Raw genomic sequence first — 57,671 nt, forward strand, 5'->3', positions numbered from 1 at the left:
GCGGGGGAATTTCATCTCTACCCAAGCTACTGAACAAACAGGTAGTGACAATGTTATCTTGATTTTGGAGATTAGCCGCCAAATTATTGTCTTCTGGTCGGAAAAGATATAAACCAACAATTCGCGGTTGATAAGACTCTATTTTCTTTAATAGCTGGTTGATTGTCCGATCTGATAGAGGCCATTTCTCGCGTTTGATATCTTTATCAGTAATTTTAACTAGCAAAATCCGCCGATCGGGTGCTTCTGCTTGCCGCGATCGCAACATCTGGTCATAAACTCTTAACTCCCAAGGCTCTAACCATTGGAGTTCCCGAACTCCCCAGATAAAAGCGGTAACTCCAACACTGGTAACAAAAATAATTTGCAGCCAGCTTTTGCTCTTAGAAGTTACACGGGAATCCTGAACTTTGACAAAAGGTACACGCAGTTTTTCTAATAGTCCACTAAACACGACATTGAGGCGGTAGCCTGAATTGGGTAGATGTTGCAGGCGCAGAAGTCAATTTTCGGAATCTAGGTTAAAAGCTAGTTAACCTGAAGCTCCTATTAATGTAGCAATTTACTTGCTATTTAGAGACTTTGACGTATTCCTACTTTTAAAGCAAGCTTACGTCCAGCGTCAACCATAGAATCAGACAAGCACTAATCATCTGTTTGAGATGTTTGAATATCTTCAACAGAACTGGTAATTGGGAAAGAAATCGGATTAGTAGATGGAGTTAGTGAATCTAACTGAGGTTGTTCAAGTGATGCTTCAATGCTTGAATCATCAAAATAGGAACCAACAATTTTATCATAGTTAGAAGCAACAGCTAAAAAAGCGCCACCCAAAATATAGATAGGTAATGGCAGATTAAATTCTTGCAACCAGTCAAACAGTTCCGCTAAGGCAAACAGCACCAAAAAACAGGCAAGCCAAACCTTCATATCTTTATCCCCTGAATTGAAACAATTCTATTACTAGCTTAAATAGCTTGCATAATAGTTGATGTAATACATAATCACCAACTTACAAGAATGCAGAGGGGCAGAGGAGAAAAATGATTTTCGGTATAAGCCCCGCCCCTTATAGGCGATCTTCTTCCCATTGCTCCCCTGCCTCTTCTTATAACCTTAGATGGGTGCAGCTAGAGCTATAGCATCTGCTATATTGCATGAGAAAAATCAAAATATATTTAGCTTATGCCAGCAATCGAACAGCCAAGAATTGCACAGTTGGTTCGTGAAACTCGGCAACGTCTTAAATTGACACAGGTAAAACTGGCTATGATATTAGGGGTTTGCTTCCACACCATAAATCGATGGGAAAATCGACATACACAACCTTCGCCACTGGCGATGAAACAAATTGCAGAACTATTACAGCAGATGGGAGAACCCGGTGAGTCGCTTTTAGCCAAATACTTTTAAAATGAGTGAGAACCTGAAAGCTCAAGAGGTTACTGATTTGCAGCAATATTTGAGCGAACAGCAAGTTGCGCTGCGCGATAGTGAAGCACGCTACCGTTCACTGGCAGAGGCCAGCGCATCCATTGTCTGGAGGGCAGCACCTTGGGGCAATGTTGTTGATGATATTCCAACTTGGGAGGCCTTCACAGGGCAAAGTCTCGAACAATATAAAGGATGGGGTTGGATTGAGGCACTGCACCCAGAAGATCGTTCATCGATGGTGGAAATTTGGCAACAGGCGTTTCCTACACGCAGTGTTGCAGTTGCTGAGTATCGTGTTCTACGGCATGACGGCGAATACCGTTATATGAATATACGCGGTGTGCCGATACTCGATGAAATAGGCGAAATCCGCGAATGGGTGGGAATGTGCGTCGATATTACCGATCGCAAACAAGCTGAAGCCAAATTGCGCGACAGTGAGGCGTGTTTTCGGCTGCTGGCTGAAAATTCAACTGATATTATTTCCCGCCTTAGAGTAGATGGAATTATTCTGTACGTTTCACCAGCTTGCTACACAGTGCTGGGATATCAACCAGAGGAACTAGTTGGTCATCACAGCCAGGAGTTAGTTCACCCAGACGATTTGGCAGAGATTGCCAATAATTACCCAGTCAATGCCGATTTACCAGATATTTATACCATTACTCACCGTGCCCGTCACCAAGAGGGACATTATATCTGGTTGGAAACAACTATTCGAGCGATCCGCGATCGCCAAACTCAAGAAATTTTAGAAATGCAAGCGTCTTCGCGAGATATTACTAAGCGCAAACAGGTAGAAGAGGAGCAGCGTTTCTTAGCTGAGGCTAGTGGGATTTTGGCTGCATCATTAGACTACGAGACAACTCTAGCAGGTTTGACGCGTTTAGCAGTGCCGGAAATAGCTGATTGGTGCTTAGTTGATATTATTAGTGAGAATCAATTAGTTCGTCGGCTTGCAGCAGCCCATGCCAATCCAGCGAAACAAGAATTGGTAGAACAGTTACAAAATTATCCGCCTGATTTGGCACAAACAGCAGGTGTTGCGAAGGTAATACGGACGGGCAAATCACAAATTACTCATTTTGTTTCTGATGAACAGATGCAAGGGTTAACCCACAACGCCAGTCACTTCAAAATCCTGCAAGAACTAAATCCGACATCTGGCATGAGTGTACCGCTGATAGTTCGGGGACGGGTGTTGGGAGCGATGACTTTAGTCTCTTGTTCAGGTCGTCGCTACAACACCAAAAGCCTGATGTTAGCTGAGGAGTTGGCTTGTCGTGCTGCCGTAGCCGTTGATAATGCCCGACTCTACAGAGAAGCACAGCAATCTCAACAGGCCGCTTTACACGCAGCATCTCGCACTACCCGTCTGCAAGCGATTACCGCTGCACTTTCTGAATCTCTAACTCCGACACAAGTTGCTGAAGTAATTGTAGAGCAAGGTATGGCAGCATTGGGAGCTAGTTCTGTTTTTGTCGCCCTACTGACTCAAAGCGGCACTGAATTAGAAATTGTCCAAACTGTTGGCGGGCAAAAAGAAATAGTAGATTCCTGGCGTCGATTCTCGATTAATGCTTCTGCACCACTGGCAGAAGCAGTAAGAACTAAGCAGCCTATTTGGCAAGAGCCGACAACAGCGAGGATTGCTGGTTACGCAAATCTTGCCAAAGAATACGCTCAGTCCAACTATGGCGCTTGGATTTCGATTCCATTGATCATCGAGGGACGAGCTATAGGTGGAATGTCTCTAGCTTTTACCGAAATTCAGCAGTTTAATCAAGACGATCGAGCCTTTATGCTGGCACTAGCACAGCAGTGCGCTCAAGCGATGGAACGTGCCCGTTTATACGAGGCAGAGCAAACCGCCCGGAAAGCAGCAGAAAACGCCAACCGGATTAAAGACGAGTTTCTGGCAGTACTTTCTCATGAATTGCGCTCGCCACTCAACCCAATTTTAGGTTGGTCTAAGTTACTCCAAACCAAAAAACTTGATGAAAAGACGATTCCTCAAGCGCTGAAGACTATTGAGCGAAATGCGAAGTTACAGGCTCAACTAATTGAAGATTTACTGGATATCTCCCGGATTTTACAAGGTAAAATCAGCTTGAATATCTACCCAGTTGATCTGACATCTGTGATTTCGGCAGCAATGGAGACAGTGCGGCTATCAGCAGAAGCTAAATCAATAGAGATGCACATCAGCCTGGAACCAAATTTGGGACAAGTTTTGGGAGACTCCAACCGATTGCAGCAAATCGTTTGGAACTTGCTCTCAAATGCGGTTAAATTTACACCAGAAGGCGGACGGGTTGATATTCGACTATCATCATGTTCTAATGTTAACTCAGCACCCAGCACTCATAACTCAGCACTGATTCAAGTCAGCGACACAGGGAAAGGCATCGACCCTAATTTTCTGCCTTATGTGTTTGAATATTTTCGCCAAGAGAATAGCAGCACCACCAGAAAATTTGGTGGATTGGGGTTAGGATTAGCGATCGTTCGTCACTTAGTCGAACTGCATGGCGGCACAGTCCAGGTAGAAAGTGAGGGCGAAGATCGGGGGGCAACTTTTACTGTAAGATTACCGTTAATCCCAAATCAATTAGAGATTAAACAAGATAGTAGCAATTCTGAGCCATCTTCAAATTTGAATGGTGTGAAAATTTTAGTAGTGGATGATGATACAGATACGCGAGAATTTATTGTCTTCTTACTAGAGCAGTATGGGGCAAATGTGACAGCAGTAACATCAGCCAATGAAGCCTTAGCTACTTTAGCCCAATCCTTGCCAGATATACTTTTAAGTGATATTGGAATGCCAGAAGTGGATGGATGTATGTTTATGCGACAGTTGAGAACACTGCCAGCAGAGCAGGGAGGTCAAATTCGCGCGATCGCACTTACCGCCTATGCTGGAGAAATGAACGCTCAACAGGTACTAAGAGCCGGATTTAACAAGCATATTGCTAAACCAGTAGAGCCAAGCGAATTAATAGATGCGATCGCCAACTTAATCGCTGAATAAACCTGCCTCTACCTTCAGTTCTAAATCATATCTGTAAAAATATTTGCGATCGCTTGTTCCTTCCTCTGTTTTTGCTAATCCACCTACCATCCATCTCAATTAACCAGACAATAGGCTTAACAAGTTGGTTGAGCAACTTGTTAAGCCCCTTGTTAAAGTTAGGCAAACTTCTGCTACAGTGTATTAGTTACTTTCATCCAAATGCTGGAGAAATTAACGGAAAAAAATATTTTCAGCATGATTTCACAAGCATCTTGCCAAACCAATAGAGCCAGCCAAGTTAAAAGCTGAATAAATCTGCCTCTACCTGCTTACCGTTACTTGATATTGTCAGGAAGGATAGCCTTATATACTAGAGGAGCAAGAATTGCTTGTTTGACATCAATCTTAACCGGGATGATTCTTTCTTGAAAATAAAAATCAGCAACGCTCTGCTGTTCGGCAATGATAGCAGGTGTCAGTCTTCTCAATTTATAAGTACGACGGCTTGCCACCTTTTGTGCAACTGATGGATCTAATTTCTGTTCATCAACTAAAATTTTGGCATAATCGCTTGGGTTTTTTTCAGCCTGCTCACCTACCTTCTGTGCTTCCTCTAAAAACACTCGCACCAATTGCGGATTTTGGGTGATAAATCCCCGCCTGCCAATATAAAATCCACCAAGAGTGTTAATTCTTGCTGCATTTCTCAGAATCCGAATCGGGATATCTTTTTCCACAGCAGCTAAAAGGGGATCGCTACCCACCCAGGCGTCAGCTTTGTTTTGAATAAAGGCGTCACGGGCTTGAGGTGGAGTCAAAGCAACGACTTGAATATCGCTAACTTTTAACCCTACCTCTTTCAAAGCTTTCGCTAGTAAATACTGTGCATTAGAACCTACTTGAAAAGCAATTTTCTTGCCTTTAAGATCCGCTACTTTCTTAATGGGAGAATTAGCTTTCACTACAATACCTTGGTTGCTACCATCGCTGGGCGTGCGTCCAGTCAGATAGACAACTTCAGGAATGATACCTGGGCGTGCAGCTTGGTCAAATATTGGAGGTGTCTCTCCGACATTACCGATATCCACCTGGCCTTTATTCAGCGCATCTATCAATTGCGGCCCTGCTGCAAATGGCCCAACCCAATTCACGGTTACACCCAATGCTTTGAAACGCGGCTCAACAACTTTTTTGGATTTTACAAGATCGCCAGAACTTTGATAAGCTAAGTTAATTACTTTAGCATTTGGCAGCGCTTGGGTGGTTTGCACAAGGCTACCTGCAAAGGGAGATAATAAAGTAAACAGTCCCAATGCTGAATATTGGAAAATACGCTTTAAGGCTGTACGGCGTTGTGGTTGAAATGACTTGTTCATCAGTTATGATTTTCCTCGGAAGTTTTAGCTTTTAGGTTGTCAGTCTTACTTTCAAAAGCAAGTAAGATTATAGGAAGCTATGATTTAAACCTCCTAGAACACCAAATTATGGTGAAAAATTGAGATTATGCTAATTCAACAAATCTCCTAGTGCATTTAGTAAATTGGTATTCTAGTTTGTTTAAAAAAACAAACTTCATGTTTGATTATTCTCTACTTTTCACTTATCAGTGTCGGTGGAGTAATAGCTGCATATTCTTGAGGCGTGAGCAATGCTTCTTTAACATCAATCTTTTTGGGTAAGATTTTTTCGTTATAGAACAAATCAGCAACGCTTTGCTGGGCTTGCATTAGTTCTGGGGTAATTCCTCTTAAGCGATAAGTAGCACGGCTAGAAATTACTTCCTGAATGGGTAAATCAATTTTGAGTACAGGTGCTATGAGTTTGGCGACTTCTTTACGATTCGCTTCTGCCCATTGACCATTTTTATCAATTTCTTCTAAAATGATGCGAACTAATTCGGGATTTTCCTTAGCAAATTCTCGTGTTCCTACATAGTATCCGCCGGGAGTACCTATATTGGTTGCATCTCTCAGCACACGCGCACCGTGGAGTTTTTCTACCAAAGCTAAATGAGGATCGCCAGTTACCCAAACTGGAATAGTGCCCTGAATAAATGCACCACGGGCTTCGACATTGGGCATACTCAAAACTTGAATATCACTATATTTTAAACCTACTTCTTTTAAGGCTTGGATGATAAAATAGTGAGAAGCAGAACCTTTTTGAAAGACTACTTTTTGACCTTTGATATCAGCTAAAGTCTTAATTGGAGAACCTTTCGGAACTGCGATCGCACTACCTTTACCAGAATTAGGGCCAAGTCTTCTCCCAGCTAAGTAGATGATTTTTGCACCCGCAGCTTGGGCAAAGATCGGAGGCGTTTCTCCAACTGAGCCAATGTCAATTTTGCCCACATTCATCGCCTCCATAAGTTGTGGCCCTTGAGCAAATTGTGACCACTCTACTTTCAAGCCCAAAGGCTCCAAACGTTTTTCTAAAACTCCTCTGACTCTAACTAAATCACCAGAGCTTTGATATCCTATTCGCAGTAATTTTGTTTTAAAAGTTATAGTCTTAGCCCCTGCTGGTTCTGCTTTCGGTTCAGTTCCTGTATTTGTGTTAGATACAGTTGACGTACAACTGATTAAAGTAGTAGATAAAGCTACAAAACCAGGTATTACAAATAAGGCTATCTTACTGATTATTGTTGTCTTAGGTTTCACAAAATTATTAAACATTTTTGCACCTCAATTTTTAATTAACTACTGATATAAAAACATCAGCATACTCTTACAGAGAAGCAAGCTACGCGCAGCGTCTCGAAGAGAACGTCTTAGATATATGTTTATTCTCAATTTTATATTTTGCTTTTATAGGTTTAGTATTTAGGCTATGCTTATATACTATCTTTGTCTTGCTTGTTTTTGATTGTTGCGGCTTATTGATAGACAAAATGAGACTTTGCAAAAATTTGAAAAGTGCCATAATATTTTTTCTATTTAAATTTAATAATTTTCGTTGTAGCGCTTTTAATGAGTGCTATTAACTCTCAATTTCAGTTTAGATATTATCAAACTTAGTTTTAAAATAAAGTATTCATAAACACTTGTTTTAAAATAAAAAAGAAAGATTTTTATGATTTCTGTTTATCAGCATATACTATGATATTTAGACAAGTTTAATCAGTCAAGAATCTAGAATAACTCTTGACTCTTGACTGCCTTAAGAATATATAGAATCAAATGCCCATTAGCTTAATCTTCTGAGCTATAAATCCTAAAATGGACGACTACCTGCAAGGCTAACCCGCTTTAATACTCGTCGCTCATTTGGATCAAATGCTTGACGGTAATGCAAGGTAGCTTGATTATCCCAGTAGACAATATCACCAACTGACCATTTGTGTTCGTAGTAAAACTTGGGTTGAGTTAGATGTTGTCTCAACTGTTCAATCAGTTTAGATCCTTCTTCCGGCTCTAACCCGACAATTTCCACTTCTGTCGCAGCATCTAAGTAAAGATGCTTTTTACCACTTTCTGGATGTGTCCTAACTAAAGGATGGGGAAAGATCGGACTGATTAAAGGAATAGTTTTGTCTAAACGATACAAAGAGCGGGGTGCATTCCGATCTTGCAAAAATGGATTATAGGTAATTAACTACAAATCTGCAATCCGTTCTTTGGTGGCTTCATCTAATGCCTCATAGGCTAAATTGGTATTTAGCCAATAAGTATCTCCACCATGAGTTGGTATTTCCAACGCATAAAGAAGCGAACCACTAGATGGAGTAGGAGTCCATTTGTGATCGGAATGGAAAGTTAATTCTCCAGTACCAGTATAGCCACCATCGACATTGGAAATTGGAATCACTACCGGAGTTTCTCCTGGTTTAGAAGCCAATACTGGAGTTTCATCAGATGGTACAAAGAGTGCGCCAAAGTATAGAGAAAAGTTCAAAAGTTCTTTATCGGAGAGCTTTTGGTCTTTGAAGATTAAAATGTGGCGATCGCGCAGAGCTTCCTTAAGTTGTAATATGACTTCAGGTGCGATCGGTTGACTGGCATCCAGATCGGTAACTATGGCTCCCAAAGGAGCATCAATAGACCTAATTTTAACTTTGGTCAAAGTCGAGGTAGACATAATATTCTCCTATGTTTTAGTTTCTTCTTGGGGATGACTACTTATTCGCTAAAACCTCTGAAGGAGTAATTTTGGCGTATTCTTCGGGTGTCAAAAACCCGTCCTTAACATTCACCTTCTTGGGGATAAGCCCTAAGCTATACCACTTATCTGCAACTTCCTGTTGCTTAGTAATAGTTTTATCAGTGATTGGTAGCAACCCATAGTCATATTTTTTATGCATTATTTCTAGAGTTGGTGGATCTAGTTGAGTTACAGGAGCAAGTAGTTGTGCTACTTCTTTGGGATGATCCTTAGTCCAGATTTCTGCCTTTTCAAGTTCCTCTAGAAACACTTTGATAACATCAGGATGAGCCTGATAAAATTGGCGTGAAGTTGAATAAAAATTGCCAGTATCCCGTAACTTCCCACCATCGGCTAAAACACGAGCTATTTTATTTTGTACATTTCTGGTAGCGAATGGCTCCCAAATATACCAAGCATCCACTTTGTTCTGACTAAATGCCGCATTTGCATCTGGCGGCGCTAAAAAAACTGATTGGACATCGCTCAGTTTTAGTCCTGCATCTTCTAACGCTTTAACTAATAAGTAGTGGCCGATAGAAGCTTTCTGGAAAGCTACTTTTTTACCTTTCAAATCGGCAACACTTTTAATCGGAGAGTTGACAGGAACTAAAAGTGAAATAGCTTTACCACTGGGGCGTGTAGTAGCTAGATAAACAAGAGGCGCTCCGGCTGCTTGTGAAAATACAGGAGGCGATTCGGCTGTAGATGCGATATCCAGTCCATTGGCATTCAATGCTTCTAGCTGTTGTGGCCCAGCCGCAAACTCAGGCCACTGTACTTTAAAACCCAGAGGCTCTAATCGCTTTTCTAAGGAACCCTGTTTTTCTAAAACTGCTAAAGCAGAAAGTTGTTTTGAACGTACAATCCGTACTACTTGCTTCTCAGTTGACTTCTGTGTAGTGCTAGATGCAGCTACAGACTCAGGGGAAGCTGATGACTGCTGAGTGTTATTTTTGGCTTCACCACAACTCGATAAGACTGTCGATAGCATTAAGCAGTAGCCCAAAGCAAACAACAACGAACGACGCGTTGTTCTCTGGTTTTTCCTGAATTCAAACTTTCCTTTTAAAGCTGGCATGGGTTGTTATTTTTATTCCTCGATCGGTGGTTGAAACGATTATGATTAATTCCGAATGAAATAATCACAAGAACTCTCATAAGAAGAGAGAAGAGCTTGGTTAATCCTGAATTCTGTTAGCGCAGTGGGGCGTAGCCCATTCTGAATTCTCTTTTAATAAATCAACTTTTAGGTTTCCATACTGCATCTTTGATTTGAAAAGTTTTAGGAATCAGCTTTTGACTGTAGAAAAGTTCAACTACCTGCTGTTGTTCGGCGACAAATTCATCAGTTATATCAAATACCCCTAAGATCGGTCGCCTTTCTAAAGCCCATTTCCAGACTCCTGGTTCTTGTCTAGTTTGTGCTGCCAATAAATTAGCAACTTCATTGGGATTAGCTTTAGCCCATTCTTCTACTTTTCTTTGTTCTTCCAAAATTACCTTCACTAAGTCGGGGTGATTTTCAGCAAAATTGCGTGTAGCGATATAGTAGGCTCTTTGAGGAGCGACATCAGAACCTTTGGCTAAAACTCGTATTTCATTTGCTCGCTCTTTCCGAGCATAAAACGGATCGCTAGTAGGTAAAACATCAACCCTGGCACTTTCAAAAGCAACCTGACTTTCTGGAATAGTCAGGTAAACAGGTTGAATATCATTGAGAGTTAATCCGGCACTTGCTATAGCTTTCAAAAGCAAATATTGCAGAGCTGTTCCTTTTTGGATCGCAACTTTCTTACCCTTGAGTTCCGCAATAGTTTTGATTGGTGAATCCTTACGGACAATAACTGCTTGAGCGCCTGCGTTGGAACCAGTTGCAGCAACATAAACAATTGGATTATCACCAGCTTGAGCAAAAATCGGTGGTAGATTTCCAACGTTGCCAATATCAACACTGTTTGCGGCCATTGCTTCCATCATTGGCGGGCCGCCCCGAAATTCTATCCACTTGATAGCAATGCCATCAGCAGCAAAGCGCTTTTCCAAATAGCCCTGAGCTTTGAGTAGGTTCAAACCTGGTGTACCGCTTTGATGACCAATATTGATAACCTCTAATTTTTTTGAGCTTGCAATAGTTGGCTCAACTTGGGGACTATTGCTTTGAGTGCTTGGAGAGCTACAGCCTGTAACTAACAGAAAAGTCGTAAACGCCAGCAAAAAATAACGACCTATATTCGCAGGCAACCATGACTTTCTGTAGCTTATGAGCATGATTAAATGTAATTTCTTGAGGTAAGTGGATATTTTTAGTTTTGATTTTTTTAGACTGAATTTTATTGGTAATTCAGATTTAAAAAGTAGACAATTGGTTTTTCAAAATACGATAAATCCAAGACGCGATTTATCGCGTCTCTACAAGGAGATTGGGCTTATATGAATGTATTTGGTTATAGATACTCTGACCACTTTTATAAAAACCATTTTTATCATGTTTACGCGTCATGGAGAACATTTTTTTAATAAATAAAAATAATTTTTGGGATTTTTTTAAATAGAAAAGAGAGTGGGTATTACCCACCCTATAACGACTCGAGGAACTGAGAATTTAAGAGTTGAGAGGGAAAAATTTAGGAAGTGGAGTGAGTAGTGCCCACTCCATGAGGGTGCTAGTGGAAGATTTAAATTTGTGGCGTTTTGATTCTGACTCCTGTTAGCGCAGCGGGGCGTAGCCCATTCTGACTTCTGAATTCTTCTTCAATCGTGTTCAATTTTGCTAGTGCTTCCAAGCAACTAAAATTGTAGCTTTGAGTTCTTCTGTAAAATGTCCAGACGGCTCAACTGCTAGTAGCGCTTCTCTAAGATCCTTTTCAAATGCTGGAGCGTTATCGCCATAGAAAATTTTCAGAGAGAAAGCTGTAGTGTATAAATAGCCTAGATAGCTATCGACAGTCCAAGATTTTTCAAATGGCACTTCATAGGTTTCTTGACGAGCAAAAGCCGAATTGCCAATTACGACTTCATGGGGAGGATCGAGTGGTTTACGAGTGCCTTGTCCTCGTTGTCCAGTCCGGCGTTCTTCACCTAACCATTTCTTCACTACTCCAACAGCAGCTTGTTTCCAAGGTAGATTGCTTTCCCAAGGGTTATCACCAGTGTTAAGTAGTGCTAGTCCTCCATCATCAGTTAGCAATTCATAAAGGCGTTCAAGCACTAGTTCGCGTTCCATCCAGTGGAAGGCTCTACCAATAGTGGTTAACTTAAATTTCCCTAAACTAGAGTCGATTAACTCTGCTCCTTGTTCTAACCAAGTAATATTATTTGCTCCGATTGCTGCTGCTTGTCGTTTAGCTTCTGCAATCATTTCTGGATCGGGATCGATCGCAACAACTTCCTCAAATCTGGTTCGCAGAGGAATGGAAATTAATCCTGGTCCAGTACCTAAATCAAGGAGTCGTCCTTGACCATTGAGATTAAATATTTCGGCTAGTTTGTCGAATACAACCGATGGGTATTTGGTTCTATATTGAGCGTAGCCCTCAGCAGCTCCCTCAAATAAACTTGGGTCGTAGGTAGGAAGTGTTTTTAGTTGAGTCATATCAATTTTAGATTGTTGGGTATTGGGCATTGGGCATGGGACATTGGGATGGGGCATTGGGCATGGGGCATTGGTTATTCCCCTTGTCTCCTTTATCACCCTTTTCTCTAAGAATATTGGGTGATTACGGGTAGTTGATCGTTAAGTACCCAATTGCCGATCGCACGCAATTTGTAATCCACAGGATCGTGCAGGGTAAAGGTTCGCAAGTCCCGCCAGTAACGGTCAAATCCATATTTAGTTGCAGTGGCGCGAGTTCCGGTAACTTCAAAGATGCGGTTGGTTATATCTATACCTACACGGGTAGCTAATGCCTTGGCTGCGGAAACTGCGATCGCTACTTCTCCCCTTTCTTGATGAGTCAGCGCTACATCCTTTTCCCAGGCTGCTTGTACTTTCTCGGCTGCTTGGTCGGCTAGAGCGATCGCAGCTTGAATTTCAAGCCAAAAATCTCCGTAATGATGCAGAATATATGGGTCTTGAGTCGCACTATCTACCCCTGATGTAATCCACGGTTTAGTAGTAGTTTTAGTATATTCACGAGCAGCAACGAAGGCTCCTTTAGTAATTCCTAGATAAACGTTAGTTTTTGTTAGCTGGGCAATAATACCAAGAAAAGTTGAGAAGGCACTATCATGGGGATTTGGTGGCCCCAAAATCTCATCTTTTTCTACTAAGACATTGTTAAATGTATAACTACTGCTATCAGTGCGACGTTGCCCAATATTATCCCAATCTTGATTAGAAACTAACCCTTCTCTATCTTTGGGAATTATAAATATGAAGGGTAATTCTACACCATCTTCTAAAGCGGAGAATACCCGATAATCTGCAACGGAAATACCTGTACCAAAGCTTTTAACACCATTAACCCGAAAATTCTCACCTTCTGGGTTAATTTTCAGCCTAGTATCCTTTGTATTGATAGCATTTGCCCAAAATAAGTTATTTTTAGCAGTTTCTCTATAATATTTTTCTTTTTGAGCTGGTGTGCCGGAAACGTGACCCAAAGCCGTCAAATTGAGATGATTACCATATAACTGACCAATTGAACCATCTACTTTTGATAGTTTTCTAACAATTTTTAAGGCATCAATCCAAGTTGCACCAATACCACCATATTGCTTAGGTACAATCAGCGGTAATAAACCACTTTCACGTAGTTTATTAATTTCCTCTTCTGGAACTCCAGCTTTAGCATCTCGTTCAACTGCGGATTGAGCAAGTTCCTTGGATAGAGAAGTTGCTAAGTCAATGTAATCCTTTGGTTTTGTAATATCTAGTACCATAATCAACAAATCATCCTTTTAGGGATTTCCAACCACCAAATTATCCAAATAAACGAACCACAGAGACGCAGAGAACGCAGAGGGACGAGAAATAAAGAGGATTTTTGCATCAGTTTTAGGATATTTTTTCAACTCTCATTTCTCCGTGTCCTCTGCGCCTCTGCGGTTCGTTATTTAAGAGAAATGTAGGGTGGGCAAGGCCCACCTACAAGTGAACAGAGGAAATGGAACATGGAACGTTGCAATTGTCCTTTGTCATTAGTCCTTTGTCCTTTGCATAATGACTAATGACAAATGACAGTTATTTCTTAGCCGCCAAATATTCGTTTGCGGCTTTCTCAACACCTGTACCCTTGAAGAAGTCTTGATTGAGACTGGTATACAACTCCAAGGGATGGATTGAGAGGAAGTAGCGGAGGTCTTCTTCGGTAATGATTTCGCGTTCTGCCATTGAGTAGGCGTTGGCAGTAACGGCAGTAATATCTGGCACATCCCAGTGACCGGAATCGGAACCCAAGAAGGCTTTAACGCGATCGCCAAAAGGATTAGCTGCACGATTAAAGGCTTGACTGACACGGGTATCGTCTGATTCCGTACCGAAGTAGAAATGATTCAAGAAGCGATCACGCACATCTTCTGGCTTCTCAATTCCTGCTAGTTCAAATTCGTCGAGTTCCCCTGGATCTTCTGGAGCCAATAATTGATGGTGGAATCCTAAACCGTCACCAATTTTATCTAAGCGTCCATCTACCAGTTCGCCACCGTAACGAGTGTACAACTCTACAAGTGCTTCCTTATCGATAATCGCAGGATTGTTATTTGACAACAAATGTTGTTTATTACGCGTTTCCCAATGCCAAATAATATCAGCGTATAGACTAGCACCCCAAGCTGAACCACCTTCTAAGAAGGCAAACTTTAATTGTGGGAAGCGGCGGGTAACTCCACCAAAGAACAGCGATTTGCATAATGCTTCTGCTGCAAAGGCAAAGTGATTAATGTGATTGTACTGGGCGTTGGTGACAGAACGCTGAGTTGTCCAACCTTGGCTAGAAGCGTGAGTTGTGGGCACAACTTTCAGTTCTACGCACTTAGCCCAGAATGGATCGTAATCATACTCACTATCTAAGCCAAAGTTATCAATCCAAACCACTTCGTTAGCCACTTCTTTGCCATATTTCTCAAAGGCGGGAATTGGACGACGGACGTAACCAGGAATTTGAATTGCTTTGAGTCCCAGAACATTCACTGCATATTCCAATTCTTCAATCCCTTCTTCGGGAGTGTGCAAGGGAATTGCCGCAATGGGTGTTAAGCGATCGCTATAAGGGCGGAAAATATCAGCATGATAGGTGTTAACTGCCCGACAAACAGCCCGCCGCATTTCTTCGTTGCCGATATTTGGGGCCATTGTTGCTAAGTTGGGGTACACAACGGCAAAGTCTGTACCTGCTTCTTGTAAGCGTTCGTGCAGCAACTTGGGCAAGCTAATGGTAGCCAAATTCAAAGTATTTTTTGTGGGACGACCCCACCAGTTAGGGCGATTGGTGCGATAAGCAAAACGTTCTTCCCAACTTTGCTTGTACCACTTAAAACGAGAAGATCCTGGTAAATTTTCTTTGAAACGTTCGACAAGTGCAGTTCCACCAACTTGTTCTAAATAATCTAAGACTGCTGGTTCAAATTCTTGGGTATGTACATCGGTGTCAATAATCGGATAACCAAGTTTTTCCCGAATTTGAGCAGACCTGGTTTTTTGTGGACGGTCTAGAGCAATCGTCATGATATTTTACCCTCATCAAATTGTTTATAGACATTGGCAAAGACGCGATAAATCGCCGTCTCTACAAATGATTGATTCTTGTAGAGACGACGATTTATCGCGTCTCTTTCCCAGCCAAAAATTCATCTGCTGTTTTCTCCACAGCCGTACCTTTGAAGAAGTCACGATTGAGGCTGGTGTACAACTCCAAGGGATGAATTGACAGGAAGTATTGCAAATCTTCTTCGGTGATAATTTTGCGTTCTACCATTGAATAGGTATTAGCAGCGATCGCAGTAATATCCGGTACGTCCCAATGACCGGAATCGGAACCCAAGAATGCTTTAACGCGATCGCCATAAGGGTTAGCTTTCCGGTTAAAGGCTTGAGCTACACGGGTATCATCTGATTCTGTCCCGAAGTAGAAGTGATTCAAAAAGCGATCGCGGATATCCTCTGGCTTGGTAACTCCTGCAACGGCGAATTCATCCAAATCACCTGGTTCTAGGGGAGATAATAACTCAGCGTGGAAACCTAAACCGCTACCTAACTGATCCAAACGACCATGTACTAATTCACCACCATAGCGGGTATATAGTTCTAGCAATTCTTCGCGATCAATATTGGCGGGATTGTTATTTTCCACCAAATGGTCTTTATTGCGGGTATCCCAATGCCAAATCAAATCGGTGTACAAACTAGCACCCCAAGCTGCACCTCCTTCTAAGAAAGCAAACTTGAGTGTGGGGAAGCGGTGAGTTACGCCACCAAAGAACAGAGATTTACATAGTGCTTCCGCAGCCGATGCAAAGTGACCAATATGGTTGTATTGGTAATTGCTAATCGAACGCCGATTTATCCAGCCCATACCGGAGGAGTGGGTGGTGGGTACAACTTTCAGTTCTACGCACTTCGCCCAGAAGGGATCGTAATCATATTTGCTATCCAAGCCAAAGGTGTCAATCCAGATGGCTTCGTTGGCTACTTCTTCGCCATACTTCTCGAAGGCGGGAATGGGGCGGCGTATATGTCCGGGGATTTGAATTGCTTTGAGTCCCAGCACTTTCACCGCATATTCCAACTCTTCAATCGCCTCTTCGGGCGTATTCATTGGGATCGCAGCAATGGGTGTTAAGCGATCGCTATAAGGACGGAAAATATCAGCGTGGTAAGTATTAGCTGCCCGACAAACAGCCCGCCGCATTTCTTCGTGACCGATGTGTGGGGCCATCGTTGCCAAGTTGGGGTACACAACGGCAAAGTCTGTACCAGCTTCTTGTAAGCGTTCGTGTAATAACTTTGGCAAACTAATGGTAGCCAAATTTAGGGGATCATTGGTGGGACGAGTCCAGAAGGGAGGGCGGGCGGTGCGGTTAGCACGACGTTCTTCCCAAGATTGTTTAAACCATTTAGAGCGAGATGCACCGGGTAAGTGTTCTTGAAAACGCTCTGCGATCGCAGTTCCAGCAACTTGCTCTAAATAGTCTAAGAATGCTGGGGGAAATTCTTGAGTATGTACATCAGTATCAATGATCGGATAACCAAGTTTTTCGCGGATTTGAGCAGACTTGGTTTTATGTGGACGGTCTAGTGCAATAGTCATGGCCATTTTACCTAGATTTTCAAATGTATTGGTCAAGAGGGAAGCGGAAAGTTTACAGGACTTACGCAAAATAATGGAAAAACGAACCGCAAAGGCGCAAAGGACACGAAGGAATGAGAGTTTTAGAGAGTTATTGCGTAAATCCTAAGTTTATAAGTCTGGAAGTTGAGCCTTTGAGCTTGGAAGTTGAACCTCTGAGCTTGGAAGTTGAGCCTTTGAGCTTGGAAGTTGAGCCTCTGAACCTGGAAGTTGCACCTTTGAGCTTGGGAGTTACACCTTTGAGCTTGGAAGTTACACCTTTGAGCTTGGAAGTTGAGCCTTTAAGCCTGGAAGTTGCACCTTTAAGCCTGGAAGTTGCACCTTTGAACCTGGAAGTTGCACCTTTGAACCTGGGAGTTGCACTTTTGAGCCTGAATGTTGCTCTTTTAAAAGACTTAATTACAGAAATTTGTTTTTCTTGCTCAGAAAAGTTACTGATTTCTGCCTCCTCATCTTCCTCATCTCCCCCACTCCCTACTCCCCATTTCCTATTTTTCTTCAGCAACCCAGTCTGTTAATTTAAAGTCCGACTTTGCTAAACCCTGCGAGACTAAAAATTTCTTTGTTCCCTCTAAAAGTTTCACTCCCTCGGCTGGTAATGGTTCTTCTGATACCTGTTTGAGTGGGAACGATACTTTTATAATATCGATGGGATATTTAGTAGTTTGAGCATGATACTGATAATATTCTTCAGAATTAGCTTTTAAATCCTTCGCTGCTTCTGTGAGAATTGCATTAAATTTCTGTGGGAAATTAGGCTGTTTTGCCAAAAAACTTTCAGTTGCTACAACTAATGATGTCCCTGAAAGACCTTTATGATTCGCAGAAGAATCAATCACTGGAAACCCTTGTGATTTCAGAAAAGGCCCCAGATCGCTTGAAGTTGCATAAGCTGCTACATCACCACGTTCTAAAGCCGCTTTTGCCTCAGTAGTCATCAAGTGAACAACTTTTACATCCTTGGCAATTTTAGCTTCAGCTAATAGACCCAACAGGTATCGGTGCATATAAGAGCCTTTTTGGGTAGCTATTTTTTGACCCTTAAGTTCAGCAAGCGATCGCGCACCATTCTTTTTCGCTACTAACCAGGCGGTTGTATTAAATTGGCTGATCCGCAACAGTCGGGTTTCCTGACCTCTAGCTTTCAAAACTATCGCTGGTGTATCGCCTAAAGAACCAACATCTAATTGTCCGGCGACAAGCGCCTCATTTAGATCCGGCCCGTTAGGAAATCGAGCAAAAGTAATGTTTTTAAATCCTGCTTTTTGCAACTCGCGTTCTAATATTCCCTTTTTCTTTGCCCAACCAAGTGCCCCTGTAGGTTCTGAACTACCTACATAACCTATACGCAGCGTAGAAATATTATTGGATGCAGCAACAGTGTTATTGACATTAATAGCCTCAATAGATTGAGCAGATTTAGTTTCGCCTTGGCTACATGCTGTAGTTACTAGCAGTAGGACACAAGCCACTGAGGTTGATAATCTGGAAGTAAATTTATTTTTACTGATAGAACCTGTTACTACTTTGAACGACAGCATGACTTTTTTCTCCGCTGTACTATACGCCGTGTGAAAACTTTCTCTTAGACCTAACCCCCAACCCCTTCCCTACAAGGGAAGGGGAGCAGGAATCAAAGCCTCTCTCCCTGTGGGGGCTGTGGTGTATACACAAGTCTGAAATACTTGATGAATCTGGATTTTACCCCACCCTAACTCTCCCCTTGAAAAGGGGAGGGAACTAGATTTCCTATTTCCCCCCTTTACAAGGGGGGATTAAGGGGGGTAATTCGAGTTGTGTAACACCGTAGCCCTGTAGGGGAGAGGAATGGAGGTAAGGTTCTAAGAATAAGTTGCACATCGCGTTACTATTTCATCTGCTTCAGAATTTGGAATGTTTGATCCGCTTTTGCTGTTGAAGTGCGTTTATGCCCCCAACCAATATTTTCCCGGTAACTACCCAGTAACCCAACTTCTGCCAATTCTGCCTCATTGACTGAAGTCGTCACATCGCTTTCTGGTGCGACATAAAGGGCATCAACTGGACAATACAATTCGCACATATAACAGGTTTGGCAGTCACTCTGTCGGGCAATGGTTGGCGGCGCATTAGGTACTCTATCAAACACGTTAGTTGGACAAATATTCACGCAGATATTACATTCTATGCACCGCGACTCGCTGACCAACTCAATCACACTGCTGCTCCTATTTTGGATAAAGGCTTTTCTGTATTTAGCGGCTGACTCTTCACCCAAACCTGATCTAATCCGCCACTAATTAAGTGATGTTGCTGGTTAGCATCAAGTTCTGGATAGTCTTGATGTTTGTGCATACCACGAGTTTCTTTACGTTCAATGGCACTGCTATACATCCATCGCGCCGTGGCTACCATTGCCGTAGCTTCTCGTGCCCGGATTAGCTCTTTCTCTGATGTTACCTGGCTGCTGCGGAGTTCTTGCCAAAGATGATTAAGCTTACCCAAAGACTCTGTTAAGCCTTGTTCTGTACGGAAATAGTTCTTTTCGTAAGGGAATACTTCAGCTTGAACTGCCTGAATAATTTCATCAGTCGCTAAGGAGCGATCGCTCCCACTTTGTAATCCTACCTCTCCAACACCCTTAACATGGCGTTGAGTTTTGTATTCTCCCAAACTGCGGCTATATTCAGCAGCCGATTTCCCTGACCAATAGCCAGAAGATATTGCCCAAGCCGCGTTATGGCTACCACCGCCAGTAAATCCGCCACAAATCAGTTCCCGTGTAGCGGCATCTCCTGCTGCATAAAGTCCCCGTACAGAACTGGCACAAGTCTCATCGACAATCCGAATTCCTCCCGTACCGCGCACAGTTCCTTCTAGGCGCAGAGTCACAGGGAAACGTTGAGTAAATGGATCTATACCTGCACGGTCAAACGGTAAAAAGAAGTTGGGCTGTGCTAAACGCATAGATGGCCGCATCGATTCCGCCGCTTTGTCTATGATGGCGTAAACTGGCTGTTGCAGTAATGTCTGGGCAATTATTGACCGTCTATGAGAACTTGCCCCTGGAATTACAGTACCGTCTTCGTAGGTGAAAGTCGCCCAATTATAAAACAGGGTTTTGGTAACTGAAGAAAAGGCGGGAGAGATGCCGTAAGCATTGGAGAATTCCATACCTGACATCTCGGCTCCTGCTTCTGCCGCCATCAGATAACCATCCCCCGTCAGGACGTTGCATCCTAACGCTTTACTGAGAAACGCACAGCCACCAGTTGCGATAATTGTGGACTGCGATCGCACTATCCATTTCTCACCAGTCTGACGGTTCACACCTGTTGCACCAGCAACAGCTCCATCGTCATCAACCAGTAATTCTAAGGCGGGACTATTGTCTAAAATCTTGACTCCAGCACGTTGAATTTGCCGCCGCATCAGCCGCATATACTCAGGACCTTGCAGCGATCGCCGATAGGGTTTGCCTTCATCGTCGGTAGGGAAGGGATAACCCCACTCTGCTAACTGATTAACGTTTGCATAAGTCTGATTCAGTACCCGATCCATCCAATTGCGATCGGCTAAAAACCCACCCAACGATTCCCGACTCGCCTTTGCAGTTTCCCGTGCTTCTGGATCGGGTGGTACATACCATACACCATTTCCAGATGCAGCAGCACATCCAGTTGTGCCACAATATCCTTTATCTACAAGGATCGCTCTAGCTCCATTTGATGCAGCACTCCATGCCGCCCAAGTTCCCGCTGGCCCACCTCCAATCACAAGCACATCTGCTTCTAAGTCGAGTTCAAAATCGTTTGTTAACGTCTTCAGCATCTACCATTTCCCCCCATCTATAAAGTCTTAAGCATCAAGTTTTCGCCCCATCCATGCTGCAAAATAAATATTTAAAAATCTAGAAATTATGAATCCCTTAATACAGGTTCTCACTTGCTTGATACCACGTAAATACTTTATCTTGATCGGTAAACCGTAGTTTAAAGTATAGATAAAGCTTTTCACAGTTTTCGACAAAAAGCAAGCATTTTACCGAACAACTTTAAATGTAAATTTATGTAAAATCAATTGAGTTATCTTCCTCAAGAACTTGCTTTTTACCGTCTTTTGTGTTTTTGTCCAATTTTTATTCACAAAATACTTAATTTCAATAAGCTTACCGTAGTTAAATAAAATTTTCTAATCGGTTTTGTCTAGATAGTAGAGACGCAAAATGGGATTGGGCTTTGTCTTGCGGCGCTAATGTGTCTCTACTTGCGAGTGAAGCCGCTCCCTTAAGACTCAAGAATCCCCGGACTTTTGATTAAAAGAGTATAAGCAAAGTTTAATCAGTCCGGGGAGTGTCAAAGGTTAAAACCTAAAAACAGTACGAACCCAAGCAAATAAACTATCAGGATTGCTGGCATCCGAATCAGGTGCAGTAATCCAGATCAAACCTGGCGTAACCTCAATATGATCTCCGATTTTATATTGGTAGAATGCCTCAACGTGCAGAGAAGTATCTCTGTCCGCTTGTCCTAGACCTTTTCCCAAATTTACATTATTACTAAGACTGATGAGTTTTGGCTCCATACCAACTAAAATCCCCCCTAAAGCACCTTCACTAAAAAGATCCGGGAATGCCAGTCCTACGGCCCAATCCATAGCTTCAGCATCTCCACGTCCTAAATAACGGTGTACCCCATAACTTACCCAGGCATTGATTGCCAACTTGGAATTAACTTGATAGAACGCCTGTAGTCCATAAAGGTTGCCTAGAGTTGCTACTCCAGGCACGGTGCTGTTTACCAGGTTACTCCCGACTGCTGGCCCGAAATTTGTTCCACTAAAACCTAGAGTATTTGGTGGGCTATAGGTATTAACGTAAGTTGCAGCCACCCGAAAATTCTTATTAGCGGAGTAGTATATTAACTGTGCTAAAGCTAAATATCTGCCTGTAAATAAGCCGTTATTAGTTGTGGGATTACCACCATTTGGTGCGCTGTACGCTATCCCGAATTGAACCTGTTTGCCTAATCCCTGGAGTATAGCAATTCCAGGGCCACTATCTCCATAGTTATAGACCAAAGACCGCCGTGAAAATCGTGAAATCCCATTAGCACCAGTCGCAGAAGACGATTCAAAATATGGGTTAATGGGGCCAGAAAGACCTATCTCACTAGCTCCATCGGACAAGGGATAAATGTTGACTTGGGTATTTGGAAAAGGTAGAAACCGATAACGGACACCACTGAGAATAATAGTGTTGCGTGCAAAAGTAATACTGGAGTTATCAGCAGTTCTCCCCTCATAAGTTCCCAATAATCCAGCTCTTGTTTGTCCCAGTGATTCAATATTTCCACCTCCTATTGTTATACCTAACGAATCTTTACCGTTAAAACTGGTGTTTAACCGTAAAGTCGTTGAACCTTGAAGTGTGGCATTGTGAGGTGCTGGTCTCTTGGTGACGACGTTATTGCCTGCTATAACTTCGCCAAGGACAATCTGAGATCGACCTATAAGTTTGGTTGTGGTTGTAAACTGAGTTGATTCTAATTTCGCATTTCGTGCTTCCAGGCTATCTACGCGTCCCCGAAGTTGGGCGAGTTCTGGAGAAAATTGTTCTTGTAATTTTTTGATGGTATCCAAGTCTTCGCGTTTGACTAAATCTGTTGTCGAAGTCGCTATTAGTTCATTGAGGCGATCTAAAGCTGCATTCAACCCAGCGGCAAATTCATAGCGTGTTAGGGAGCGATCGCCTTTAAATGTACCATCTGTATATCCTGCAATTACACCGTAGCGCTCAACTAGAGACTGTAATGCTTGAAATGCCCAATCTGTAGGCTTAATATCTGATAGTTGCGAGACGGATGTCACTTGCCCTGCTCCATTATTTGGAGCTTTTTGGTTAGTCGGCGGTGCAACTTGCAACAATTGCGAGACAGGTGTCACTCGATCTCGGAGATCGTTTGGAGCTTTTTTAAGAGTGACTGGTGCAACTGAAGTATCTACTGTTTGATTGACAACTGCTTCTGGAGCTTTGTTCTTTTCTACTTCAATAGTAGATAGATCAGATTTAGGTAATTCAGCCTGGCTTTTGGCTGGATGAATTACCAGGATAGCTAGAATATCTAGCACCGAAAGCAGAAACACTATGGATCTATAATTCCAGCGAAATTTCGACATGACTCCTTAACTCCTCAACCTTAAAGATGAATAAATTAGCCCTTGATTGAGACTAAAAGACAAGACAAATCATTGCTCTAATGTTTCTAGCAAACGATTAGAACATAGCTCCACCAAAGCTTTAGCCGCTGAAACAAGCACAAAATTCTGATAAATATCGAAATCGGTACTAAGTAGTTGAATGTCCAATTCAAAATTCGCAGCCAATTAGGAATTTTGACGTTTAAAAAAATCCTAAAAACGTCTGGAATCAGACAATAACTGCTTTAGCAAAGACTTCTCTACTTTTAAGGGAAACTCAACCACACACTATATGAACTAACACTTCTGAGACATCATAAAATCCGTTTTTTGGGTTATGCTGTACAAAGTTCACCAATGGCTACTGACATCGACTCAAGCTTGATTTAGATTCAAGTGATTATTTGCCAATTAACATTAATTGAAAACACTATTTTCTAATCAGCTATATTTTGACAGCATCAATTGTTAGCTAAGTACGATACTTCTATCGACTTGCCGTACATTTGTAGGATTATCTTTGCATAGAGCTTGGTACAATGCAAGACCTAGTACTTTTTCTTCGTAGATGCGCCCTATATATTCGCCTCAAATGCCAACACTGAACTAACTGCACAGATCCGAGGCAGAAAATTGCCATCAAAATAATCGTAAACCCGGTTAAAGGCGAATAGCGGACAAAGAGACGCCGATACAAGACTAAGCTGTTAAGTACTTAATTTACACGTTGAGATCGCAGGGGAGCAGGGGAGAGGGTTTGAAGTTCTTACCCACAATTTAAATTGTGCAACTTGTATGCACAACAGCTTAATAAAGCTTTCGCTGCTACTAAGCCTAAGTAGGTTGATAACCAGGGTGGCACTATTGAAAAGGACACTACACTAGATAATTGATAGCAAGAGCTAAGGATTTGCTAAAAGTGTATTTAACTTCCCCAACCAAACGGGGGTTGCGCTCAAACCGAATTGCTGTTTGCTGAAAGCCAACCCAAGAACACAGAGATCGTAACCTTTATCCAAACACAGACTTAGAAAGTGCAAGTTAGCAAGGTTTCTGTCGATGAAACTAGAAGTGAACACTTCAAAGTTGCAAAAATGTTGGTAATTGACATAAAACTTGTATTCTTCACGACAGCTATTGTTGCAAAAAAAGTGTCATGATTATTGGGATTGTGCGTGAAAACGTCAATCTTGTGGGCAGTTATTCTTTATGAATCGTTAATTTATCACTGGCGTTTTAAATAATTTCCTGTAAAATGCTGACTATAAACTCCGGTAATTCGATCGATCTGCCGTAGGATATATACTTGTACCCTGTCTGACACAAATGCAAATTCTTTGGTTTATTCCTACTGGATCTCATGACGGACGCTATTTAGGCACAGATATTGGCTCTCGTGTTGTCACACCTGATTATTTACAACAAATTGCCCAAGCTGTGGATAGTCTAGGCTATACGGGCGCATTGTTACCCACAGGAAGTTCTTGCGAAGATGCTTGGATAACTGCCGCCGCTTTCATATCTGTCACCAAGCAGATGAAATTTCTGGTGGCAATTCGTCCAGGGATTACTTCCCCAGGTGCTGCTGCACGGATGGCAGCAACATTTGACCGAATTTCTAAAGGAAGATTGTTGATTAATGTGGTGACAGGCGGAGATACGGTGCAGCTGGCTGGGGATGGCTTGCATCTTAGTCATGACGATCGCTATGATTTAACCGATGAATTTCTCAGAGTTTGGCGGGGTATCGTCAGTGGGGAAACAGTCGATTTTAAAGGAAAATACCTGGATATTAAAGGTGGTAAGCTCTTATTTCCACCAGTTCAAAAACCCTATCCACCTTTGTGGTTTGGTGGCTCATCTGCTGCCGCCAAGCGGGTTGCTGCTAAACATATAGATGTTTACCTGACTTGGGGTGAACCTCCACAACAAGTGGCCCAAAAGATTACCGAAGTTAGGAAATTGGCAGCTGAACAGGGCAGAACAGTCCGTTTTGGGATTCGCTTGCATGTAATTGTGCGAGAAACCGAGTCAGCTGCTTGGGATGCAGCCAATGAGCTAATTAAGTATGTGGATGAGGATGCGATCGCTAAAGCTCAGAAAGACTTAGCTCAATCTGATTCTGAAGGACAGCGGCGTATGAGTCAACTACATAGTGGTAGTCGAGAAGTTTTAGAGATTAGCCCCAACCTCTGGACAGGAATTGGATTGGTGCGAGGTGGTGCTGGTACGGCCTTAGTTGGAGATCCTGACACCGTTGCCGCTAGGATGCTGGAATATCGCAATTTGGGGATAGAAACATTCGTTTTCTCTGGATATCCCCATTTAGAAGAAGCGTATCGCACCGCTGAATTATTATTTCCCCGCCTACCTTTGCAAAGCGAACCTACACCTTTAACACCACCAGTCTTGAGTTCTGTTGGCGAAATCGTCGTCAATGAAAAATTTGCGAAACAACTCACAAGTGCTTCATGACCTAATAATTAGTAATTAGTAATTAGTAATTAAAGAGCAAATTACTAATTATGTTGGTGATGCTTATAGATTCATCCTTTGGAACAATCTAAAATCCCAAATTCCATGACTATTACCTTTAAAAGCACCAAAAGCAAAAACAAGATATCCCTGAGCGAGGTATTAGACAACCCGCAAATCGAGAAAATAGTTCCTTGGATTGTGCCTGTTACCATATTAATTCTTTGGGAACTTGCTTCTAGAACTGGTCTACTTTCAACCAGGATTTTACCAGCACCAAGTGGTGTAATCGCTACAGCAATTAAACTAGGCTCAACTGGAGAACTGTTCCAACATATAGGAATTAGTGCTGGGCGGGCGATATCTGGTTTTATAGTTGGTGGCAGTATTGGCTTCGGTTTGGGATTGCTCAATGGCTTTTCCCGTGTTGCAGAAAAGTTATTGGATAGTTCCTTGCAAATGCTCCGTACTATCCCTAATTTGGCATTAATTCCGCTCGTAATTCTCTGGTTTGGTATTGGCGATCAAGCTAGATTATTTCTAGTATCTATGGGGGTATTTTTTCCGTTATATCTCAATACATTTCATGGTATCCGTAGTGTTGACCCTGGACTGATTGAAATGGGAAAAGTCTATGGATTAAAAACACCACAACTTCTGTGGCAAATCATTTTTCCAGGAGCTTTGTCTTCAATTCTCGTTGGTGTTCGTTTTTCGTTGGGGATTATGTGGCTGACACTAATTGTGGCAGAAACGATCGCAGCAGATTCCGGTCTTGGTTATATGGCAATGAATGCTCGTGAGTTTATGCAAACCGATGTTGTGGTTTTGAGTATTGTAATCTATGCACTACTAGGTAAATTAGCAGATGCTGTTGCCAGAGGATTAGAAACAAAATTCTTGGCTTGGAACCCCAATTATCAAAAGTCATAAATGCTAAGTTCACCAGAATCAAAGGTTGAAAAATCTTGATTTCAAATGTGGTTTCCTTTCTTCAATATCTCATCAAATAATTAAATTCTAATTGTTCTCAAAAGGAGGTTTTGCAAGTGAGTTCAAATGTACAGGGTACACAACTAAGTATTTTAGATTTAACGAAATCTTTTGGCAATAAAACTGTTTTAAACTCGCTGAATTTAGAAGTTGAAGCAGGTGAGTTTGTCGCTATTGTCGGACGAAGTGGTTGTGGTAAAAGTACCTTATTGCGTCTTGTATCAGGATTAGATAGAGCAACTTCAGGTGGAATACTACTGGATGGAGAACCACTACATAGACTCAGCCGCTCTGTAACAGTAATGTTTCAAGATCCGCGCTTGCTGCCGTGGAAGCGCGTTATTCAGAACGTGGGGTTGGGCTTAGAAGGTAATTGGCGTGAAAAAGCTTTGTGGGTACTCAATAAAGTCGGACTCAAAGATAGAGCTGATGAGTGGCCTTATGTTTTGTCTGGAGGACAACGGCAACGGGTATCATTGGCCAGAGCGTTAGCCAGTCAGCCCCGTTTGTTGTTGCTAGATGAACCTTTGGGAGCATTGGATGCTCTAACTCGCCAAGAAATGCAGCATTTGATTGAAAACTTGTGGCAAGAGCGAAGATTTACTGCGTTTTTGGTTACTCACGATGTGGAAGAGGCTGTGGCGTTGGCAGACCGAGTGATAGTGATTGATCAAGGAAAGATTTCTATGGATTTACCTGTGAGACTTTCACGCCCGCGAGATCGAAGTAGCGAAGTGTTTATCAATATCAGAGAAGCTGTTTTAGAACGAGTAATGAGCAATGAGAATACTCAGGTAAACAACCAGTTATTACAGCTGAGTAGTTGAGATTTAAGCTTTTTGTAGTCAATCAATATTAAACTTGAGGTAGCTGCGGTAAATAGGCTACTTCGAGATTAAAACTTGCTCTTAAAAAACAGCTATAGCAATAAAAAATTATTAATGAACAATCAAAATATCTCTCAGGCTTGCTCTTTGCTAGTCTAGGTGATTTTTTCTATATTAACGATCTAGATAAACTAAAATATAATAATCTATATCGCTTGATTGAAAAAAATAATAAATATCTAAATGATCGTCAAAAAATTAACAAAGTAGGATGCAGAAGATTATAGACAGATCAGATTAGAAGCTTTAGATAAAAATCCAGATTCATTTGGCACAACATATCAAGAAGAAGTAATTAAGACGATAGAACAATTTCGGGCTAGAATTCCAGTAGATAATAATAACTTTTTTTTGGGATGTTTTGAGGATAAAAATTTAGTTGGAATAGTCGCATTTCAGCAAGAATCAAGAATCAAACTCCGGCGTAAAGCATATATTAGTAGCATGTATGTTCAACAAGAGTATAGGGGAAAAGGTGTAGGTAAATTATTACTAAATGAATTAATTGAAAGAGCAAAAACTATTAAAGATGTAGAAATATTATTAATTGATATTGTTAAGAGTAACTTTTTAGCAAAACCACTTTATTTATCATTGGGGTTTCAAATATATGGAACAGAGAAAAGAGCGTATAAATATAATAACCAATATTTTGATTTAGAGTTTATGTGTTTACATATTAAATAATCATCCATGAAACATTAGTAAATATCATCATAATTTGTGCCAAGAAAAAATGGCACTCATTTTTTTGTCACATATAGGCAATTTCCAGAAATAGCCTTGTAAATAAAGAAGAGGTAATCTACAATGAAGCTCATTTTGCCGCTCGATCTGGTTGCTGACATTGAGCCACATCTACCAGCCAATACACAGATTGTACGAGTAGATGTTGAAGGAAATTTAGATGGGGATGCTAGCGATGCTGAAGTTTATTTCAGTTGGTTTTTATCGAGAAGTCCTATGCTGCATAAAATACTAGAAGCAGCACCAGCACTACGTTGGCATCATGCACCAAATGCAGGGGTGAATCACATCCTGACACCAACTTATTTGCAAAGAGATATTATCCTCACAAATGGGGCTGGAGTGCATGGAATTCCGATCGCAGAATTTGTAATTACTTATATACTGGCTCATGCCAAACACCTGCCAGAATTATATGCTTTACAGGCTGAACGTCACTGGAAAAGAGGCTTTGCTATCCAAGAATTAACAGATGCAACCTTGCTAATTATTGGTGCTGGTGGTATTGGTCAAGAAATCGCCGCCCGTGCTAAACCCTTCGGCTTAAGAATTATTGGCAGTCGCCGTCATCCCCAAGAGCTAGCAAATTTTGATAAAGTAGTGGGTGCTGATGAATGGCGATCGCTCCTGCCAGAGGTAGATTATGTAGTTATTGCAACACCCTTAACTCCCGAAACCAAAGAATTTATTGATGAATCTGTATTGCGATCGCTCCCAAATCATGCCTACCTAATTAATATTGCTCGTGGTGGCGTAATCGATGAATCAGCATTAATAAAAGCGCTCACAGAAGGTTGGATTGCAGGTGCAGCATTAGACACAGTTAATTCCGAACCGTTACCACCAGAAAGTCCTTTGTGGTCACTTCCTAACATCTTTATCACCCCTCATACTTCTGGTCATTCACCAAAGAGTAAACAGCGTTCAATAGCCCTATTTATCGACAATCTAAAGCGTTACCAAGCTGGTCAGCCGTTACGAAATGTAGTAGATAAAGAAGCAGGATACTAAACAATTAAAAATTAAAAATAAAGAGGTGCTGCCAATTGGGTTGCACAATCCAAAATCCAAATCCAAAATGGAAATAGGGAGTAGCTAATGGTGAAACTAATTTTACCCGATCATCTCATTGCAGATATAGAGCCACACCTACCATCTAATATAGATGTTGTAGAGGTGGATAGTGAAGGTAATCTCGATGGTGATGTCAGTGATGCAGAGATTTATGTCAATGGATTTTACCTGAAAACCTCTACTCTTGACAAAGTACTAACAGCAGCACCCGCGTTGCGTTGGCAACAGTCACCAAGTGCTGGCGTAAATCACATCCTCACGCCAACTTTTTTGCAAAAGGACATTATCCTCACTAATGGTGCAGGGGTTCATGCAATTCCAATTTCGGAATTTGTACTGGCATTTATGCTCTATCACGCCAAGAATCTGCGGAAATTGCAAACTTTGCAGAATGAACACACTTGGGTAAGAGGAGTGTTTCTTGAAGAGTTGGCAGACGCGACTTTATTAATTCTCGGCACAGGAAATATCGGTCAAGCGATCGCATCTCGTGTTAAAGCCTTTGGAGTCACAGTTTGGGGTAGTCGCCGTCATCCCGAACCCCTACCGAATTTTGACAAGGTTGTGGGTGCTGATGAGTGGCGATCGCTCCTCCCAGCCGCAGACTATGTAGTTATTGCCACACCATTAACCCCAGAAACTAAAGGCTTGATCGATGAAACTGCATTGCGTTCTATGCGTCAGTCTGCTTACCTAATTAACATTGCTCGTGGTGCGATCGTGGATGAAGCCGCATTACTTACCGCACTACGTGAGGGCTGGATTGCGGGTGCTGGATTAGACACTGTTGCAACCGAACCTCTGCCGCCAGAAAGTCCCTTATGGTCGCTACCGAATGCCTTTATCACTCCCCATTGTTCAGCCTTGTCGCCACGCCTGAGAGAGCGCATAGCACAACTATTTATCGACAATCTTCAACGCTACCAAAACGGTCAGCCCTTGCGGAATGTTGTAGATAAGCAAGCAGGATACTAAATATTGGGCAGTGGGCATTGGGCATTGGGATGAAAGAGACAATGTGACTCCAATGAGAACTTGTAACAAGTCTTCCTCCATGCCCCATGCCCCATCCCCCATACCCATCACTTAACTTTCAGCACCGACTTCCCTAAAGATTGGCAAATAACATCATTTTGCGGCGTATGTATACGGCTGCACAAAACGTCACGGTAGTGACGCTCTAAAGGATTTCTTTTTAATAAACCAGGATTGCCAGTTAGTTCTAAGGCAATTTCTACAGCACGAATCGAGTTGGTTGTGGTGAGGTATTTAACAGCCTGTGCCTGTAATCCTACGTTAGGCTCATATTCGCCCTTGTCAATATCTTGAGCCAAACTATAAATCAATCTATTATTAGCAAACAGCAGTGCTTCTATCTCACCCACGGCTGTTTGGAAGCGTGGCAGAGTTGCCAGTGGCTCTTGGAGATTAGAAGGCGATCGCTCCCAAAGATATTTAACAAGCCAGTCTCGCGCACTACTCGCAACACCGAGATATAAGGCACTTACTGTCAAACTGCCCCAAGTGGAAATCAACGGATCAAAAGATGGCACAGCAGATATGGGATTGATATTTAGAGCATACTCTGAGGGAATTAATACATTCTCTAAAATAAGGTCATGGCTGCCCGTAGCTCTCATCCCCAAATGATCCCAGGTTTCGACAATTCGTAAACCAGGCAGATAGCGCGGAACTAAAAAATTCCCAACTTGTGGTTCATCTTCAGTTGTCCGTGCCCAAACAACAAAATAGCTGAGGATAGGACTGCCTGTGGTGTATTGCTTATGTCCTGTTAAACGCCAGCCCTCTGCTGTTCGTTCGGCAATTGTCGCTGGCAATCCGCCTCTCGCTGGCGTTCCTAGCTCTGGTTCAACACGGGCAGCATTCAGCAGGGCAATGCCTTCAATTGATTCACGACACAGCCGCTTATATACTTCTGGATGCCAGCGACGGCTACGGGCTGCATGAGCATGTTGAAGATAGTGCATTGTCAGTACTAATGCGGTCGAAGCATCGCCACGGGCTATCCCTTCAATTACCCGGCAGATAGTTGCCAACCCCAAATCCCGGCCACCGAATTCACGTGGCATGGTGAGGTTGAGCAATCCTGCTTCATGCAAAGCTGTAAAATTCTCGAAAGGAAAGGAAGCATCTCTATCGTGTACCCCTGCACGGGTGGCAAAATCTTTGGCCAGAGCCTCAACTCGGTCGAAAATATTGGGGAGAGTTTCTAAGCCTTGCGCTACAAAGGTGTCTGGCACTGCTTGCTCCAACTGTGACATAAATACTCCTTCGTAATTCACTGTACTACTAAATCAGAGATGTTTTTCAATATGGAAGCATCTCAAGTTTGCAGGAACATCAATTTTTCGCACGATACCAGTCTCCCTCAATCCCCAATCCTCATCGCCCTAACTGTATTACTTCTAGCGCTTGTGAAAATACTACTTAAAATCGACCGAGATTTAGTAATTATTATTTCTGTAATTATGACACAAACTACTTTCATAGAGCAAGCCAAGCAGAGAATTCAGCGATCGCCCCACAACTTAGGAACTGAATTCCCTACTGGTCTTTTAAGCTAATCGTCATCCAAATTAAATCTCCGCATTTGGAACTAAGCACGAAGAAACAAGCGTTGAAATATTCTCTGTTGAGAGTAATATAAAGATCCCTAGATAACACAGGGATAATTTCCTCATCAAGTAGATTTTCCAATGGATAAATATACAGCAACAACATTGGCGATCGCAACTAAGGTGATATTAGTTGCTTTTATAGCGGTTCCTCTGCAACTGAGGTATAACTAGACTTCATAGATAAATTTTTTCAACTTTGAGGATGTACTTTATTTGATTGAGAACCGCTATGGATGATTTCCTATATTTAACCAAATCTATGGTGTCACAATTTCGTCAGGGCACTGGCTCTATAACCACCATTCAATTTATCCATTTATTACTTGACTTGATCTCATCGCAATCTTAGGTTTTAAAAGATGAATTTACTACTTATTGTCATTTTTTTAACTATAGACTCATTTAAACATGATGGTTATTTCTCAACTTCTATCAAGCTGTAATATGTATTACTGCTATACCCTTGATGGGAAAAATGCTAAGATTGCCGTATTTAACTAGTGTGTGTGCCCGATCACAACATTAACGTGTTCTACCTCACAGCTAATTTAAACAACTTAAATATCACCTTTGAGCAAACAATAGTCGCCGTTATGACTAGCATCATGTTATGCCGCCTCGCTATTTAAAGATTTAATGTATAAATGGTTGTGAAATATATTTTTTTTGTTAAATATCATCTATTAGGTGACTTGTCAGAAAATTTACATTAAGAAACTACTAAAATATCTAAATTTAAGAGATAAGGAGTGTAAGCTAATTGTGTAAATATCATGTTTGTATGTAAATATGATGATGTTCGCAGTCTCTTTTGCTCACTTGCATTTATTACACTAGAGGAGGTATAATACAAACGTTAAATAACTTGCTAGATGCTACCTTAAAGATACTAAGCAGTGCTAAGAAAAGATCCATTCTGGAATCTTAAAGCCAACTTAAGCAATATTTGTTTAAGTGGAGTTTTGCTTAATTGGTAAAATACTACTTAAACGAAAATTACGATGTGCTTTTATAGCTTTACAGTTTTTATAGTCTTCTGTTTCCTGTAGCCTACTCAAAATCCTCTTTTGTTCCAGGTTGCACGATAAGGATGAAGCTATCCCGGAGACTATCCCCTAGACTCACAAAGCACTAGGGAATATGCCGGAATCTAATTGCACATTGTATAAATTTCTGATTAACACTACAACGTTAGTCAGATTTGTAGTTGTGTTTTTTTTGCTGTCAGGCTTTGATCACACAACTGCAATGAATTATGTTTTTCCACAATTTACGACTCAATGCAATTTCTAACTACAATTATGTCACACCATTTAAGTCAAGACAAGGCTGTTAACAAGTTAGGAATGTCTGAAAACATTCTTTTAAGAATTCTTCCGATTCAGGTCTTGTTCAAGAGGATGAAAGCTAACTTTCAGCCATAACATTGTTCCGAACTAGAAAAAACTTCGAGAGTTTGTGATTGAGAAATGAAATACTTTGAATAGCTATTGCTGCATATAGCAAATTATGCTCCAAAAAGAATTCCTCTTAATCATCACTTACAACCACTGCTGATTGCACAAATAAGCAATCCTTATTTGTGTGGAGTCATCAATGCAGTTAGTTGCTGTTGAAGCTAAATGTCGGTAAACAAAGCTCTAGCTAAATATTATGGCATTTACACTAGTTATTGCCACATCGATAACTTGCTGCAACAAGTAGATTGTCCACTCAAGAAAAATACCTTGCATATAAAAGATAGATGCTTTACTAGCATACTATTTCTCTCTAAACTCTACTCCAGTAAAGCTTAGAGTTTCCTCGGTGAAAATACGGGATTAAATAATATTTTTAATGAAGTTTTGAATTGGATTTCGACTGATAACTAACTAAATTTTTTTGTGGAGATTAAAAAATGCCACCAGTGCTTTCTGAGCAACATGTGGGTGAAAGAATTTTGTACACCTTGGGTACAAAACTTTCAGAAAAAGAATTAGAGAACTTCTTGGCAGAAATGGAGATTGTGGAGCCACCATCAGCAAAGCAATTCTGGCAATCTGCACAGACGAATCCTGGTATATACATTATTCTTACAGGTAAAATCCGACTATTAGATAGCTCTGAGAATTTAATTACTACCTTTGGTGCATGGTCTGTTTTTGGTGAATTGACCTTGTTTCCCGAAGCTAACTTTAGTCCTTATGCAGTTAGAGCTTCTACAAGCTTGAAACTTGGCTATTTCAGGCAAGAAGCATTGCAAAAGTTGATAGACAAGTATCCTAACATTCGCGATCGCCTATTTGCCCGTGCAGAACTTTGGGATTTGTTGTTGTTATGTCGCCAAGTATCACAATTCCCACGCCATACATCACAAGTTTCAGGAATGCTCAAAGCCTTATCTTTGTTTGAGCGACATCAGTTAGAAACTGGCTCTGTAAGTCCACAAATATCGCAAGATTCACAGTTGTGGCTATTGTACAAAGGTCAACTGCGGCATTCTGAAGACCATTCTTTGACACCAGGTACAATCTTTGCTCAACCAAAACAAGGAGATTGGCAAACAACGCAACCAACGATTGCTTACATTCTGAAAAACGACCAGATGCAAACAGCACTAGAATACTTCCCGGAGTTGGGGGAGTGGGCTTTTGCCATGAGCGTCAGTGGAACGGGATTGGAGGCTGAGGACTGGGGATTGGGTACTAGAGAAAAAATTCAATCTCCAAAATCTAAAATTATTCCTTTTCCCCAAAGAGAGAAGCAGTCACAACAACAGCCAACGAAAAAATCACGTTTTTACTTTCCCAGTCCGAAAGTACAAGTAGGGCATTGGTGGAAACGCATCACCAAGAGCTATCCCTTCTATGCCCAACAAAGTGCAGCTGATTGTGGCTCTGCTTGCTTGGTGATGATTGGTAACTATTGGGGCAAACATTTTAGTATCAATCGCCTACGGGATATGACCAATGTCACTCGCAACGGTGCATCCCTAAAGGCTATGGCAGCAACAGCAGAATATCTGGGTTTTGCCACCCGTCCAGTGAAAGCTACTCTTGATAAATTAGCAGAACAACCTTTACCTGCAATTGCTCACTGGGAAGGTAAACACTTTATTGTTGTCTATGAAATCACCAAAAAGCGGGTGATTGTATGTGATCCGGCTCTTGGTCAACGCAGTCTGACAAAAGCTGAATTTCAAGCAGGTTGGACTGGTTATGCATTGTTACTACAACCTACAGCTCTACTAAAAAGTGCTAAGGACGAAAGTAGAAGCTTCTGGAAATTTTTTGAGTTAGTCAAACCTCACTATCGAACACTGCTAGAAATTTTCATAGCTTCGATAGTCATTCAATTATTTGGATTAGTAACGCCAGTATTTACTCAGTTGTTGCTCGACAGAGTACTTGTGCAACGCAGTGTTCCAACCTTAAACGCCATTGGTTTGGGAATGATTGTTTTTGGGTTGTTTGGTGTTGCTGTCAACGGTGTACGGCAATATCTCTTATTTCACACTGCTAACCGCATTAGTATCGCCTTACTCGTAGGCTTCATCAAACATACGTTCCGTTTACCCCTTGCTTATTTCGAGTCGCGTTTCGTTGGGGATATAATCTCGCGCATCCAAGAAAACCAGAAAATTCAGCACTTCCTGACTGGTCAGACACTCTCCATTGTGTTGGATATGCTGACATTAGTGGTTTATCTGGCTTTGATGTTCTCCTATAGCTGGCGAATGGCATTATTCGTGCTGTGTACTGTACCGCCATTTTTTATCTTGGCGCTGGCCAGCACAAGTATCTTGCGCCGCATATCCAGAGATATTTTTAATGCAGCTACCAAAGAACAAAGCTATCTCATAGAATCCCTAAGCGGAATTCGTACCGTCCGTTCATTAGCAATTGAACAGACAGTACGTTGGCGCTGGGAGGAACTGCTGAATGATTTAATCAAAAAAGATTTTAATGCTCAAATAATTGACAATCGCTTGCAAATTATCAGTGGCGTCATCCACACCTTTGTAAATACTTCATTGCTGTGGTATGGAGCGACCCAGGTAATTAATGGCGAACTAACTATTGGACAATTAGTTGCTTTCAATATGTTGGTGGGTAACGTCTTGAGTCCTTTCCAGAGACTGGCTTTGCTGTGGAATGAATTACAGGAAATCGTGATTTCTACCGAACGCATTAATGATGTGTTGGAGGCGGAACCAGAAGAAGACTTAGAAACTAAACCCCGCAAATCGTTGGGTAAACTCCGCGGTAACATTTGTTTTCAGAATGTTACCTTTCGTTATCACCCAGAAAGTGACACTAACGTATTAGAAAATCTCAACTTTGAAATTAAGCCGGAACAGATGGTTGCAGTCGTAGGGCGCAGCGGTTCTGGAAAAACAACTCTCAGTAAATTGATTTTGGGTTTATACCCACCGACAGATGGGAAAATACTCATTGATGGTAATGATATCACCAGTGTATCTATGCGATCGCTCCGTTCCCAAATCGGCGTTGTAGACCAAGATACTTTTCTGTTTGGTGGAACTGTTCGCGAAAACATTGCGATCGCTAATCCAAATGCTTCTTTAGAAGAAATCATCCAAGCAGCAAAATATGCTGGAGCCGATGAATTTATTCAAAAATTACCGATAGGTTACGAATCAGAAATTGGTGAAAGCGGCGGAATGCTTTCTGGTGGACAGCGCCAACGCCTAGCAATTGCTCGTGCTTTGCTCGGAAATCCTCGGTTATTACTGTTTGATGAAGCCACTAGTCACTTAGATTCAGAATCAGAACGGATTATTCAAAACAACCTCAAAACAATTCTTAAAGGACGCACAAGTGTAATTATTGCCCATCGCCTCTCTACAGTCCGCAACGCGGACTTAATCCTGGTTTTAGATCAAGGTATTTTGGTAGAAAGCGGTACCCACGACGAATTAATCGCTAAAAAAGGTCATTATTACTACCTGAATCAACAACAGATGTCTCAAGTTAGTTGATGGGGCATTGGGCAGTCTTTTTATTCTCGACGAGACTCTGCGTAAACAATTTTGAATTTTGAATTTTGAATTGATTTCTCCCGCACTACCCATCTACTGTTATTGGAAATAAAACCATGCCACATCCCAATAGATCGTCCCCACTTCCCCCAGATGAGCAAGATAAATATCAAGATTACAAACAGCAAGAGGAATCGGTATTTGACGAGCAGACAGAGGCAGAAAATGAAAGTCAAGATTTGTACTACGGTACAGAAAAACTACTCAATGCCTTACCTCGAATTTGGACTCGTGGTTTGTTGTATACGCTCATCGGCTTTGCTGGTCTATTCTTGCCTTGGGCAACCCTCTCGAAAGTCGATGAAACTGGTAGCGCCAGAGGGCGTATAGAACCTAAAGGCGCAACTCAAAAATTAGACGCTCAAGCTGCTGGGAGTGTCAAAGCAGTTACGGTCAAAGAAGGAGATATAGTTAGATCCGGCCAGGTTTTACTGGAACTGGATTCTGATTTGCTGCAAACGGAACTGCAACAAGTCCAGAGCAAATTGCAAGGGCTACAAAATCGGCAATCCCAACTGGAACTGCTAAAAAATCAACTCTTAATGTCAACGAGTCTTTTAGAACAACAAAATAAATCCCAAGAATTAGAAAAAATGGCTCAAGTTAACCAGGTGCAGCAAAATCTGGATGCCAAACTGAGTAGCTATAACCTCCAAAAGTTAGAAAAACAATCATTAGTTAAACAAGCAGAGGAGCAAATTTCCACCAGTCGCGACGATCGGGAATCGGCTAAAGCCCGTTTAAGTATAGATTCTGGGCAAGTTGAACGTTATAGCCAACTCGTTCAAGATGGTGCAGTGTCTGCAACCCAAGTTGATCAACTCAAAAAAGAAGAACAAGAAAGCAAACGACTTTATAACAAGTCTCTATCAGATATTAAACAAGCCGAATTGCGTTTAGCCCAAGAGCTAAATAGTTATCAAGTAACTATCAAAACGTTGGAGTCTGATATTAAACAGGCAAAACTTCGACTGCAAGAGGAACAAAGTAGCTATAAAAGTGCCACGCAAGCTGGACAACTAGCTGTAATGAAAAATCAGGAGCAGCTAAAAGATATACAGGCACAAATAACAGCAACGCAATCGGAAATCGCTCAGACTAAAAGTCAGCTTATATCTACAAGATTGCAAATTCAGCAGCGCGTGGTGCGATCGCCAATTAATGGGGTGATTTTTGAATTACCCACCACGAAACCAGGAGCAGTGGTACAAATCGGTCAAAGGATTGCCCAAATTGCACCCACGAAAACAGACTTCGTACTCAGAGCAAATATGCCTAATCAGGATAGCGGTTTCTTGAAGTTAGGAATGCCAGTAAAAGTCAAGTTTGATGCCTATCCCTTCCAAGAGTATGGCATTGTGCCAGGGAAAGTTACTTGGATCTCGCCTGACTCGAAAGTTAGCCAAACACCCCAAGGCAACATCGAAACCTATGAGTTAGAAATCACCTTAGACCAGCAGTATGTCCAAGGTGGTAACAAACGTATTCCATTAGGTGCGGGTCAGACAGCAAATGCTGAAGTCATCATTCGTCAACGGCGAGTAATTGACTTTGTTCTAGATCCGTTCAAAAAACTGAAAAAGGGCGGTTTGGAGATGTAGTTAAAGGTATCGGAATCAGGAAATAGGACAAGGGAGATTGGAGGAATAATATAATGCCCCATGCGCACTTGCCCTCAGCAAAGCCAAAGCGATGCCCAATCCCCAATCCGCGTAATTAATTGGAGATATCATGTTATGCCCCACAATCTGACTATTTCCACCTCAGATATCATTCACAGTCTTAAACTCTCCTGTCAGATACCTGCTGTTGTGGAAGCGATCGCATCGCAAAGTATTATTGCCGAAGCAGCTCAAGCGGCAGGAATTACAGTCACGCCAGAAGAACTACAGCAAGAAGGAGATAACTTAAGGTTCGCCAAGAAGCTTGTCAAAGCTAAAGACACCTGGTCATGGCTAGAAAAACACCACCTCTCTGTGGTTCAGTTTGAAGAATTAGCCTATAACAACGTCCTTTCGCGGAAGTTAGCGAATCATCTATTTTCCAATCAACTGGAAAAGCACTTTTACGAACATCAGCTAGATTATATCGCCGCCGTTACCTACGAAGTTGTCTTCGAGGATCGAGACTTGGCTTTAGAGCTTTTTTATGCCCTAGAAGAAGGCGAAATCAGTTTTCCAGACATTGCTCGTCTATATATCTCAGAACCAGAAGCCCGTCGTGCTTATGGATACAGAGGACTCCGATACCGCAAAGATTTTCGTCCAGAGATTGCAGCTGCTGTCTTTGCTGCTGCACCACCAGAAGCTCTCAAACCGATAACGACTCCCAAGGGAGTGTATTTAATTTGGGTGGAAGAAGTCATTCAACCCAAATTAGATGAACAGTTGCGCCAAAAAATCATTACAGAATCCTTCTCTGATTGGTTAAAGCAACAAATCAACGCGATGAAAATAGTTACTCAAATAGACTCAGACGGTTCACAAGAGGAATTAAAAGATATGTTATTCACCAAGACTAAATAATTTAGGAAATTTAAAATGTTTTTGTCGCTAAGTATCTACTCTAACTTAGGATAAATTTCTCTAGTATCCAAAAATGTTGCAGATACAGTTTTGATCTACTTTAAAACTTAATCGCTTTTATTTTTTAGTGTTTTGTGAATACATCTACAAAGTACTGTTTTTGCGTTATTTAAAAATTAAATTAAATCGTCATAACTCTTGCTAGGCAGCAATTATTTTCATTTCTGCCTAAATTTTTTATGCAGTTTTTTCTAACTTTAAATAGGACTACATAATAATGATTTTTAAACATAAACACATTAGTTTTTCAAATCATAAAATCTTCCAAAAAGCATTGACTTTTTGGAAGAATAAAGTATATTAGATGTATAGCCAAATGAAACAAGTTGGTTACACCAAATATTCCCAACAATAGTTACAAAAATTAGGAGAACTCAAATGATCATTTCTGATCTGAACTACTTGGAAAATACCTCAGAAGAAATTATTGGTGGTGGTAACAGCAAGCCAGTAATAATAGTAATCAAACCCATCAAGCCTGTTAAATACACCAACTTTGCACAAGCAGTAGCAAATGCTTCTGCAACCGGCGGCGTCAACAATTCAGCTTTCACCGAAACTAACGCTACCACCACTAAGAATAGTGCTACTGCTTCGTCAGTAAGCATAGCTTCTACTTCTTACAAGTAGTAATAATTAAACTCTACTCACAAAAAGTATTAACTTCTGCAAGTAGAGTTAGGCTCGAAAGCTTAGTATATTGATAAATTGCCGAAGGCTCTTTGCTCATTTGAGCCTTCGGCTTTTACCAAAAATACATCTTTTGGTCTTAAATAACTGTTTTCGCAATAAAATTTTACAACTTACAACATTTAATCCTCAGCGCAGTTTGCAGTCTGTGTTGTTTGCCCGCCCTGAATTAAAATTCTGGGCTAATAGTCATAAGAGGAACACTTTACCGTGACCTTAAGCTTCTCGTAGACCCCCGAAAGGTAGAGAAGAGTAAAATTACTTTTAATTAAGTTTAGGAAGTAATCAAGCAGACATGATATAAATCGGTATCAGTTATAAGTTTCAAAAGCTTGAGTTCCTTGCAGATATAGGAACAAAAGACATTTTAACTAAAAAAGATTGTATAAATTATAGCCCATAAATAAAAGGATATAAGCTCCTAAATTTATTTATGGAGATTCTTAATTTTGAATTTGGAGCAAAGCGACGTGACCACAATTCCTGATGCTCTCCAACTCGCAAGTCAATATCACCAAACCAAGCGCTTCGCCCAAGCCGAAGAGATTTATCGTCAAATTATAGATGTAGATCCCAAGCAGTCAGAGGCATTATATGGATTAGGTATGCTGGCGCAGCAACGGGGACAATATCAAAATGCAGAACAATTTTTTCAAGCAGCCTTGCAATTACAGCCAGAAGTAGGGGCAATATACAACAGCTTGGGGTTTACTCTGCAACAACAGGGTAAGCTAGAAGAAGCGATCGCCTGTTATGAAAAAGCACTGGAAATTCTCCCTGAGAGCATAGAAGTGAAAATCAATATTAGCAATATTCTCCACATTCAAGGAAAGCTGTCACCAGAAGAACAAGTCCACTACGCAGAGTTGAATGAGCAGTTTGGTTTAAATAGGCAAGAGGCAGGCGATTTCAAGATAGCAGAGTTATATTATCGCCAAGCTATTGCATTGCAGCCAGATTTAGTATCATCTCATACTAATTTAGGAGAGGTACTCCAAAATCAAGGACGATTCAATGATGCTATCGATTCTTACCAACAAGCACTAAAAATTAAACCAGACTATCATCACGCCTATCATAACTTAGGGTATCTTTTCCAGGGAAAAGGAAGATTTGCAGAAGCAATAGAAGCTTACGAAAAAGCTTTAAGCATTCAACCTGATTTGGCAACCACCTACAACAATTTGGGAAACATTCTCAGGCAACAGAATAGATTTGATGTTGCCATAGAAACCTTTCAAAAAGCTATTAAAATTCGCTCTGATATTGATTACATCTATTGCAACTTAGGAATAGCATTTATAGATATTAACAACACAGAAGCAGCAGTCCAGGCATTTGAGCAAGCTGTCAAGGTAACGCCAAACTATGATATGGCTAAATTTGGTGCTTGTATCTGCCAACTACCAGTTATCTATTCTAGTATTGATGAAATTGCATTCAGGCGAAATCAGTATCAGCAGTATTTGCAAAATTTAGCTAAATATTATGAATTAACCGATCGGGAAGAACGGGCAAAAGCATCTGAGGCTGTGGGAGCATTTCAACCTTTTTATTTGACATATCAAGGCTTAAATGACCGAGATTTACAGCGAACTTATGGGGAAATGATTTTCCAGATTATGTCGAGTTGCTATCCTCAAGATAGCCAGCCGCTTGTTTTGCCAGATTTAGATAAAAATCAAAAGGTTCGTATTGGTATCGTTTCTGGATTTTTATCTAGTCATTCTAATTGGAAAATCCCAATTAAAGGTTGGGTAGAAAATATAGATCGAAGTGAATTTGAATTATTTGGTTATTACACTGGGGGCAAAACAGATAACTCAACAGTTAGTGCAGCCAAGGCTTTTGATAAATTAGTTCAAGGTGTTCACTCAGTTGAACAATGGTGCGAGATAATAACACAAGATAAATTACATATCCTGATTTTCCCAGAATTTGGGATGGACTCAATGACGCTCAAGCTGGGTTGTTTGAGATTAGCGCCAATTCAAATGACATCTTGGGGACACCCTGAGACTAGTGGACTCCCGACAATTGACTATTACTTGAGCAGTGAATTAATGGAACCAGAAAATGCTCAAGAACATTATACAGAAAAATTAGTTAGATTACCCAATCTATCTATTTATTACATACCTTTATCAATTCAACCCGAAGAAATTAAGAAACCAGATATAGGTTTAAAAGAGGATGATATTTTCTTTTGGTGTTGTCAGTCATTATATAAATATTTGCCTAATCATGATGACGTTTTTCCCTTAATTGCTAAAGAGTTAGGAGATGCTAAGTTTGTATTTATTAAAAACTCAAGTAAAGAGACTACAGAAGTATTTCGCCAGCGCTTAAACCATGCTTTTGCAGCATTAGGGTTAGATTATCAAAATCATTGTTTATTTTTGTCTGAACTTAATAATAGAAAGTTTGCTGGGACTACAGCCTTAGCAGATGTCTTCTTAGATAGTATTGGTTGGTCTGGATGTAACTCCACACTCGAATCTATTGCTCATAATATTCCGGTTGTCACTTTACCAGGAGAATTGATGCGGGGACGGCATTCTCTGGCAATTTTGCAGATGATGGGTATCGAAGAGACGATCGCTTCAAATAAATCAGAATACGTCCAAATTGCCATCCGTCTGGGGAAAGATGCTAAATATCGGCAATATATTTCCCAGCAAGTTGCAGAAAATAAACATAAATTATATGGCGATTTAAAGCCAGTCAGAGCGCTGGAAGATTTTATTTTGCAGCTGGTTAATAAACCAAGACAATTTAACGCCGAAGAAGTTGCTGAACTCTTTCAACTTGCACTTCAAGATCATCGAGCTAATCGCCTAGACACAGCCGAACAGCTATATCGTCAGGTGATAGAAAAACAACCAGACTATTCAGAAGCATTATACGGTTTAGGGATGCTGGCACAGCAGAAAGGTGAGTTGCAGGAAGCCGAGAAGCATTTGAGTGCAGCTTCGCAAGTACAGCCTAACTCTGTGAAAATTTGGTTTAATTTAGGCAATTTGCTCCAAGGCCAAGGACAGTTACCAGAAGCTGAAGCCGCTTACCGAAAAGCTATTGCATTGCGACCAGATGCAGGGACAATATACAACAATTTGGGCTACACCTTGCAACAACAAGATAAGTGGGAGGATGCGATCGCATCTTATCAAAAAGCTCTGGAATTTCAGCCCAACTGCATAGAAGCAGAAATCAATTTAGCGAATGCGCTGTTTGCCCAAGGGAAGCTTTCACCAGAGAAACAAGCCTATTACGCAGAATTGAATTATCAGATGGGCATTGCCCACCAAGAAGGAGCTGATTGGCAAACTGCTGTTGTTTACTATCGAACTGCGATCGCAATACAGCCTGATTTGGTAGAAGCCCATTATAACTTGGGGGTGGTACTGCAAGAACAAGGGGAGTTAAAAGAAGCGATCGCTTGCTATCAAAAAGCTTTGGAGTTCAATCCTCAACACCAGGAAGCCAATATGAAATTAGGAGAGATTTACCAAACCCAACAACAAGAATTTACACAAGTTGACTCACTAAAAGTTTCTGGCTAAACGGCTTATTTCACGCGATCGCTAATTGCCATAAATCTAAACTTAAACTTTCAAATTAAGGGGGTAAAATTTATGAGTTTGAAACGAGAGCCAGTGGTAATGACTCACTTAAGTAGTCCGACAAAAATATTTACAGTCATTGCGAGCAAAGCGAAGCAATCACAGCCCTTGCGATTGCTTCGCTTCGCTCGCAATGACATTGTGTATCGAGAGATTTAGCTCGTAAATTAGGAGAGAATTCCTCCCCGAATATTTACGCGCAAATTTGTTAACTCACAAAATAAACACAGGTTTTTTATGGCATCAAGAGTAAGTCTACAACTGACACCCCAAAAGTTACTTTCTTTCAATGGTAGAACTAATCTCAATAATAGACCCGATCCCAAGCCCGATCCTAGTCCTAATTTTGCTACCGCTGAAGGGGATGCAATTTTTTCTAACTATAGTGAAGGTGCTTCCAGCATTTTAACTTCTACCCAGGCAGATACATTAGTTAAAGGTGGCGTAACTGCTGCAATTGCTGAGGCTAAAGCAAGTTTTGATCCAACTTTTTCATCACTTTTCACTCAGTCTGCTGTCGTTGGATTAAGTGGTCAGTTTGAAGGTACTTCCAACAGCGAAGCAAAGGTACTTGCTAGTTTTGCGGTTGGTCGTAATGAAAGCTTCTCTTTTGATTTTTCAGCAAATTTAGAATTGGCAGCTAAAGAAATTGAAAATCCTGACGTTGAATATAACAAGGCTCAGTCTACAACGACTTTTTTGGTATTAGATACCACAAATCCTAACAGGGCCAGAGTTTTAGATTATTTTGGCATCCAAGGTAAATTAGTCTCCTCCGATAAAATCGGGGATCTAACATTTGGTCGTAGTCGCAATGTCACAATCGACAGTCGTGATAAAGATTCTGATATTAATGGCAACAATGGTAGTGACTTCTTGGATGGTAGTGCTGTTGGGACTTATGAACGGAATTTTAATCGCAATACCAACCTAACTATAGTCAAAATTAATACTACCTCTGTTGAATTGGCAGGAGATACTTTAATCGGCAACCTGGGTAGAGATGTTATCTATGGCACGATTCGGAAGGATAATCTGACGGGAACCAACGGGGCAGACAAAATTTATGCCAGCTTGGGGGATGATAAGCTATCTGGAAAAAAAGGTAATGATAACCTCGACGCCGGCCAAGGTAATGATTCGCTAGATGGTGGCGATGGCAATGATACACTCTATGGCGGTAAAGGCAATGATACACTCTATGGTGGTAGTGGTAATGATGTCTTAGTTGGTGGCGAAGGTAATGACACGTTTACTTTCAAACGTAGCGATACCTTGTTTAAAAAAGAATTTGATGTCATTCAAGATTTCCAGGTTGGTGTTGATAAGCTTGTATTAAATGGCTGGGGAAGTCGAAGCAACATAACAGATACCGACGATGGCGCTCTTCTCACCTTAAATTCTTCGTCTCTCTTTAATAATCCTCAACAAAGCATACTATTTTCAAACCTGAGTGCCAGTGACATCAGCTCGGTAATATAATTTGCTTAAGGCTAATTGCTCGTTTCATTCCCTAACAGACTCTGATTTACAAGCATCTCAGTCAAAACAATCAGGTGAGTAAAAAATCTGATTGCACAAGAAAATGTCGATATCTTTTCTGGGAGAGGTTTTGCCAACAGGAACCCCTATGGTGTACGCATTGAAATTACTTTATTTGGTAATTTTTGCTCGCTAGCTTAAGGCTTATTTCTCGCCCATACTGTTGACAAAATCTCTCTATTCTCTTAATTAAATAGCCTTGCTTTCTTAACAGGCGAAAACAGGTAAAATATTTTATTGATAGTTATCACTTATCTTCTGAAGTTATAGTAATCTATAACAATCTAATATCAAATTAAATATAGTTATAGATACTACATAGTTATGGATACTACGAATATTTCAGAATCTAAAGTTAAATCTCTTATTCAAATTGCGGTACAAACGCATCAGTCAGATGACAAGGATAAAGCTAAATCGCTAGATAAAATAGAAGTAGCTGAAATCCTCGAACTAGCAGATCAACAGCAACGAGACAATAGTTTATTGGAGGCGGAACATCTATATAGTCAAGTTCTGCAAAAACAACCTGATAACCCTGAAGCTTTATATGGTTTAGGGATGTTAGCGCAGCAGATGGGGCAACCTCAAACGGCTGAAAAATTGCTAAGTGCGGCTTCACAAGTTCAACCAGATTCTGTTAAAACTTGGTTCAGTTTAGGTAATTTGCATTTAGTTCAGGAACAGTTTTCCGAAGCAGAGAAAGCTTATCGGCAAGCTTTAGTTTTATTACCTAACTCACTACCAATTTACAACAACTTGGGCTATACTCTGCAACAACAAGGATTATTTGAAGAAGCAATTCACTATTATCAAAAAGCTCTAGAGTTAAAGCCAGACTTTATAGAAGCAGAGGCTAATTTGGGCAATGCGTTACACGCTCAAGGTAAGCTCTCCAGCAATCAACAAATGTACTATGCACAATTAAATAATCAATTGGGTGTTGTCCAGAAAAAAGCAGGGGATTTGAAAAATGCTGTTACTTGTCACAAGCAAGCGATCGCACTACAGCCAGATTTCTTAGAAGCTCATTATAACCTGGGGTTAGCGCTGCAAGAACAAGAAGAGTTTGAAGAAGCGATCGCATCATATCAAAAACTCTTGGAACTTAATCCCAACTATGGAGAAGTTTACCTGAATTTAGGCAAAATTTACCAACAGCAGAATAATTTAATAGAGGCGATCTCTGCTTATCAACAAGGGTTAAAGCTGATTAATCTACATTATGCCAAAGCATTTGCAGCTACCCAAGAAAACGAAGATGAGATATCAGCAACTCCCCTACTTCCTCAAGGAGAGGTGCAAATAGGTGAATATTACTTTCCACTAATCCCTCCAGTATCGGAAACAGAAGACAAGCGACCATTTTGGAGTGTGGTTATTCCTGCATATCAACGTCCTGACTATCTGCTAGAGTCCCTAGTCAGCGTCCTAGCTCAATGGTCAGGTATTGAGGAAATGGAAATTCTTGTGATTGATGATGCAAGTACGCCACCTCTGTATCAACTAGTAAATGCGATCGGGCGAGGTATAGTACGCTATTACCGCAATCCGCAAAATCTCAGACAGCAGGGAACTTGGAATGCAGGAGTTACTAATAGTCGAGGATTGTGGATTCACTTACTTCATGATGATGACTATGTGTTGCCAGGTTTTTATACTCGCCTCAAGCAAGGTCTCGAAGGTTGTCCAGATTCCGTTGGAGCAGCTTTTACAGGTTATGAAAATATCAATGAAACAGGAGAAATTACTTTCCGCCAACAATTATACGGGACAGATAAAGGTATAGTTTCAGACTTGTTACTATATGTTGGTGTAGCAAACCCATTGAATCCACCTGCTGTTGTGATTCGTCGAACAACCTATGAACGGCTAGGTGGATATCATCCAGAATTAACCTCTACTCTTGACTGGGAACTCTATAAACGGATCGCTACCTTCTATGATTGGTGGTACGAGCCAGAAATTTTGGTTCATTATCGCGTGCATTCTCAAAGTATGAGAACTGAACTTTCCTTATCTGGAGATCGGGTAGCATCTATCCGTCGTTCTATTGAAATTTCTGAAAGCTATCTTCCAGCCGATCTTTGTGCAGGAATTACAGCACAATCACGTAAACATTACTTCATTAGTTGTTTAGCAGATACAGAAGTTCCTCTCAAGGCTGGTCATCTGACTGGCGCTTTTCGCACACTTGAAGAGATTCTCAAAATCGATCAGTCTGCTGAGTCACTAGCACAGTTATTTGCTTGGCTGAGAACAGATATTGCCACTCCTTTGAGGGATGAGATCGCCTTCAGGTTGATCTCTTTGCCTCTCAATAATTAGATAGTCAAAACCTTAACTAAATACTGGGAGTTCGCCCATTTTTTTTGAAGTTAGAGAAATTGGTAAATGACGTAGAAATAAGTTTTTTGGATAATAGCGATCGCAATCTGGGACAAACGCTATAACCTTTATTTTTACGTTCCGTCTTTTTATAACTTTCTAGAAAATGAGCAAACATGGAGTAATAAATAATAAAAAATACTTAAAATGACAACAATTGCTGAATCTCTTCAAATAGCATCTAAACATCATAGAGCCAATGATTTAACCAAAGCCGAACAACTGTACCGTCAGATTTTGGAAAAAGAGCCTAACCATCCAGAAGCTTTATATGGGTTAGGCATACTGGCACAGCAGGTCGGTCAGTTCCAAAATGCTGAACAGTTTTTAAATGAACTCCTCCAGATTCAGCCCAACTCCGTCAAGGCTTGGTTCAGTCTAGGTAATTTATATCAAGCCCAAGGTCAGTTACCAGCAGCGGTGGAAGCATATCAGCAAGCCATAGCACTAAAGACAGACTCGGCGCCACTTTATAATAACCTTGGCTATACCTTGCAACTACAAGGCAAATGGGAAGAGGCAGTTGCTTGCTATCAAAAATCATTAGAGTTACAGCCCAACTGTATTGAAGCTGACGCGAATTTGGGTAACGCATTGCACGCCCAAGGAAAGCTTTCTTCCCAACAACAGGCTCAATACGGGAAGTTAAACAATGAGTTAGGCAGAAGTCGGCACCAAGTAAAAGATTTAAAGACTGCTGTGGCTTACTATCGAGTTGCGATCGCTTTACAGCCTGATTTGCTTGATGCTCACTATAACTTGGGAATTGCGCTTCAACAACAAGGTGATTTTGAAGAGGCAGTAGCCTCTTATCAAAAAATATTGGAACTCTATCCTCACAACGGAGAAATTTACTTCAAATTAGGCAAAATTTACCAAGATCAAAACAAATTACCAGAAGCAATATCTGCCTATCAACAAGGGTTGAGGCTCACCAATCCCCACTACCTCAAAGCGTTTGTAGCTGATGCAGAAACCGACAAACATGAGGAAGTGCCGATTACACCGGAGCTTCCTCAAGAGGAAGTAATTGTGAGAAATTATAAGTTTCCCAAAATTCCAGCCGTTGTGGCTAGTGAAAAAAAGAGGCCATTCTGGAGTGTGGTGATTCCTGCATATAAACGTACTGACTATCTTCTCGAATGTCTAGCTAGTGTTTTAGCACAATGGACTGGAGAAGAAGAAATGGAAATTCTGGTAATGGATAATGCCAGTACGCCGCCACTTTTCGATCTAGTGAATTCTATTGGCAGAGGTATAGTAAGCTACTACCGAAATTCGCAAAATATTGGGTTAGCGGGAAACCATAATACAGGGATTACACTCAGTCGAGGGCAATGGATTCACATACTTCACGATGATGATTATGTTCTCCCTGGTTTTTATTCCCAACTCAAGCAGAGTCTAGAAGATTGTTCGGATTGTGTTGGAACAGCTTTCACAGGTTTTGATAATATTAACGAAAAAGGGGTATTTCTTTCCAAAGGGGATATTTGTGACTGGTATGGAGAGCACAGAGGTATTATTCAAGATTGGCTGTTACAGATTGTAGTGACAAATCCGTTGAGACCCTCGGCAATAGTTGTTCGTCGGCAAACCTATGAAAGACTAGGGGGATATTGTTCTGAGTTGAGCGATCTTAACGGGTGGGAAGTGTGTAAACGGATTGCTACTTTTTATGATTGTTGGTATGAACCAAAAATTTTGGCTTGTTATCGCGTAGATACAAGTTGGTACACTAACAAAATGTCGAATGATCTTTTTTTGACAGGAAATCATGCAGTATTTCTTCGCCGTGCTATCGAGATTACAGAGAGCTATCTTCCAGACGATCTTTGTACAGAGATGACAGCAAAAGCCCGTAGCTATAACTTTGAATATCTTCTAGAAAGTAAGGTAATCATTCCTCTAAGAGCTGGTAATTTGACTGGTGCTTTGCGTATGCTCCAAGAAGCTCTAAAAATCGATTGTTCTCCTCAAGCGATTGCCAAGTTATTTGCTTGGTTGACTAAAGATGAAGCTGCTCCCTTACGGAATGAGATTGCTACCAAGTTGCTTGCTATTCCTAGAGAAAATATTCCAGACAATACTCCTACTGAATTAAAATCCCCACAAACTGCGATCGCACTATAGGATATGAAAATACTTGTAACTGGAACTGAAGGTTATATCGGCTCATTATTAGCTCCTCTGTTGATTCAAGAAGGTCATGAAGTTATTGGTTTAGATACTGGCTTTTATAAAGTAGGTTGGCTATATAACGGCACCAAGGTAACTGCCAAAACGCTCAACAAAGACATCCGCCACATTACAACAGAAGACCTGCAAGGTGTAGAAGCAGTAGTTCACATGGCAGAACTCTCTAACGACCCTTTAGGTCAGTTAGCCCCTGATATCACCTACGATATCAACCACAAAGGCTCGATACATATAGCGAAACTGGCGAAAGCAGCTGGAATTCAACGCTTTGTCTATACTTCATCATGCAGTGTCTATGGTTTTGCCACTGAAGACTATGTTAGCGAAGAGTCTACCATCAATCCTCAAACAGCTTATGCCAAATGCAAAGCACTTGTCGAACAGGATGTGAAACTCCTTGCTGATGATAGCTTTTCTCCTACCTTTCTCCGAAATGCCACAGCCTATGGCGCTTCTCCAAGAATGCGTTTTGATATTGTCTTAAACAATCTAGCCGGTTGGGCATGGACAATTAAAGAAATCAAGATGAACAGCGACGGTACACCTTGGCGTCCCCTAGTGCATCTATTGGATATCTGCAAAGCAATTATCTGTACCTTAGAAGCTCCGCGTGATGTAATTCATAACCAAATTTTCAATGTTGGTGATACAAATAGCAATTATCAAGTCAAACAAATTGCTCAAATAGTTGCAGATGTCTTTACAGATTGTGAATTGAGCTTTGGTAAACACGATCCTGATAACCGCAGCTATCGGGTTTTATTTAATAAAATTAACCAAAACTTACCAGGATTCAAATGTGAATGGGATGCCCAACGCGGTGCCCAACAACTATATAATGTCTTCCAGCAAATTGATATGGATAGAGGAATATTTGAGTCTAGAGGCTTTACTCGCCTGAAACAACTGGAATACCTCATACGCACTCAGCAAATCGATCGAGATTTCTTCTGGCAGACTGTTTAAAAATTTTATATAATAAGTTATGAATTTACTAAAGCCAACAAATAATCAGCTAATAACTGGTAATTGTCTATTCTGTGGAACAGGCTTACACCATACCTTTATAGATTTAGGTATGTCTCCTCCCTGCGAAAGTTATCGCAGTCTCAAAGAACTCAATGAAGTAGAGCCATTTTATCCTCTCCATGTCTATGTTTGTGAGGAATGTTTTTTAGTTCAACTCCAAGAATACATTAGTCCAGAAAATATTTTTAGCGACTACGCTTATTTCTCTTCCTACTCTGATAGCTGGTTACAACACGCCAAAAAATACGTTGATTTAGTAGTAGAACGTTTCCAATTAAACCAGGAAAGTCAGGTAATAGAAATTGCTAGTAATGATGGCTACTTGCTGCAATATTTTGTTGCCAAAGGCATCCCAGCGCTGGGAATAGAGCCAGCAGCAAATATTGCTGAAGTAGCAATTAAAAAAGGTATTCCTACAGTTGTCAAATTTTTTGGACAAGAGACAGCGCAAGAACAGGTTGCTAAGGGCAAACAGGCAGATTTATTACTCGGAAATAATGTTCTTGCTCACACCCCATATCTCAATGATTTTGTCAAAGGAATGAAAATTATCCTCAAACCGCATGGTGTAATAACTATGGAGTTTCCCCACCTGATGCGGTTAATCGAGGAAAATCAGTTTGATACTATTTACCACGAGCATTTCTCTTATTTTTCCTTTCTTACTGTAGACAAGATTTTTGCTGCTCACGGCTTGACAATTTTTGATGTAGAAGAATTAACCACTCATGGTGGTTCTTTGAGAATTTATGCCCGCCACAACGAAGACTCTTCTAAACCTATTAGCGACCAAGTATCAGAACTGAAAAATAGAGAAGAAGCGGCTGGTTTTACGCAATTAGAATACTATTTTTCCTTTGGGGAACAAGTTAAAGAAACTAAACGCAACTTATTAGATTTTTTGATCAAAGTTAAGCGAGAGGGAAAATCGATTGTTGGTTACGGTGCTCCAGGTAAGGGAAATACTCTCTTAAACTATTGCGGTATCCGCACAGATTTTCTTGACTATACAGTAGACCGTAACCCTTATAAACAGGGTCAATTTTTACCAGGAACTCATATTCCGATTTTTCATCCAGACAAAATTGCCGAAACAAAGCCTGACTATATACTAATATTACCCTGGAATCTGAAAAATGAAATTATGATACAAATGGCTTACATTCGGGATTGGGGAGGTCAATTTGTTGTACCAATTCCTGAAGTTAATGTCTACTCTTAAGTATTTAATATTTTTGCTCGTCAAAAAGGGGTAAGTGACATGAAAGTAGTTTTATTTTGCGGTGGCTTAGGAGCCAGAATGAGAGAATATTCAGAAAGTATTCCTAAGCCAATGGTGAATATTGGTTATAGACCAATATTATGGCACGTCATGAAATACTATGCTCATTATGGGCACAAAGATTTTATCTTATGTCTTGGTTACAAGGCCGACCTCATTAAAAGTTATTTTTTAAATTACAATGAATGGCTTTCTAATAACTTTAGCCTTTCCAACGGTAGCCAAATTCAGTTATTTAATCGGGATATTCAAGATTGGAATATCACATTTGTAGATACAGGGTTAACTGCCAATATTGGACAAAGATTCAAGGCAGTAGAAAAGTATTTAGAAGGAGAAGAAGTATTTTTAGCTAACTACAGTGACGGTTTGACAGACTTACATTTACCAACGTATATTAATAATTTTTATCAGCGTGATAAGATTGGTAGTTTTTTATCTGTCAGACCAAGCCAAACTTTTCACTTAGTTGATATGCAAGAGGATGGTTTGGTAAAAAATATTCAAGATGTAAAGCAATGTGATATTTGGATTAATGGAGGATATTTTATTTTTAAAAAAGAGATTTTTGACCATATAAATTATGGTGAAGAACTGGTCATGGAGCCTTTTCAAAGATTGATTGCGAAAGAAGAACTTTTTGCATATAAATACACTGGCTTTTTCGGAGTAATGGATACATTTAAAGAGAAACAACAGTTGGATGATATGTATGCTCAAGGTAAAAGACCTTGGGAAGTTTGGGGAGATGAACAAGTACAAGTCGACCATGTATGATCCAACTTAGTTTGAATAAAATAGAAGAATCTGAGTACAAAATTCTTTGTCTTGGCTCTCATTGTGATGATATCGAGATTGGTTGTGGAGGCACAATCTTAAAGCTGATAGAGAATTATCAAGATGTTGTTATCTATTGGGTTGTCTTCAGTTCCAATGAGCAAAGAGCAGAGGAAGCAACCACAAGCGCTAATCTCTTCTTAGAAGAAATCCCAGTCAAGAAAATTATCATTAAAAATTTTCGAGATGGCTTTCTACCTTTTCAAGGGATAGAGGTGAAGGAATGTTTTGAACAGTTGAAGCAAGAATTTTCACCAGATATAATCTTTACTCATCACCGAGACGATCGCCATCAAGATCATCGCTTAATTTCTGACTTTACTTGGAATACCTTTAGAAATCATTTAATTTTAGAATATGAAATACCCAAATATGATGGTGATTTGGGTATTCCTAATTTCTTTGTTCATTTAAATAAAACACTCTGCCGCCGAAAAATTCAATATATTTTAGATGCGTTTGCTACTCAGAATAATAAGCAGTGGTTTACAGAAGAGACTTTTCGTTCAATTCTCAGAATTCGGGGGATTGAATCAAATTCACCGAGTAAATATGCAGAAGCATTTTACTGTCGAAAAATATTTTTCTGAAAAATTAAAATTTGAATTTAATCTCAGGTTTGTAAATTTATGATATTTACTGAAACTAAAATAAAAGAAGCGTTTATTGTTGATTTAGAACTGCACCGAGATATTCGCGGCTTTTTTGCTCGGAGTTTCTGTACTCAGGAATTTCAAGATCGTGGCTTAAAACCTACTATTGCCCAATGCAATTTATCTTTTAACTATAAAAAAGGAACGTTGCGGGGTATGCATTATCAAATGCCTCCTTCTCAGGAAACAAAATTAGTGCGTTGTATCAGGGGGGCTATTTATGATGTAATCATCGATTTGCGTCCAGATTCTCCTAGCTATTTATCTCATATTGGTATAGAGTTAACTGCTGAAAATCGTCTTGCTCTCTATATCCCAGATAGGTGTGCTCACGGTTTTCAAACTCTGAGCGATGAGACGGAGGTGATGTATCAAATGGGTGATTTTTATGCACCAGAATATGCTGGCGGGTATCGCTATGATGACCCAGCTTTTGGTATTGAATGGCCTCTATCTGTGACTGAAATTTCGGATAAAGATCGGGCTTGGAGTTTATTTAAATCGAAAAAAATTGTAACGACTACGGTGATGTAAGACTTTTAAGATCAATTTAAAAATATATAGTTGCTGAGTAAATATAGGATTAGGAACGCACAGAGGCGCAGAGACACGGAAAATCAAAATTTGAAAAATTAAATTTTGATTTTCATAGTTAATACTGTGTTCAAACTTTGTTACAGCAGATGAGGGCGAAGTGAGTACAATTTATTTTGATTCGATTTTTAGTGATGAAATCAGACGCAAGCATCTTTATAATGGACAAGTGTTTGTCTTTTCTCCTTGCGCCAGTGCGATCGCACTATGTGATTTTGCTCGTGGTCTGGTTGAAGAAGCATTTGCCCCTTTAGATCCGAGAGAAGCACAACATAGCCTGCCTGTAGAGAAATACGTTGAAATTTTAGCACAACTCAAGCCAACTTTTATCCATCACCCTGAATCTAAACAACTCATTCAAGGCATCTTGAAAGAAAGTGGATGTGACTTGAACAAAACCTATTTCGATGTACCTCGCCTAAGAACAGCAACCAGCGATCGCTATCTGACTGCTGGTATTGCTTACGCTTTCCATCCTCATCGTGACACTTGGTATTCTGCTCCTATGTGCCAGATCAACTGGTGGATTCCTGTCTACGATATTACCCCAGAGAATGCGATGGCATTCCATCCGCGCTACTGGAGTCAACCAGTTAAAAATAGCTCAAGAGATTATAACTACGCTCAGTGGATTAAAGAAAGTCGCAAAAATGCGGCACAGCACATTAAAACAGATACACGCAAGCAACCCCATGCAGAAGAAACTTTAGAAATGGAGCCGCAATTGCGGTTAATTACACAAGTCGGTGGCATGATTCTCTTTTCAGGAGCGCAGATGCACTCCACTATTCCCAACACATCAGGCTATACCCGTTTCAGTATTGACTTTAGAACTGTACATTTTGATGATGTCATAGCTCAAAAGGGTGCGCCAAATATTGATTCAGCTTGTACAGGAACTTCTTTAGGCGACTTTTTACGAGGCACTGACTTCTACCCGATTACTGACACATTGTTGTTGTCTACAACAAACAATCTCTTGTAGAAGAACTTTTGTTTTCCATCCAATCTGTGAGCAATAAATGGTAAACTCTGTTGAAAAAGTGTCTGGACAAACAATACTAATTACAGGTGCTAGCGGATTTATAGGATCTCATTTAGTCCGTCATTTATGCCACAATGGCGCAGAAGTACATGCTGTTTCTCGCAGTTTTCATACTTCTGATATCAGCTGCTTGCGATGGTGGCACGGCGACATGGAAGACATTAAGTTTGTTCAAAATCTTTTCCACAGCATTAAACCTGACCTAATCTTCCATTTATCCGGTCTTGTGACAGCAGTTCCTAATCTAGAGTTCATATTGCCTACCTTTCACAGTTTACTGACTAGTACTATTAACTTATTGACGATAGCTGCCGAAATTGGCTGTAGTCGCATTGTGTTAATAGCTTCTTTAGAGGAACCAGAACAAGATCGTCCTGAAGTAGTTCCTTCTTCTCCTTACGCTATTGCTAAATTTGCTAGTAGTACTTATGGTCGGATGTTCCATCGACTATATCAGACACCTGTAGTTCTTGTTAGACCTTTTATGACCTATGGACCAGGGCAAAATGTGTCTAAGATCATTCCTTCTGTTATTCTTTCCTTGTTGCAAGGGCAAGCTCCAAAACTTAGTAGTGGAAAGCGTCAAGTTGATTGGATTTATATCGATGACGTGATTGCAGGACTTCTTGCTGCAACACAAGTTCCTAGTGTAGAGGGTTGTACATTCGACTTAGGTTCGGGAGAACTAGTACCCATTCATGCAGTTGTGTCCCAGCTTGTTAATCTAGTCAACCCTCAAATCCAGCCACTATTTGGTGCTTTGCCTGAGCGGCCGATGGAAAAAATAAGAGTAGCTGATACGGCTTATACATACGATAAACTAGGTTGGCAACCTTCAATTTCTCTAAAGAAGGGCTTGGAATTGACTGTAAATTGGTATACAAAACATCATTAACAATTCAAAATTCAAAATGACGCTTTATGGTTGCAGATAGACTTCAGAATATTAATTTAGTCGATCTAAAAAATTCTTTTAACTTAAAGGATATCAGTCTAGAAATTTACCAACTAATTTCTGATTTATATCCCATTTGTCGTAGTATTACAGGTGATGGTTTTAGAGAAACTTTAAAAATTCTCCAGCAGTATATTTCTTTGTCAGTTCATGAAGTGCCAACAGGAACAGAGGTATTTGATTGGACAGTTCCTAATGAGTGGAATATTAAAGATGCCTATATTAAAAACTCTCAAGGTGAAAAAATTGTAGATTTTAATAATTCAAATTTGCACGTTGTTAACTATAGTATTCCCATACATAAAAAAATATCTCTTCAAGAACTTAAATCACATCTATTTACACTTGCCGATTATCCTAATTGGATTCCTTATCGAACATCATATTACAAGGAAAGTTGGGGTTTTTGCCTGACTCACAATCAGTATTTGCAACTAAATGATGAAGAATATGAAGTATGTATTGATTCTTCTCTGCAACCAGGTTATTTGACTTATGGCGAGTATTATATTCCCGGAGACAGTACTGATGAAGTCTTGATTTCTTGCCATGCCTGTCATCCTTCACTGTGTAATGATAATCTTTCAGGAATTGCGATCGCTACTTTTATCGCTAAATATTTAAGTCAAACTACACCAAGATATTCCTATAGATTTCTCTGGATTCCCGGAACCATTGGCTCAATTACATGGTTGGCTCTCAATGAAGCTAAAGTCAATAACATTAAACATGGCTTAGTATTAACTTGTTTAGGAGATGCAGGCAACTTTACCTACAAAAAAAGCCGTAGAGGTGACACTGAAATCGATAAAGTTGCTGCTTATGTACTCAAAAACTCAAAACAAGATCACAAAATTATAGATTTCTTCCCCTATGGCTATGATGAGCGACAATATTGCTCGCCTGGATTTAATTTAGCTGTAGGTTGCTTCATGCGATCGCCTCATGGTAGTTTTCCTGAATACCATACCTCAGCAGATGATTTAAATTTCGTTCAACCCCAATATCTTGCCGAGTCATTTTTTCAATGTAATTCGATGTTGTATATCCTCAACAATAACGAAATCTACTACAACAAAAATCCCAAATGTGAGCCACAGTTAGGTAAAAGAGGAATATATCGGGCAGTTGGTGGTAGCAAAGATAGCGGGCTAAATGAAATGGCAATCCTGTGGGTTTTAAATTTATCTGACGGTCAGCATACTCTATTAGATATTGCAGAAAGGTCGGGTATGTCATTTGATGTGATTAAATCTGCTGCCGATACATTATTAACACATGACTTATTAACAATTAAAACCAACTAAGTTTGAAAAAGATTGCAAAAATGAAATT

40 protein-coding genes and 2 pseudogenes (1 of these 42 only partly in view) are annotated in these 57,671 nt (G+C 40.6%); 25 read left to right on the top strand and 17 right to left on the bottom strand.

From position 1 onward, the window contains the following. Window positions 1-454, bottom strand: partial view of a CHASE2 domain-containing serine/threonine-protein kinase gene (locus HWQ42_RS13805; protein WP_292812867.1) — the beginning only. 1,754 nt of this gene lie to the left of the window's left edge; the window shows 454 of its 2,208 coding nt (coding positions 1-454); its start codon is at window positions 452-454; its stop codon lies beyond the left edge, outside the window. A gap of 191 nt (window positions 455-645) precedes the next feature. Continuing rightward, window positions 646-930: a hypothetical protein gene (locus HWQ42_RS13810; protein WP_292812869.1), complete on the bottom strand. Its 285-nt coding sequence runs from the start codon at window positions 928-930 to the stop codon at window positions 646-648. A gap of 255 nt (window positions 931-1,185) precedes the next feature. Here HWQ42_RS13810 and HWQ42_RS13815 point away from each other — a divergent pair, with 255 nt between their 5' ends. Further along, complete coding sequence (locus HWQ42_RS13815; RefSeq protein ID WP_292741346.1) at window positions 1,186-1,413, top strand: helix-turn-helix transcriptional regulator; 228 nt, start codon at window positions 1,186-1,188, stop codon at window positions 1,411-1,413. Between the two features lies 1 nt (window position 1,414). Next, the gene (locus tag HWQ42_RS13820; RefSeq protein WP_292812870.1) at window positions 1,415-4,468 is read left to right on the top strand and encodes a PAS domain S-box protein; all 3,054 of its coding nucleotides are present in this window, start codon (window positions 1,415-1,417) and stop codon (window positions 4,466-4,468) included. 317 nt (window positions 4,469-4,785) lie between these two features. Here the strand turns inward: HWQ42_RS13820 and HWQ42_RS13825 are convergent, their stop codons facing one another. The 9 genes and pseudogenes from HWQ42_RS13825 to HWQ42_RS13865 form a co-directional block, all read right to left on the bottom strand. After that, window positions 4,786-5,826 (bottom strand): aliphatic sulfonate ABC transporter substrate-binding protein, encoded by a 1,041-nt coding sequence (locus HWQ42_RS13825; protein WP_292812872.1) that lies wholly within the window; start codon window positions 5,824-5,826, stop codon window positions 4,786-4,788. 213 nt (window positions 5,827-6,039) lie between these two features. Next, window positions 6,040-7,128: a sulfonate ABC transporter substrate-binding protein gene (locus HWQ42_RS13830; RefSeq protein WP_292812874.1), complete on the bottom strand. Its 1,089-nt coding sequence runs from the start codon at window positions 7,126-7,128 to the stop codon at window positions 6,040-6,042. Between the two features lie 538 nt (window positions 7,129-7,666). Then, window positions 7,667-8,530, bottom strand: a pseudogene (locus tag HWQ42_RS13835) (TauD/TfdA dioxygenase family protein). Window positions 8,531-8,567: 37 nt separating this feature from the next. Beyond that, complete coding sequence (locus tag HWQ42_RS13840) at window positions 8,568-9,674, bottom strand: aliphatic sulfonate ABC transporter substrate-binding protein (protein WP_292741356.1); 1,107 nt, start codon at window positions 9,672-9,674, stop codon at window positions 8,568-8,570. A 161-nt stretch (window positions 9,675-9,835) separates the two neighbouring features. Next, on the bottom strand, window positions 9,836-10,837 hold the full coding sequence (locus HWQ42_RS13845) for an aliphatic sulfonate ABC transporter substrate-binding protein (protein WP_292812876.1): 1,002 nt from the start codon (window positions 10,835-10,837) through the stop codon (window positions 9,836-9,838). A gap of 529 nt (window positions 10,838-11,366) precedes the next feature. Beyond that, complete coding sequence (locus tag HWQ42_RS13850) at window positions 11,367-12,188, bottom strand: class I SAM-dependent methyltransferase (RefSeq protein WP_292813041.1); 822 nt, start codon at window positions 12,186-12,188, stop codon at window positions 11,367-11,369. A 107-nt stretch (window positions 12,189-12,295) separates the two neighbouring features. Continuing rightward, window positions 12,296-13,477: an acyl-CoA dehydrogenase family protein gene (locus HWQ42_RS13855; protein WP_292812878.1), complete on the bottom strand. Its 1,182-nt coding sequence runs from the start codon at window positions 13,475-13,477 to the stop codon at window positions 12,296-12,298. A 301-nt stretch (window positions 13,478-13,778) separates the two neighbouring features. After that, window positions 13,779-15,260, bottom strand: coding sequence for an amidohydrolase family protein (locus HWQ42_RS13860; RefSeq protein WP_292812880.1), 1,482 nt, complete (start codon window positions 15,258-15,260; stop codon window positions 13,779-13,781). 94 nt (window positions 15,261-15,354) lie between these two features. Further along, complete coding sequence (locus HWQ42_RS13865) at window positions 15,355-16,842, bottom strand: amidohydrolase family protein (protein WP_292812882.1); 1,488 nt, start codon at window positions 16,840-16,842, stop codon at window positions 15,355-15,357. Between the two features lie 113 nt (window positions 16,843-16,955). Here HWQ42_RS13865 and HWQ42_RS13870 point away from each other — a divergent pair, with 113 nt between their 5' ends. Continuing rightward, entirely contained in the window at window positions 16,956-17,399 is a 444-nt protein-coding gene (locus HWQ42_RS13870; RefSeq protein WP_292812884.1) for a hypothetical protein, read from the top strand. Here HWQ42_RS13870 and HWQ42_RS13875 read toward each other — a convergent pair. From HWQ42_RS13875 to HWQ42_RS13890, 4 genes are all read right to left on the bottom strand, one after another. After that, complete coding sequence (locus HWQ42_RS13875; RefSeq protein ID WP_292812886.1) at window positions 17,370-18,422, bottom strand: ABC transporter substrate-binding protein; 1,053 nt, start codon at window positions 18,420-18,422, stop codon at window positions 17,370-17,372. The two genes, HWQ42_RS13870 and HWQ42_RS13875, sit on opposite strands and share 30 nt — an antisense overlap. A 326-nt stretch (window positions 18,423-18,748) precedes the next feature. After that, window positions 18,749-19,078: a ferredoxin family protein gene (locus HWQ42_RS13880; RefSeq protein ID WP_104905538.1), complete on the bottom strand. Its 330-nt coding sequence runs from the start codon at window positions 19,076-19,078 to the stop codon at window positions 18,749-18,751. Continuing rightward, entirely contained in the window at window positions 19,075-20,691 is a 1,617-nt protein-coding gene (locus HWQ42_RS13885; RefSeq protein ID WP_292812889.1) for an FAD-binding protein, read from the bottom strand. The genes HWQ42_RS13880 and HWQ42_RS13885 overlap by 4 nt, the downstream gene beginning before the upstream one ends. 531 nt (window positions 20,692-21,222) lie before the next feature. Next, window positions 21,223-23,037: an iron uptake porin gene (locus tag HWQ42_RS13890; protein WP_292812891.1), complete on the bottom strand. Its 1,815-nt coding sequence runs from the start codon at window positions 23,035-23,037 to the stop codon at window positions 21,223-21,225. Between the two features lie 1,347 nt (window positions 23,038-24,384). Between HWQ42_RS13890 and ssuD the strand changes: the two genes are divergently transcribed. The 6 genes and pseudogenes from ssuD (at window position 24,385) to HWQ42_RS13925 (ending at window position 30,209) form a co-directional block, all read left to right on the top strand. Further along, window positions 24,385-25,533 carry an FMNH2-dependent alkanesulfonate monooxygenase gene (gene ssuD, locus HWQ42_RS13900; protein ID WP_292812893.1) on the top strand — a complete coding sequence of 383 codons (1,149 nt, stop codon included), beginning with the start codon at window positions 24,385-24,387 and terminating at the stop codon, window positions 25,531-25,533. Window positions 25,534-25,638: 105 nt separating this feature from the next. Further along, window positions 25,639-26,466: an aliphatic sulfonate ABC transporter permease SsuC gene (gene ssuC / locus HWQ42_RS13905; protein ID WP_292812895.1), complete on the top strand. Its 828-nt coding sequence runs from the start codon at window positions 25,639-25,641 to the stop codon at window positions 26,464-26,466. Between the two features lie 116 nt (window positions 26,467-26,582). Then, window positions 26,583-27,353: an ATP-binding cassette domain-containing protein gene (locus tag HWQ42_RS13910; RefSeq protein ID WP_292812897.1), complete on the top strand. Its 771-nt coding sequence runs from the start codon at window positions 26,583-26,585 to the stop codon at window positions 27,351-27,353. Window positions 27,354-27,635: 282 nt separating this feature from the next. Further along, window positions 27,636-28,100: pseudogene (locus tag HWQ42_RS13915) on the top strand (N-acetyltransferase family protein); the annotation flags it as partial. A gap of 123 nt (window positions 28,101-28,223) precedes the next feature. Then, window positions 28,224-29,171: a D-2-hydroxyacid dehydrogenase gene (locus HWQ42_RS13920; RefSeq protein ID WP_292812899.1), complete on the top strand. Its 948-nt coding sequence runs from the start codon at window positions 28,224-28,226 to the stop codon at window positions 29,169-29,171. Between the two features lie 87 nt (window positions 29,172-29,258). After that, a complete protein-coding gene (locus HWQ42_RS13925) occupies window positions 29,259-30,209 on the top strand; it encodes a D-2-hydroxyacid dehydrogenase (protein WP_292812901.1) in 951 nt (316 codons plus the stop codon). A gap of 107 nt (window positions 30,210-30,316) precedes the next feature. Here HWQ42_RS13925 and HWQ42_RS13930 read toward each other — a convergent pair whose 3' ends face one another. After that, window positions 30,317-31,516 carry an acyl-CoA dehydrogenase family protein gene (locus tag HWQ42_RS13930; RefSeq protein WP_292812903.1) on the bottom strand — a complete coding sequence of 400 codons (1,200 nt, stop codon included), beginning with the start codon at window positions 31,514-31,516 and terminating at the stop codon, window positions 30,317-30,319. Between the two features lie 51 nt (window positions 31,517-31,567). Here HWQ42_RS13930 and HWQ42_RS13935 point away from each other — a divergent pair, with 51 nt between their 5' ends. The 4 genes from HWQ42_RS13935 to HWQ42_RS13950 all read left to right on the top strand — a co-directional run bounded on the left by HWQ42_RS13935 (window position 31,568) and on the right by HWQ42_RS13950 (window position 39,439). Continuing rightward, the gene (locus tag HWQ42_RS13935) at window positions 31,568-31,819 is read left to right on the top strand and encodes a hypothetical protein (RefSeq protein WP_292812905.1); all 252 of its coding nucleotides are present in this window, start codon (window positions 31,568-31,570) and stop codon (window positions 31,817-31,819) included. 1,951 nt (window positions 31,820-33,770) lie between these two features. After that, entirely contained in the window at window positions 33,771-36,854 is a 3,084-nt protein-coding gene (locus tag HWQ42_RS13940; protein WP_292812907.1) for a peptidase domain-containing ABC transporter, read from the top strand. Window positions 36,855-36,970: 116 nt separating this feature from the next. Then, window positions 36,971-38,515: an HlyD family efflux transporter periplasmic adaptor subunit gene (locus tag HWQ42_RS13945; RefSeq protein ID WP_292812909.1), complete on the top strand. Its 1,545-nt coding sequence runs from the start codon at window positions 36,971-36,973 to the stop codon at window positions 38,513-38,515. Between the two features lie 135 nt (window positions 38,516-38,650). Beyond that, window positions 38,651-39,439 (top strand): peptidylprolyl isomerase, encoded by a 789-nt coding sequence (locus HWQ42_RS13950; RefSeq protein WP_292741395.1) that lies wholly within the window; start codon window positions 38,651-38,653, stop codon window positions 39,437-39,439. 458 nt (window positions 39,440-39,897) lie between these two features. On the opposite strand, the gene HWQ42_RS13955 is transcribed toward HWQ42_RS13950, so the two are convergent. Continuing rightward, window positions 39,898-40,107, bottom strand: a complete 210-nt coding sequence (locus HWQ42_RS13955; protein WP_292741397.1) for a hypothetical protein — start codon at window positions 40,105-40,107, stop codon at window positions 39,898-39,900. Between the two features lie 552 nt (window positions 40,108-40,659). Here HWQ42_RS13955 and HWQ42_RS13960 point away from each other — a divergent pair. From HWQ42_RS13960 to HWQ42_RS14015, 12 genes are all read left to right on the top strand, one after another. Next, window positions 40,660-43,752, top strand: a complete 3,093-nt coding sequence (locus HWQ42_RS13960) for a tetratricopeptide repeat protein (protein ID WP_292812911.1) — start codon at window positions 40,660-40,662, stop codon at window positions 43,750-43,752. 297 nt (window positions 43,753-44,049) lie between these two features. Next, a complete protein-coding gene (locus HWQ42_RS13965) occupies window positions 44,050-45,294 on the top strand; it encodes a calcium-binding protein (protein ID WP_292812913.1) in 1,245 nt (414 codons plus the stop codon). A 384-nt stretch (window positions 45,295-45,678) separates the two neighbouring features. Continuing rightward, window positions 45,679-47,682 carry a tetratricopeptide repeat protein gene (locus tag HWQ42_RS13970; protein WP_292812915.1) on the top strand — a complete coding sequence of 668 codons (2,004 nt, stop codon included), beginning with the start codon at window positions 45,679-45,681 and terminating at the stop codon, window positions 47,680-47,682. Between the two features lie 207 nt (window positions 47,683-47,889). Then, window positions 47,890-49,875, top strand: coding sequence for a tetratricopeptide repeat protein (locus tag HWQ42_RS13975; RefSeq protein ID WP_292812917.1), 1,986 nt, complete (start codon window positions 47,890-47,892; stop codon window positions 49,873-49,875). A 3-nt stretch (window positions 49,876-49,878) separates the two neighbouring features. Then, entirely contained in the window at window positions 49,879-50,907 is a 1,029-nt protein-coding gene (locus tag HWQ42_RS13980; RefSeq protein ID WP_292812920.1) for an NAD(P)-dependent oxidoreductase, read from the top strand. A 19-nt stretch (window positions 50,908-50,926) separates the two neighbouring features. Continuing rightward, complete coding sequence (locus tag HWQ42_RS13985) at window positions 50,927-52,192, top strand: class I SAM-dependent methyltransferase (RefSeq protein WP_292812924.1); 1,266 nt, start codon at window positions 50,927-50,929, stop codon at window positions 52,190-52,192. Window positions 52,193-52,231: 39 nt separating this feature from the next. After that, a complete protein-coding gene (locus tag HWQ42_RS13990; protein ID WP_292812926.1) occupies window positions 52,232-53,029 on the top strand; it encodes a sugar phosphate nucleotidyltransferase in 798 nt (265 codons plus the stop codon). Next, window positions 53,026-53,679 carry a PIG-L deacetylase family protein gene (locus HWQ42_RS13995; RefSeq protein ID WP_292812928.1) on the top strand — a complete coding sequence of 218 codons (654 nt, stop codon included), beginning with the start codon at window positions 53,026-53,028 and terminating at the stop codon, window positions 53,677-53,679. The genes HWQ42_RS13990 and HWQ42_RS13995 overlap by 4 nt, the downstream gene beginning before the upstream one ends. 39 nt (window positions 53,680-53,718) lie before the next feature. Then, window positions 53,719-54,276 (top strand): dTDP-4-dehydrorhamnose 3,5-epimerase, encoded by a 558-nt coding sequence (rfbC, locus tag HWQ42_RS14000; protein ID WP_292812931.1) that lies wholly within the window; start codon window positions 53,719-53,721, stop codon window positions 54,274-54,276. A 160-nt stretch (window positions 54,277-54,436) separates the two neighbouring features. Beyond that, entirely contained in the window at window positions 54,437-55,321 is an 885-nt protein-coding gene (locus HWQ42_RS14005) for a hypothetical protein (RefSeq protein WP_292812934.1), read from the top strand. A gap of 37 nt (window positions 55,322-55,358) precedes the next feature. Further along, window positions 55,359-56,276: an NAD(P)-dependent oxidoreductase gene (locus HWQ42_RS14010; RefSeq protein ID WP_292812937.1), complete on the top strand. Its 918-nt coding sequence runs from the start codon at window positions 55,359-55,361 to the stop codon at window positions 56,274-56,276. 26 nt (window positions 56,277-56,302) lie between these two features. Then, a complete protein-coding gene (locus HWQ42_RS14015; RefSeq protein ID WP_292812939.1) occupies window positions 56,303-57,643 on the top strand; it encodes a DUF4910 domain-containing protein in 1,341 nt (446 codons plus the stop codon). Window positions 57,644-57,671: the final 28 nt, after the last annotated feature.

The sequence above is a fragment of the Nostoc sp. JL23 genome, from assembly GCF_017115065.1.
GTDB classification, from domain to species: Bacteria; Cyanobacteriota; Cyanobacteriia; order Cyanobacteriales; family Nostocaceae; genus Nostoc; species Nostoc punctiforme_A.

Bases quoted from the DNA above. Each gene is read 5' to 3' on its own strand.
- HWQ42_RS13950 (WP_292741395.1), top strand. From the start codon at position 38,651: ATGCCCCACAATCTGACTATTTCCACCTCAGATATCATTCACAGTCTT.
- HWQ42_RS13810 (WP_292812869.1), bottom strand. From the start codon at position 930: ATGAAGGTTTGGCTTGCCTGTTTTTTGGTGCTGTTTGCCTTAGCGGAA.
- HWQ42_RS13875 (WP_292812886.1), bottom strand. From the start codon at position 18,422: ATGCTGTCGTTCAAAGTAGTAACAGGTTCTATCAGTAAAAATAAATTT.
- HWQ42_RS13940 (WP_292812907.1), top strand. From the start codon at position 33,771: ATGCCACCAGTGCTTTCTGAGCAACATGTGGGTGAAAGAATTTTGTAC.
- HWQ42_RS13855 (WP_292812878.1), bottom strand. From the start codon at position 13,477: ATGGTACTAGATATTACAAAACCAAAGGATTACATTGACTTAGCAACT.
- HWQ42_RS13825 (WP_292812872.1), bottom strand. From the start codon at position 5,826: ATGAACAAGTCATTTCAACCACAACGCCGTACAGCCTTAAAGCGTATT.
- HWQ42_RS13935 (WP_292812905.1), top strand. From the start codon at position 31,568: ATGGAAGCATCTCAAGTTTGCAGGAACATCAATTTTTCGCACGATACC.
- HWQ42_RS13995 (WP_292812928.1), top strand. From the start codon at position 53,026: ATGATCCAACTTAGTTTGAATAAAATAGAAGAATCTGAGTACAAAATT.
- HWQ42_RS13885 (WP_292812889.1), bottom strand. From the start codon at position 20,691: ATGCTGAAGACGTTAACAAACGATTTTGAACTCGACTTAGAAGCAGAT.
- HWQ42_RS13945 (WP_292812909.1), top strand. From the start codon at position 36,971: ATGCCACATCCCAATAGATCGTCCCCACTTCCCCCAGATGAGCAAGAT.
- HWQ42_RS13980 (WP_292812920.1), top strand. From the start codon at position 49,879: ATGAAAATACTTGTAACTGGAACTGAAGGTTATATCGGCTCATTATTA.
- HWQ42_RS14010 (WP_292812937.1), top strand. From the start codon at position 55,359: ATGGTAAACTCTGTTGAAAAAGTGTCTGGACAAACAATACTAATTACA.
- HWQ42_RS13815 (WP_292741346.1), top strand. From the start codon at position 1,186: ATGCCAGCAATCGAACAGCCAAGAATTGCACAGTTGGTTCGTGAAACT.
- ssuC (WP_292812895.1), top strand. From the start codon at position 25,639: ATGACTATTACCTTTAAAAGCACCAAAAGCAAAAACAAGATATCCCTG.
- HWQ42_RS13865 (WP_292812882.1), bottom strand. From the start codon at position 16,842: ATGACTATTGCACTAGACCGTCCACATAAAACCAAGTCTGCTCAAATC.
- HWQ42_RS13925 (WP_292812901.1), top strand. From the start codon at position 29,259: ATGGTGAAACTAATTTTACCCGATCATCTCATTGCAGATATAGAGCCA.
- HWQ42_RS13820 (WP_292812870.1), top strand. From the start codon at position 1,415: ATGAGTGAGAACCTGAAAGCTCAAGAGGTTACTGATTTGCAGCAATAT.
- rfbC (WP_292812931.1), top strand. From the start codon at position 53,719: ATGATATTTACTGAAACTAAAATAAAAGAAGCGTTTATTGTTGATTTA.
- HWQ42_RS13890 (WP_292812891.1), bottom strand. From the start codon at position 23,037: ATGTCGAAATTTCGCTGGAATTATAGATCCATAGTGTTTCTGCTTTCG.
- HWQ42_RS13840 (WP_292741356.1), bottom strand. From the start codon at position 9,674: ATGCCAGCTTTAAAAGGAAAGTTTGAATTCAGGAAAAACCAGAGAACA.
- HWQ42_RS13985 (WP_292812924.1), top strand. From the start codon at position 50,927: ATGAATTTACTAAAGCCAACAAATAATCAGCTAATAACTGGTAATTGT.
- HWQ42_RS13860 (WP_292812880.1), bottom strand. From the start codon at position 15,260: ATGACGATTGCTCTAGACCGTCCACAAAAAACCAGGTCTGCTCAAATT.
- HWQ42_RS13990 (WP_292812926.1), top strand. From the start codon at position 52,232: ATGAAAGTAGTTTTATTTTGCGGTGGCTTAGGAGCCAGAATGAGAGAA.
- HWQ42_RS14015 (WP_292812939.1), top strand. From the start codon at position 56,303: ATGGTTGCAGATAGACTTCAGAATATTAATTTAGTCGATCTAAAAAAT.
- HWQ42_RS13970 (WP_292812915.1), top strand. From the start codon at position 45,679: ATGGATACTACGAATATTTCAGAATCTAAAGTTAAATCTCTTATTCAA.
- HWQ42_RS13920 (WP_292812899.1), top strand. From the start codon at position 28,224: ATGAAGCTCATTTTGCCGCTCGATCTGGTTGCTGACATTGAGCCACAT.
- HWQ42_RS13965 (WP_292812913.1), top strand. From the start codon at position 44,050: ATGGCATCAAGAGTAAGTCTACAACTGACACCCCAAAAGTTACTTTCT.
- HWQ42_RS13955 (WP_292741397.1), bottom strand. From the start codon at position 40,107: ATGCTTACTGACGAAGCAGTAGCACTATTCTTAGTGGTGGTAGCGTTA.
- HWQ42_RS13850 (WP_292813041.1), bottom strand. From the start codon at position 12,188: ATGACTCAACTAAAAACACTTCCTACCTACGACCCAAGTTTATTTGAG.
- HWQ42_RS13930 (WP_292812903.1), bottom strand. From the start codon at position 31,516: ATGTCACAGTTGGAGCAAGCAGTGCCAGACACCTTTGTAGCGCAAGGC.
- HWQ42_RS13975 (WP_292812917.1), top strand. From the start codon at position 47,890: ATGACAACAATTGCTGAATCTCTTCAAATAGCATCTAAACATCATAGA.
- HWQ42_RS13830 (WP_292812874.1), bottom strand. From the start codon at position 7,128: ATGTTTAATAATTTTGTGAAACCTAAGACAACAATAATCAGTAAGATA.
- ssuD (WP_292812893.1), top strand. From the start codon at position 24,385: ATGCAAATTCTTTGGTTTATTCCTACTGGATCTCATGACGGACGCTAT.
- HWQ42_RS13870 (WP_292812884.1), top strand. From the start codon at position 16,956: ATGAGAGTTTTAGAGAGTTATTGCGTAAATCCTAAGTTTATAAGTCTG.